General features: G+C 71.0%; 50 protein-coding genes, 1 tRNA gene and 2 pseudogenes (1 of these 53 cut by a window edge). 36 read left to right on the top strand and 17 right to left on the bottom strand.

The window, feature by feature from the left end:
• From BLR49_RS09395 to BLR49_RS13285, 3 genes are all read left to right on the top strand, one after another.
• Window positions 1-1,121: the 3' portion of an Nramp family divalent metal transporter gene (locus tag BLR49_RS09395; protein WP_092536966.1), read on the top strand. It extends 187 nt beyond the left edge of the window; only the last 1,121 of its 1,308 coding nucleotides appear in the window; the start codon falls outside the window, past its left edge; the stop codon is at window positions 1,119-1,121.
• A 78-nt stretch (window positions 1,122-1,199) separates the two neighbouring features.
• Window positions 1,200-1,275: transfer RNA gene (locus BLR49_RS09390), tRNA-Arg, on the top strand.
• A 227-nt stretch (window positions 1,276-1,502) separates the two neighbouring features.
• A complete protein-coding gene (locus BLR49_RS13285) occupies window positions 1,503-1,646 on the top strand; it encodes a hypothetical protein (protein WP_176765837.1) in 144 nt (47 codons plus the stop codon).
• A gap of 159 nt (window positions 1,647-1,805) precedes the next feature.
• On the opposite strand, the gene BLR49_RS09385 is transcribed toward BLR49_RS13285, so the two are convergent.
• The 5 genes from BLR49_RS09385 to BLR49_RS09365 all read right to left on the bottom strand — a co-directional run bounded on the left by BLR49_RS09385 (window position 1,806) and on the right by BLR49_RS09365 (window position 8,033).
• Window positions 1,806-3,476, bottom strand: a complete 1,671-nt coding sequence (locus tag BLR49_RS09385; protein ID WP_092536852.1) for a carboxylesterase/lipase family protein — start codon at window positions 3,474-3,476, stop codon at window positions 1,806-1,808.
• Window positions 3,477-3,564: 88 nt separating this feature from the next.
• Window positions 3,565-4,308, bottom strand: a complete 744-nt coding sequence (locus BLR49_RS09380; protein WP_092536849.1) for a glycerophosphodiester phosphodiesterase family protein — start codon at window positions 4,306-4,308, stop codon at window positions 3,565-3,567.
• Window positions 4,309-4,357: 49 nt separating this feature from the next.
• Window positions 4,358-5,425 (bottom strand): M23 family metallopeptidase, encoded by a 1,068-nt coding sequence (locus BLR49_RS09375; RefSeq protein ID WP_245690584.1) that lies wholly within the window; start codon window positions 5,423-5,425, stop codon window positions 4,358-4,360.
• A 107-nt stretch (window positions 5,426-5,532) separates the two neighbouring features.
• Window positions 5,533-6,660, bottom strand: a complete 1,128-nt coding sequence (locus BLR49_RS09370) for a hemolysin family protein (protein ID WP_092536843.1) — start codon at window positions 6,658-6,660, stop codon at window positions 5,533-5,535.
• Complete coding sequence (locus BLR49_RS09365; protein ID WP_176760847.1) at window positions 6,657-8,033, bottom strand: hemolysin family protein; 1,377 nt, start codon at window positions 8,031-8,033, stop codon at window positions 6,657-6,659. The genes BLR49_RS09370 and BLR49_RS09365 overlap by 4 nt, the downstream gene beginning before the upstream one ends.
• Window positions 8,034-8,286: 253 nt before the next feature.
• Here BLR49_RS09365 and BLR49_RS09360 point away from each other — a divergent pair, with 253 nt between their 5' ends.
• Window positions 8,287-8,877 (top strand): GDSL-type esterase/lipase family protein, encoded by a 591-nt coding sequence (locus tag BLR49_RS09360; protein WP_092536963.1) that lies wholly within the window; start codon window positions 8,287-8,289, stop codon window positions 8,875-8,877.
• 169 nt (window positions 8,878-9,046) lie between these two features.
• Here BLR49_RS09360 and BLR49_RS14000 read toward each other — a convergent pair whose 3' ends face one another.
• From BLR49_RS14000 to BLR49_RS09350, 3 genes are all read right to left on the bottom strand, one after another.
• Window positions 9,047-9,121, bottom strand: coding sequence for a 50S ribosomal protein bL37 (locus BLR49_RS14000; protein ID WP_425425768.1), 75 nt, complete (start codon window positions 9,119-9,121; stop codon window positions 9,047-9,049).
• A gap of 187 nt (window positions 9,122-9,308) precedes the next feature.
• Window positions 9,309-9,641: a mycothiol system anti-sigma-R factor gene (gene rsrA / locus BLR49_RS09355; RefSeq protein ID WP_092536837.1), complete on the bottom strand. Its 333-nt coding sequence runs from the start codon at window positions 9,639-9,641 to the stop codon at window positions 9,309-9,311.
• Window positions 9,641-10,321, bottom strand: a complete 681-nt coding sequence (locus BLR49_RS09350) for a sigma-70 family RNA polymerase sigma factor (RefSeq protein ID WP_092536834.1) — start codon at window positions 10,319-10,321, stop codon at window positions 9,641-9,643. The genes rsrA and BLR49_RS09350 overlap by 1 nt, the downstream gene beginning before the upstream one ends.
• Before the next feature lie 304 nt (window positions 10,322-10,625).
• Here BLR49_RS09350 and BLR49_RS09345 point away from each other — a divergent pair, with 304 nt between their 5' ends.
• The 6 genes from BLR49_RS09345 to BLR49_RS09320 all read left to right on the top strand — a co-directional run bounded on the left by BLR49_RS09345 (window position 10,626) and on the right by BLR49_RS09320 (window position 18,058).
• Window positions 10,626-11,135: a DoxX family membrane protein gene (locus BLR49_RS09345; protein WP_092536831.1), complete on the top strand. Its 510-nt coding sequence runs from the start codon at window positions 10,626-10,628 to the stop codon at window positions 11,133-11,135.
• Between the two features lie 621 nt (window positions 11,136-11,756).
• Window positions 11,757-14,003 (top strand): NADP-dependent isocitrate dehydrogenase, encoded by a 2,247-nt coding sequence (locus BLR49_RS09340; RefSeq protein WP_281241811.1) that lies wholly within the window; start codon window positions 11,757-11,759, stop codon window positions 14,001-14,003.
• The gene (aroA, locus tag BLR49_RS09335; RefSeq protein ID WP_245690583.1) at window positions 14,000-15,436 is read left to right on the top strand and encodes a 3-phosphoshikimate 1-carboxyvinyltransferase; all 1,437 of its coding nucleotides are present in this window, start codon (window positions 14,000-14,002) and stop codon (window positions 15,434-15,436) included. Before BLR49_RS09340 ends, aroA begins: the two co-directional genes overlap by 4 nt.
• Window positions 15,436-16,539 (top strand): ribosome small subunit-dependent GTPase A, encoded by a 1,104-nt coding sequence (rsgA, locus tag BLR49_RS09330; protein WP_092536829.1) that lies wholly within the window; start codon window positions 15,436-15,438, stop codon window positions 16,537-16,539. The genes aroA and rsgA overlap by 1 nt, the downstream gene beginning before the upstream one ends.
• A complete protein-coding gene (locus BLR49_RS09325) occupies window positions 16,536-17,189 on the top strand; it encodes a GNAT family N-acetyltransferase (protein ID WP_245690582.1) in 654 nt (217 codons plus the stop codon). Before rsgA ends, BLR49_RS09325 begins: the two co-directional genes overlap by 4 nt.
• Before the next feature lie 86 nt (window positions 17,190-17,275).
• Window positions 17,276-18,058 carry a helix-turn-helix transcriptional regulator gene (locus BLR49_RS09320; RefSeq protein WP_092536826.1) on the top strand — a complete coding sequence of 261 codons (783 nt, stop codon included), beginning with the start codon at window positions 17,276-17,278 and terminating at the stop codon, window positions 18,056-18,058.
• A gap of 354 nt (window positions 18,059-18,412) precedes the next feature.
• On the opposite strand, the gene BLR49_RS13690 is transcribed toward BLR49_RS09320, so the two are convergent.
• Complete coding sequence (locus BLR49_RS13690; protein ID WP_245690581.1) at window positions 18,413-18,895, bottom strand: multicopper oxidase domain-containing protein; 483 nt, start codon at window positions 18,893-18,895, stop codon at window positions 18,413-18,415.
• Between the two features lie 160 nt (window positions 18,896-19,055).
• On the opposite strand from BLR49_RS13690, the gene BLR49_RS09310 reads away from it, so the two are divergent.
• The 3 genes from BLR49_RS09310 (at window position 19,056) to BLR49_RS09300 (ending at window position 21,076) form a co-directional block, all read left to right on the top strand.
• On the top strand, window positions 19,056-19,364 hold the full coding sequence (locus BLR49_RS09310; RefSeq protein ID WP_092536951.1) for a DUF2249 domain-containing protein: 309 nt from the start codon (window positions 19,056-19,058) through the stop codon (window positions 19,362-19,364).
• Between the two features lie 13 nt (window positions 19,365-19,377).
• The gene (gene moaA, locus BLR49_RS09305; protein ID WP_092536823.1) at window positions 19,378-20,463 is read left to right on the top strand and encodes a GTP 3',8-cyclase MoaA; all 1,086 of its coding nucleotides are present in this window, start codon (window positions 19,378-19,380) and stop codon (window positions 20,461-20,463) included.
• Between the two features lie 361 nt (window positions 20,464-20,824).
• Window positions 20,825-21,076 carry a MoaD/ThiS family protein gene (locus BLR49_RS09300; protein ID WP_092536948.1) on the top strand — a complete coding sequence of 84 codons (252 nt, stop codon included), beginning with the start codon at window positions 20,825-20,827 and terminating at the stop codon, window positions 21,074-21,076.
• A gap of 103 nt (window positions 21,077-21,179) precedes the next feature.
• On the opposite strand, the gene BLR49_RS09295 is transcribed toward BLR49_RS09300, so the two are convergent.
• A complete protein-coding gene (locus tag BLR49_RS09295) occupies window positions 21,180-21,593 on the bottom strand; it encodes a molybdenum cofactor biosynthesis protein MoaE (protein WP_218121345.1) in 414 nt (137 codons plus the stop codon).
• Window positions 21,594-21,882: 289 nt separating this feature from the next.
• Between BLR49_RS09295 and BLR49_RS09290 the strand changes: the two genes are divergently transcribed.
• The 3 genes from BLR49_RS09290 to mobA all read left to right on the top strand — a co-directional run bounded on the left by BLR49_RS09290 (window position 21,883) and on the right by mobA (window position 24,695).
• Window positions 21,883-23,250 carry a molybdopterin molybdotransferase MoeA gene (locus tag BLR49_RS09290; protein ID WP_245690580.1) on the top strand — a complete coding sequence of 456 codons (1,368 nt, stop codon included), beginning with the start codon at window positions 21,883-21,885 and terminating at the stop codon, window positions 23,248-23,250.
• Window positions 23,251-23,370: 120 nt separating this feature from the next.
• The gene (moaC, locus tag BLR49_RS09285; RefSeq protein WP_281241815.1) at window positions 23,371-23,928 is read left to right on the top strand and encodes a cyclic pyranopterin monophosphate synthase MoaC; all 558 of its coding nucleotides are present in this window, start codon (window positions 23,371-23,373) and stop codon (window positions 23,926-23,928) included.
• Window positions 23,929-23,975: 47 nt separating this feature from the next.
• Window positions 23,976-24,695, top strand: a complete 720-nt coding sequence (gene mobA, locus BLR49_RS09280; RefSeq protein ID WP_092536814.1) for a molybdenum cofactor guanylyltransferase — start codon at window positions 23,976-23,978, stop codon at window positions 24,693-24,695.
• Window positions 24,696-24,775: 80 nt separating this feature from the next.
• On the opposite strand, the gene BLR49_RS13060 is transcribed toward mobA, so the two are convergent.
• Both BLR49_RS13060 and BLR49_RS09270 read right to left on the bottom strand, forming a co-directional pair.
• Window positions 24,776-25,915 carry a hypothetical protein gene (locus tag BLR49_RS13060; protein ID WP_143013739.1) on the bottom strand — a complete coding sequence of 380 codons (1,140 nt, stop codon included), beginning with the start codon at window positions 25,913-25,915 and terminating at the stop codon, window positions 24,776-24,778.
• Between the two features lie 163 nt (window positions 25,916-26,078).
• A complete protein-coding gene (locus tag BLR49_RS09270) occupies window positions 26,079-26,672 on the bottom strand; it encodes a MogA/MoaB family molybdenum cofactor biosynthesis protein (RefSeq protein ID WP_092536808.1) in 594 nt (197 codons plus the stop codon).
• A gap of 380 nt (window positions 26,673-27,052) precedes the next feature.
• On the opposite strand from BLR49_RS09270, the gene BLR49_RS09265 reads away from it, so the two are divergent.
• The 11 genes from BLR49_RS09265 (at window position 27,053) to BLR49_RS09215 (ending at window position 43,725) form a co-directional block, all read left to right on the top strand.
• A complete protein-coding gene (locus BLR49_RS09265; RefSeq protein WP_092536805.1) occupies window positions 27,053-28,381 on the top strand; it encodes an MFS transporter in 1,329 nt (442 codons plus the stop codon).
• Window positions 28,382-28,485: 104 nt separating this feature from the next.
• Window positions 28,486-32,310, top strand: coding sequence for a nitrate reductase subunit alpha (locus tag BLR49_RS09260; protein WP_092536802.1), 3,825 nt, complete (start codon window positions 28,486-28,488; stop codon window positions 32,308-32,310).
• On the top strand, window positions 32,310-33,908 hold the full coding sequence (narH, locus tag BLR49_RS09255) for a nitrate reductase subunit beta (protein WP_092536800.1): 1,599 nt from the start codon (window positions 32,310-32,312) through the stop codon (window positions 33,906-33,908). Before BLR49_RS09260 ends, narH begins: the two co-directional genes overlap by 1 nt.
• Window positions 33,909-33,993: 85 nt before the next feature.
• The gene (narJ, locus tag BLR49_RS09250; protein WP_425425767.1) at window positions 33,994-34,641 is read left to right on the top strand and encodes a nitrate reductase molybdenum cofactor assembly chaperone; all 648 of its coding nucleotides are present in this window, start codon (window positions 33,994-33,996) and stop codon (window positions 34,639-34,641) included.
• Complete coding sequence (gene narI, locus BLR49_RS09245) at window positions 34,638-35,432, top strand: respiratory nitrate reductase subunit gamma (protein WP_092536797.1); 795 nt, start codon at window positions 34,638-34,640, stop codon at window positions 35,430-35,432. The genes narJ and narI overlap by 4 nt, the downstream gene beginning before the upstream one ends.
• Before the next feature lie 141 nt (window positions 35,433-35,573).
• Window positions 35,574-36,428 carry a molybdate ABC transporter substrate-binding protein gene (gene modA, locus BLR49_RS09240; RefSeq protein ID WP_092536794.1) on the top strand — a complete coding sequence of 285 codons (855 nt, stop codon included), beginning with the start codon at window positions 35,574-35,576 and terminating at the stop codon, window positions 36,426-36,428.
• A gap of 8 nt (window positions 36,429-36,436) precedes the next feature.
• Complete coding sequence (locus BLR49_RS09235; protein WP_092536791.1) at window positions 36,437-38,536, top strand: ATP-binding cassette domain-containing protein; 2,100 nt, start codon at window positions 36,437-36,439, stop codon at window positions 38,534-38,536.
• A 66-nt stretch (window positions 38,537-38,602) separates the two neighbouring features.
• Window positions 38,603-40,210: a proteasome ATPase gene (gene arc / locus BLR49_RS09230; RefSeq protein ID WP_245690579.1), complete on the top strand. Its 1,608-nt coding sequence runs from the start codon at window positions 38,603-38,605 to the stop codon at window positions 40,208-40,210.
• Window positions 40,210-42,078, top strand: coding sequence for a proteasome accessory factor PafA2 family protein (locus BLR49_RS09225; protein ID WP_092536785.1), 1,869 nt, complete (start codon window positions 40,210-40,212; stop codon window positions 42,076-42,078). Before arc ends, BLR49_RS09225 begins: the two co-directional genes overlap by 1 nt.
• 46 nt (window positions 42,079-42,124) lie before the next feature.
• A complete protein-coding gene (locus BLR49_RS09220; RefSeq protein WP_092536782.1) occupies window positions 42,125-42,310 on the top strand; it encodes a ubiquitin-like protein Pup in 186 nt (61 codons plus the stop codon).
• Window positions 42,307-43,725 carry a proteasome accessory factor PafA2 family protein gene (locus BLR49_RS09215; RefSeq protein ID WP_092536779.1) on the top strand — a complete coding sequence of 473 codons (1,419 nt, stop codon included), beginning with the start codon at window positions 42,307-42,309 and terminating at the stop codon, window positions 43,723-43,725. Before BLR49_RS09220 ends, BLR49_RS09215 begins: the two co-directional genes overlap by 4 nt.
• On the opposite strand, the gene BLR49_RS09210 is transcribed toward BLR49_RS09215, so the two are convergent.
• Together BLR49_RS09210 and BLR49_RS09205 are read right to left on the bottom strand one after the other, a co-directional pair.
• The gene (locus BLR49_RS09210) at window positions 43,722-44,867 is read right to left on the bottom strand and encodes a FecCD family ABC transporter permease (RefSeq protein ID WP_092536776.1); all 1,146 of its coding nucleotides are present in this window, start codon (window positions 44,865-44,867) and stop codon (window positions 43,722-43,724) included. The genes BLR49_RS09215 and BLR49_RS09210 overlap by 4 nt on opposite strands.
• A complete protein-coding gene (locus BLR49_RS09205) occupies window positions 44,864-45,880 on the bottom strand; it encodes a FecCD family ABC transporter permease (protein WP_092536773.1) in 1,017 nt (338 codons plus the stop codon). The genes BLR49_RS09210 and BLR49_RS09205 overlap by 4 nt, the downstream gene beginning before the upstream one ends.
• A 24-nt stretch (window positions 45,881-45,904) precedes the next feature.
• On the opposite strand from BLR49_RS09205, the gene BLR49_RS09200 reads away from it, so the two are divergent.
• The 8 genes and pseudogenes from BLR49_RS09200 to BLR49_RS09170 all read left to right on the top strand — a co-directional run bounded on the left by BLR49_RS09200 (window position 45,905) and on the right by BLR49_RS09170 (window position 52,511).
• Window positions 45,905-46,969, top strand: a complete 1,065-nt coding sequence (locus BLR49_RS09200; RefSeq protein WP_092536770.1) for an ABC transporter substrate-binding protein — start codon at window positions 45,905-45,907, stop codon at window positions 46,967-46,969.
• 39 nt (window positions 46,970-47,008) lie between these two features.
• A complete protein-coding gene (locus tag BLR49_RS09195; protein ID WP_092536939.1) occupies window positions 47,009-47,848 on the top strand; it encodes an ABC transporter ATP-binding protein in 840 nt (279 codons plus the stop codon).
• A 162-nt stretch (window positions 47,849-48,010) separates the two neighbouring features.
• Window positions 48,011-49,030: a zinc-binding dehydrogenase gene (locus BLR49_RS09190; protein WP_092536936.1), complete on the top strand. Its 1,020-nt coding sequence runs from the start codon at window positions 48,011-48,013 to the stop codon at window positions 49,028-49,030.
• Window positions 49,031-49,034: 4 nt separating this feature from the next.
• On the top strand, window positions 49,035-49,679 hold the full coding sequence (locus BLR49_RS09185) for a DapH/DapD/GlmU-related protein (RefSeq protein WP_218121340.1): 645 nt from the start codon (window positions 49,035-49,037) through the stop codon (window positions 49,677-49,679).
• A 181-nt stretch (window positions 49,680-49,860) separates the two neighbouring features.
• On the top strand, window positions 49,861-50,316 hold the full coding sequence (locus BLR49_RS09180; RefSeq protein WP_092536767.1) for an N-6 DNA methylase: 456 nt from the start codon (window positions 49,861-49,863) through the stop codon (window positions 50,314-50,316).
• A gap of 6 nt (window positions 50,317-50,322) precedes the next feature.
• Window positions 50,323-51,042 (top strand): annotated as a pseudogene (locus BLR49_RS13995) (IS1595 family transposase); the annotation flags it as partial.
• 107 nt (window positions 51,043-51,149) lie between these two features.
• A complete protein-coding gene (locus BLR49_RS13685) occupies window positions 51,150-51,452 on the top strand; it encodes a hypothetical protein (protein WP_245690578.1) in 303 nt (100 codons plus the stop codon).
• A 39-nt stretch (window positions 51,453-51,491) separates the two neighbouring features.
• Complete coding sequence (locus tag BLR49_RS09170) at window positions 51,492-52,511, top strand: Eco57I restriction-modification methylase domain-containing protein (protein WP_342706650.1); 1,020 nt, start codon at window positions 51,492-51,494, stop codon at window positions 52,509-52,511.
• Window positions 52,512-52,821: 310 nt separating this feature from the next.
• Here BLR49_RS09170 and BLR49_RS09165 read toward each other — a convergent pair.
• Together BLR49_RS09165 and BLR49_RS09160 are read right to left on the bottom strand one after the other, a co-directional pair.
• Window positions 52,822-54,178, bottom strand: a pseudogene (locus BLR49_RS09165) (ISL3 family transposase).
• A 114-nt stretch (window positions 54,179-54,292) separates the two neighbouring features.
• Window positions 54,293-55,378: a sensor histidine kinase gene (locus BLR49_RS09160; protein ID WP_143013738.1), complete on the bottom strand. Its 1,086-nt coding sequence runs from the start codon at window positions 55,376-55,378 to the stop codon at window positions 54,293-54,295.
• A gap of 171 nt (window positions 55,379-55,549) precedes the next feature.
• On the opposite strand from BLR49_RS09160, the gene BLR49_RS09155 reads away from it, so the two are divergent.
• Window positions 55,550-56,227, top strand: coding sequence for a response regulator transcription factor (locus BLR49_RS09155; RefSeq protein WP_092536757.1), 678 nt, complete (start codon window positions 55,550-55,552; stop codon window positions 56,225-56,227).
• 267 nt (window positions 56,228-56,494) lie between these two features.
• Here the strand turns inward: BLR49_RS09155 and BLR49_RS09150 are convergent, their stop codons facing one another.
• On the bottom strand, window positions 56,495-56,800 hold the full coding sequence (locus BLR49_RS09150; protein WP_281241813.1) for a transposase: 306 nt from the start codon (window positions 56,798-56,800) through the stop codon (window positions 56,495-56,497).
• Window positions 56,801-56,815: the final 15 nt, after the last annotated feature.

Here is a 56,815-nt window from a genome sequence, read left to right as displayed (position 1 = left end):
TCCAGTACCAGAGCGCCAAGCTCGGTATCGTCACCGGCCGCTCACTGCCGCAGGTGCTGGGCGATCGGCTCGGCCGCGGCCCCCGCCTGGCCTACTGGGCGCAGGCTGAGCTGGTCGCTGCCGCCACCGACCTGGCCGAAGTCATCGGCGGTGCCGTCGCCCTGCACCTGCTGTTCAACATCCCGCTGCTGACCGGCGGCGTGATCATCGGCGCCGTCTCCATGCTGCTGCTGGCCCTGCAGGAGCGCCGTAGCCAGCGCACCTTCGAGGGGGCCGTGGTCGCGCTCCTGGTGGTGGTGACGATCGGCTTCGTGGGCGGGCTGTTCATCTCCCCACCGGACTGGGGCGAGACCTTCGCCGGCCTCATCCCCCGCCTGCAGGGCTCGGGCAGCCTGCTGGTGGCCGCCTCAATGCTCGGCGCCACCGTCATGCCACACGCCATCTACCTGCACTCATCACTGGTGCGCGACCACCACGAGGAGATCGGCGAGGGGCACGCCGCCCGTCAGGCCGCTGGCACCGCGCCGATTCCAGACGCCGACGCCGTCCCCTCCGGGCAGGAGCGCACCGGCCGGCTCATTCGCGCCACCCGCGTGGATGTGATCTGGGCGCTGGCGCTGGCTGGCGCCGTCAACATCGCCCTACTGCTGCTGGCCGCCTCGGCGCTGTCCGGCGTCGGCGGCACCGACACCATCGAAGGCGCGCACGCCGCCATCACCGCCTCGCTGGGGCCCGCCGTCGGTGCGGTGTTCGCGGTCGGGCTGTTGGCCTCCGGACTGGCCTCGACCTCGGTGGGGGCATACGCGGGCAGCGAGATCATGGCGGGGCTCCTGCACGTGCGGGTGCCCCTGCTGGCGCGCCGTGCGGTCACGCTGATCCCGGCACTGATCATCATCGCCGTGGGGGCCGAGCCCACCTGGGCGCTCGTGCTCAGCCAGGTGGTGCTGTCCTTCGGGATCCCGCTGGCGATCGTGCCGCTCATGCGGGCCACCGGCTCTGAGCAGGTCATGGGCCGGTGGCGCGACGGCGCGGTCCTGCGCTGGACCTCCCGCGCGGCGGCGGTGCTGATCATCGTGCTCAACGTGGCGCTGGTGGTGCTGACACTGACCGGCAACGGGTGAGGCGCGAGCAACGCCGTCGAACACCACAGCCTCCCGGTTTCCGTCCGGCACCCGAACGCTGGTACAGTCGCGCCTCGGGCCCCGGTAGCTCAGTGGATAGAGCGTCTGCCTCCGGAGCAGAAGGCCGCAGGTTCGAATCCTGTCCGGGGCACCAGCCCCGAAGCCCCCACCGACCCCGAGTCGGCGGGGGCTTCGTCAATCATCGGGCACCCGTGCACAGCGCCCCTGAGTCCCTGACAGCTCAAGGCACCGTCGCCAACAGGGGCACGGTCGCGCGTCGGTGGCCGCTGCTACGCTGGACGCGCCTTCTTCGGCGCCTCCTCTCGGAACATTCCATGTCCTTGGCCGGGAAGGTAAGGAGCCAGGAAGGAGGTGGGGGCCGTGTCCAAGCCGAAGGGCCGACATGCCAAAGTCCGCAAGGGCAAGGGAATGGCCCGGAAGCTGAGCGACATGTTCGAATCACTCGCTCAACTGGTCCGGGCCATTGGTGTCCTTGTGGATGCCCTCAGCAAGTGGTTCAGCTGAGCCGCTTACATCGGGGAGCCATCCGGTTGCGCCCGGGTGGCTCCCCTCTATTGTGCCCGTCGGCTTGCCTGGCTGGCAAGCCAAAAAAGCACAAAACAGGTCGGGTTGTCACACGTCAGGGCGGGGCTTCCGCGTTGCCCGCACGCTACTGCACTGCGATCAGCACGCCCCGGCCGCGAGATCCCGGTCGGTGTCGAAGATGACGCGGTCCGCGGCCACGACCAGCTGCCCGGAGCGGTTGTCGCCGAAACGGCGGCCGATACTCCGCCCCGTCCACGGCTCCCATCCGGGATCACCGGTCTCGACAAAACGTACCCAGGCCGAGTGCATCGCGTCCGCGAGCGCCTGCGGCGGCGCGGCGCCGAGCGTGTGCTCGCAGTAGGGCTCGTTCAGGCAGTCGAAGGCGAAGGGGATCTCCATGCAGTGGGTCGCCAGTCCCATCGGTCCGCAGCAGTGGCTGAACTCGTAGGCGTAGCTGCCGGCCGGGCCGTCGACGGCGCCCGCCGCCTCGGCGTGCTCGGCACGCGCCAGGAACCACCCTGCGAGCGGGATGTGGAAGACGCCGTCCGAGATGAGGTTGCCGATCACCATATGCGGGGCGTCGGCGTGCTCGTGGTGCGCGGCCAGCAGCCGGTCGGCCATCGCCTCGCTCATGCCGCCGGCGATCAGCACCTCGCGCGGGTCGCGCTCGGCCATCGCCTCGGTGTAGGCCATGCCGGAGAAGGCGAAGTCGTGCGTGGTCGAGCCGGCGAGGACCGGCACCCGCGCCCCGTCCCCCCGGCGCAGGGCCTGGCGGATCGGCGCGGTGATGATCTCGCCGTCGACGGTCGGGCAGAAGGGAATACCGGTATCGGGCTCGCCGATTCCCGCCAGCACCCCGGCCACGGCTCCCACCGGGTCCGGTCCGGCCGCGGTGGCGCCGCCGTCGTCGGCATGCTCGTCAACGGCGTTCAGGCCGTTCTGCGCGGTGAAGATCTCGTCATAGCTGCAAGACCGGTAACCGGCCAGGTTCGGCTCCACCCCGAGTGCGGCGGCCATGCGCGCGGCGTTGTCGGCGTTGCGCGCGGCCGGCGCGTCAGGAACGGCACCTGATTCGGAGATGACGCCGTGGAACAGTCCCCGGGCGCGGGGCACGGACAGCAGCACCATGGAGTTACCACCGCCGGCACTCTGCCCTCCGATCGTCACCCGGCCCGGATCCCCGCCGAAGCGGGCAATGTTGTCACGCACCCATTCCAGGGCCATGACCTGGTCCAGGACAGCTCGGTTGTACGGGGCGTCGGAGTCGGCGATGAACCCGTAGCCGTCGAATCCGAGCCGGTAGGCGACCGACACGGTGACCACGCCGTCGCGGTTGAAGGCGGCGCCGTCATACCAGGGCGAGTTGTGGGAGCCGGAGGTCCAGCCGCCGCCGTGAATCCACACCAGCACCGGCAGGCGCGCCTCCTCATCCGCGGGCGTGGGCGTGAAGACGTTGAGAGTCAGGAAGTCGTCCCCCGGCACGCTCGGCTCGGGGATGGCCGGGTCCGGAAAGATCGAACCGCGCTGCGGCGTCGCAGCCGGGACGACGGCGGCGCGCTCCTCGGTCCAGCAACCGCGCCGCACCGGTGCCATGAAGCGCCGCTCCCCCACCGGCGCCTCAGCATAGGGAATGCCGTAGAAGGCGGCGGAGCGCTCGTAGCGCGCGGCCGGGCCGACACGATCGGGGGCGGAGACGATGTCGCGCCACACACCGCGCACCGGCCCGCAGGCGGTCTGCACGCGGGGGCCGGCGTCCTCCGTGGGAACGGCGATCGGGGTGGAGGCGACGTGCTGGGCGGGAGTGGTCATGCCCCGATTCTCGCCCGCAACTCCCCTGCTGTCACGGCTCTGGCGCCGCTTCATGCCCCTTGCTCAGCGCCGCCGCGCCCCGGGGGCCTCAGCCGAGCACGTCCAGCGCCAGGGCGGGGCGGTCGGTGATGACGGCGTCGACTCCGCGGGCGGCCAGGGAGCGCATCTGCTCGGGGTCGTCCACGGTCCACACGTGCACCTCCAGCCCGGCGGCGTGCGCCCGGGCGATGAAGCGACGCGTCACCACGGGCACGCGGTGATAGCTGACCGGCACCTGGGCGGCGTCGACGCGCCCCCTGGTCCAGGCCCAGCGGGTGTGCGGCACCGGCACGGCCGCCTCGCTGAGCAGCATGAGCCCGGCGACGTCCCCTATCCCCAGCGAGGTGGTCGCCCGCGGCTCCTGTCGCCGCAGCACCGCCAGGCGGCGCGCCGAGAAGGAGGCGAAGCGCACCCGCCCCAGGGCGTCGGCCTCGCGCACCGCCTGCAGCGCGGGCTGGACGACGGCGGAGTCCTTCAGGTCGATGTTAAAGCTGATTCCCGGATGGGCGGCGAGCGCCTCGTCCAGGCGCACGAAGGAACGCCCGTCGCCCGCGTCCACCTGCGCCAGCTCCTCCCAGGCCAACTCCCCGATGCGCCGCGGATCCCCCGCGGTGCGCAGCAGGTCCGCGTCGTGGGAGAGGACTACGACGCCGTCGGCGGTGGCCCGCAGATCGGTCTCCATCCAGGTCAGGCCGAGTTCGGCCACGTGCTCGACGGCGCTCCACGTGTTCTCGGGGACCTCGACGCCCCCGCCCCGGTGGGCGACGACGGCGCAACGGCGTGAGGGGGACATGGTCGGCTTCCTGTCGGTTTGTCTCGGCGGCCGCGACTCGTGTGGGCGTTCAGGCGCAGTCGGTGGTCAGCTCGACGGCGCCGTGCTCCTTGAGCCACTTCTCCGGGTCGACGGTAGAGGAGTCCGCGGTGTCATTGGCGGTGCGCACCTCGAAGTGCAGGTGCGGACCGGTGGAGTATCCGGTAGAGCCGACGCCGGCGATGAGCTGGCCGGCCTCCACCTGGTCGCCCTCGGAGACGTAGATGCCGTCCTCGTACATGTGCAGGTAGCTGGTGTACCAGGTCTCGCCGTCGACCTCGTGCTCAATGGTGACGGTGCCGGTGCCGTCCACCATGCCGGCGGCCACGACGGTGCCCGCCGCAGCCGCGTAGATGGGCGTGCCTGCAGAGGCGGAATAGTCCTGACCGGCGTGAAGCTTCATGTAGCCCAGGGTGGGGTGCAGGCGGTAGCCGTACGGGGAGGAGACCGTGTAGGTGCCCTCGATCATGGGGGAGAACAGCTCGGGGGCGGAGTTGAATGCGGCGGTGTCGCCGGAGGCGCCGGAGGTCTGTGCGGCGCAGGTGGTCGACGCGTTCTCGTAGGCCTCGCGGATGCGGGCCAGGGTGGCGGCGTCGGGCACGTTGGACAGCTCGGAGTCGGTATCGACGTCGGCGTCGGATCCGAGCACTGCGGCCGCGATCGAGGAGGAGGGATCGGTCGTTCCGGTGCCGGTCGGGTCCGCGCTGCCGGCTCCCAGGGCGGCGACCGCCTGCGGGCCGGTCGGGAGGTTCGAGGTGAGGGGGGCGACGACGGTTACTAGAGCGAGGACCGTGAGCACTCCGGCGCGCCCGACCGTCCCCGCGCGGCTGCGGCTGCGCTGCCGTGGTGCGGGCGGGTAGGTGGTCTGAGCGGCCTGAGGGGCGGCGTTACCGCCGGCCGGATCGGCCGGGCGGGATTGCCGGGGAACATGGGATCGCCGGGGAGCAGAGGCCGCAGCGGGTGCGGCGGGGACCGACGCGCGCGGCGCGGGACCATATGAGGGGGGTAGGTCGGCGGCCTGTGCGGCGACCGCCCGTTCGCGTTCGGCTGCGCGCTCCGCGTCACGACGCTGGCGCCGTGTCATGGGCTGTTCGGACACGCAGTGCCTCCATAGGTAGTGCTCGCGGCCGCCGTCACGGCCGACTGCCGCACTTTAACCAAACGTGATGCGTCCCTGCCAGGACGGCCGTCACACCTCCGGAGGGCTCAGCCCTGGCTCAGGTCTCGCCGCCGGTGCTCCTCCCGCTGCATGGCGTCATGCACCTCGCCGACGAGTTCTTCGAGAATGTCTTCCAGGAAGACCACACCGAGAGTGGTTCCGGTCTCGTCCTCCACGCGGCCAAGGTGTGCGCCGGAGCGCTGCATCGACGCCAGCACATCCTCCACCTCGTCGTCGGCGCGTACCGGCACGAGCGCACGCACTCGCCAGGACGGCACCGGCTCGGAGCGCTCCGCATCCTCGGCGTACAGCACGTCCTTGAGATGCAGATAGCCGATGATGCCCGCGTCCGGCCGGTCGGCGGCGGAGCCGGGTGCGGGCTCCGCCGCGGGACCGGCGGCGGAGGGCGCCGCCCTCACGACCGGGAAGCGGGAGTAGCCGGTGGCGGCCACCGCGTGCTCGACGTCCTCCGGCGTGCACCGGCTCGAGAGGGTGATCAGGGCGGCGACCGGCACCATCACGCTGCCGGCGGTCTCCTCGGAGAACTCCAGCGCACCGGACAGCAGGCCGGTCTCGTCGTCGAGAACCCCCTCAGCGGTGGAGCGTTCCACGATGGAGGCGACCTCGGCCGCGTTGAAGGCGGCCGAGACCTCCTCCCTGGTCTCGATGCCCACCAGGTGCAGCACCCCGTTGGCGAAACCGTTGAGGGCGGTGATGACCGGACCGAGGATCCGGGAGATGCGCACCAACGGCGGCACGATCCAGCGGGCAGCGGTCTCGGGGGCGGAGATGGAAAGATTCTTGGGCACCATCTCCCCGGCGACGACGTGGGCGTACACGACGATCACCAGGGCCAGCGCCACGGCGATCGCGTGCGCTCCGGCGGCGCCGACGCCCACACGTGTGAGCAGCGGGGCCAGCAGGTGGGCGATGGCCGGTTCGGCGACCACCCCCAGTCCGGTGGAGCACACCGTCACGCCGAGTTGGGCGGTGGCGAGCATGCGGGAGACGTGCTGGAGCGCCCACAGGGCGGTGGCGGCGCGCCGGTCGCCGGCCTGTGCTAGCGGCTCCAGCCGGGCGCGGCGCGAGGAGGTGACGGCGAACTCGGCGGCCACGAAGAACGCGTTCCCCGCCAGCAGCGCCACGGTCAGGAACAGGGCGAGGGAGGTGCTCATCTCGTCCCCCCTCCCCCGGCGGCCGCGTCGTCCGGCCCCGGTTCTGCTCCCTCGGCGGTGGTGGGGGCGTCGGCGTCGGCGAGCGGGTGAATGCGCAGGCGGGTGATACGGCGTCCCTCCATGGCCTCCACGGTGAGCACCGCCTGCGGGGTGGCGACGGCGTCACCGACCTCGGGAATCCGGCCGAGCTCGGTCATGACCAGGCCGGCCAGGGTCTCGTAGGGGCCGTCGTCGGGCACGTACACGCCGGCGCGGTCGGCGAGTTCGTCGGGGCGCAGCCAGCCGGGCACGCGCCAGTCACCGGAGGCGTCGGCGTGGGCGCCCGAGCGGCGTCGGTCGTGCTCGTCGGCGACGTCGCCGACGATCTCCTCCACGGCGTCTTCGAGGGTGACCACACCGGCGGTGCCACCGTACTCGTCGACGACGAGTGCCATCTGGCTGCCGGTGTCGCGCAGTTCGACCAGCAGTGAGGCGAGCGGCATGGTCTCCGGCACGCGGTGGGCGGGCGTCATCAGGGAGGAGGAGGTGACCGGCACCTCCCCCCGCTTGTCGTAGGGCACGGCGATCGCTCGGCGCAGGTGCACAATGCCGAGTACGTCGTCGCTGTCGTCCCCGATGACGGGGAAGCGGGAGTGGCCGCTGGCACGTGCCAGGGCGACAACGTCGGCGGCCGTGTCCTGCTCGGCAAGAGTGCGCAGACGACCGCGGTCGGTCATGACGTCGACGGCGGTCAGCTCACCCACGCCGATGGAGCGGGTCAGCAGGGTGGCGGTGGAGACGTCCAGTACCCCCTCCTCGGCGCTGTGCCGCACCAGGGCCGCCAGCTCGGAGGCGGAGCGCGTGCCGCTGATCTCCTCCGCGGGTTCGATGCCCATCCGGCGCAGTACCCGGTTGGCGGTGCCGTTCAGCACCGCGATGACCGGCCTGAGAGCGGTGCTGAAACCCATGAGGAAGGGAGTCACGGCGCGGGCGGCCGCCATGGGGTCGGACAGGGTGGCGTTCTTGGGGATGAGCTCGCCGACCACCATGGAGAAGGCGTTGACGATGATCAGGGCGGCGGTCGCCGCCACGCCCGCGGCGACCGACTGGGCCAGCCAGGTGGACATCAGCCCGGTCAGCAGGGTGGCCAGCGCCGCCTGCATGGTGTAGCCGAGCAGAATGGTGGTCAGGGTGATGCCCACCTGCGCGCCGGACAGGAGGGTGGACAGTCGGGTCAGCGCGCGGCGGACTCGGGCGGCGCCCCGGTCGCCGGCGACGGCGCGGGTCTCCACGGTGGAGGGGTCGAGGGCCACCAGGGAGAACTCCCCGGCGACGAACAGCGCGGTTCCGGCCGTCAGCAGCACGCCGACGGCGACCATGAGCCATTCCCTCACGGCCGACCTCCGGCGGATCGGCGGGGCTCAGGGTGGGGGTGATCGGCTTCCGAGCCGGAGCGGGTGGGGCGGCTGCGCGCCCGGCGAGCATGTCGTCGCATAGTGCTGGCACGTTATCACCTGCAGGCGTCGGGAGTGGCGCGCAACCGCTGACGTCGGCAATGGCAGGATGGTTCCTGCTCGGGACGGGAGCCTCCGAGGACGATGCGACCGGCAAGCAGTTGCCGCGTGGGAAGGAGCTGAGCGGATGGCCATGGACGACACGAGCCTGTGCTTCATCGGCGACGAACTGGTCTCCGGCTACGGGGACGCCCGCGCCCTGGGGTGGACCGGACGGGTGATGGCCCGCACACCCCGTGAGCTCGGCATCATGTGGAACACGCTGGCGGTCCCGGGCGAGACCACGGCGCGGCTGGCCGAGCGCTGGCAGGGCGAGGTGGCCCGCCGGACCACGACCACCGGCGTCAATCGGCTGGTTATCGGCCTGGGGGTGGCCGACGTGCTTGCCGGCGTCTCTCACGCACGCTCCCGCCTGGCCATCGCCAACGTGCTGGATGCGGCCACCAGCGAGCACCGCTCCTGCTTCGTGGTCGGCCCGCCGCCGCTGCCGAACGCCGACCCCGACGGCACCGCCGCCCTGTCGCGCGCGGTCGGTGAGGTGTGTCAGCGCCGGGGCATCCCCTACGTGGAGACCTTCGAGCCGCTGCGCAATCACGACCAGTGGATGACCGACGTCGTCTCCGATGGCGGCGGGCACCCGGGCCAGGCGGGATACGGCTTGCTGGCCTGGCTGGTGCTGCACCGCGGCTGGTACGAGTGGCTGGGTGTGCCCGCGCCGCGGTGAACGTGACCAAGCCGACGTCCCTCGGCCGCGAAACGCGCGGGCTCGGCCTACTGCGGTCACCTCGGCGGCGACGCGATCTCCCGGCTCGGGTCCTGGACACAGCAGCAATCGGCCGGTCACCGCTGCGGTGACCGGCCGATCCTCAATGCTTGGGTGTGCGCCACCCGGCTCAGGCGTTGGGACGCTTGCCGTGGTTGGCGCTGTTCTTGGCGCGCGAACGGCGCTTACGACCGCGCTTGCTCATTCCTGCCTCCTCATGTCTGGTGTTTCTTCTCCGCCCCGAGGGGCACGGAACGCCGGGTATCTTCGCACACTGCGCCCGGATGCTGCCAGCCGACCGCGCCGCCCGCACGGTGAGTGCGGACACAAGCGGACGGCAACAGCACACGCGGTGCCGTGGCCGGGGAGACCACAGCGGGAACGCAGACGCCTCAGCCGCGTCCGAAGCGCTCGGTGCGCACCACCGTCGTCGTGATCCGGGTGGTCGAGACACCGACCGTCGTCGTGGAGGTGATGCGCGCGGTGGACAGGTAGCCCAGGACGCGGGCGCGCAGCGCCGCCGGGGCCTGCTCGGCACAGCGGGAGCGGACCAGCTCGCGCAGGTGCCGTTCGGCGTCGGCCTGGCGGGAGCAGTGCTCACAGGAGTCGACATGCTCGGCCAGACGCGTCTGAAGGTCCTGGTCGCACTCCTGATCCAGGAAGCGCTCCAGATACGCGCGGGCCTCGGAGCACGAGCAGGGTTCGGTCGGATTCTTCTCGCCCATCAGTGCTTCTCCTCCTCGCCGATGTATCCCAGCTGCCGGGCGTGGTCCGCCAGCAGCTCGCGCAGCTGCCGCCGCCCGCGGTGCAGGCGCGACATGACGGTGCCGATGGGGGTGCCCATGATGTCCGCGATCTCCTTGTAGGAGAAGCCCTCGACATCGGCGAGGTACACGGCCAGGCGCCGTTCCTCGCTGAGTTCCCCCAGCGCGTCCTTGATCTCCTCGTCCGGCAACTCGTCCAGGGCGAGGTTCTCGGCGCTGGGCAGCCCGACGGAGTCGTGGGAGGCCGCCCGATGCAGCTGCCAGTCCTCAACCGTGTCGGCGTCGGACTGCAGCGGCTCACGCTGCTTCTTGCGGTAGGTGTTGATGAAGGTGTTAGTCAGGATGCGGTAGAGCCAGGCCTTGAGGTTGGTGCCGGGCCGGTACTGGTGGAAGGCGCCGAAGGCCCGGGCGTAGGTGTCCTGGACGAGGTCCTCGGCGTCAGCCGGGTTACGGGTCATGCGCAGGGCGGCACCGTAGAGCTGGTCGAGGTAGGGCAGAGCGTCAGCCTCGAAGCGCGCAGCGCGGGCGGCGGCGGACTCGTCGGCCGGGGCGCGGTCGAGTTCATCGGTGTCGGCGTCCGTAGGCGTCTGCGCCACGCTGCCGGGCGGGTCCGCAGGGCTGAGGTTGTCTGAGTCCGTCATCGTCCACGAGCCTAGCCCGCCCAAACCGGTGGTGCGCTGCGGATCGACACGGTGGGCGAGTGGTCTGATAGCGAACGCCGCGTCCGGGGCCATGCCGATGGCGCCACCTGGAGTGGCGCTGGGGGACGGCCCCGGGGCGGGACGGGTGGAGGAAGCAATCATCGCCGTCTCAACGGCGCCGCACGCCGGCGCATTCCCGCCGGCCGCCTACCGACCCGCCGCATCGGCCGGCCGCCGGACCCGGTACGGCGGATTCGTCGCTCTATCGCTGGCCCCCAGGCGCCTAGTGCGAGAGGATAGGGGCATGGACCTTCTGCGCACCGTTGCCCGCCCGGCTCTCGCCGCCCCCTTCGTCGTCGATGGCATTGACGCCCTCGCCCGACCCAAGCGACACGCGGAGAAGTTCGAGAAGGTGCAGCCCGTGCTGGAGAGGGCCGGGCTGCCACCGGTGCTGCACTCGGATGCCGAACTGCTCACCCGCGTCAGTGGGGCCGTGAGCGTGCTGGCCGGCCTGGGGCTGGCCACCGGTCGGGCGCCGCGCACGTGCGCAGCGGTACTGGCCGCGCTCAATGTCCCGCTGACGCTGGTCAACAACCCGGTGTGGGCCGTGAAGGGACAGGACGCCCGCAAGCAGGCATTGTCGGGACTCATGCGCGGCACCGCCGTCGGGGCGGGGCTGGCCCTGTCCGCAGTTGACCGTGAGGGACGCCCGTCACTGGCGTGGCGGCGGGAGAACCGGCGCCGGGTCCAGGCCGCCATCGCGGCGGCGCAGGCGCAGGTGCGCGCCCAGTACGAGCCGACACAGGCGGCTTGAAGCGCTCAGCGGACACGACGCGCATGACTGCCTCCGACAACGCGCGGCATGTTCAAGCCGCTCCCGCCGGAGGCTCATTCCAGTTGCACGCACGCGGCATGCGCCCCTAGGCCACACGCTTGTCCGGGCCTAGCCCCGGGTTGCACACGTCCGCTCTGCACACGCGGCCGTATTCCGCATGATTCCGCGGTTTTCTTCAAACACCTGAATGCGTGAGGCGCTTCCGGTGTGCGACGGAGTCCCCGCCGCACACCGGAGCACCTTCAGCGCCTGCCGCCCCTATCCGCGTTTTCCGCATAAAACCAACGAAAAAACCGGATTGGCCGGTATTGTCCCGACAGCTCCCGTGTGCAATCCCGCCCGGCAGGCAGGCGAATGCTGGCCGAATACTCATCGACCAGAGCCCGCCGAGCTGTCAGACTTCCCGAAGCCTCACCGGCGAGCAGTCATTCGCCAGGGCCGTGTCACTAGTGCCGGTCTCGGCATGTCACTAGTGCCGGTCTCGACGCAAGTAACCGCCGCGTGGCGCTACCCTCGTTGGTGGAAGCCCCCCGCCGACCGCTGTCGGCATCCGGGGAACGGCTCTCCCCCGACCTCGAGCAGCATGAAGGAACACGACCGGTGACCGACCACAACGCCAACAGCGCCCCCGCCGCGACGCCCGACATCGTTTACACGCTGACCGACGAGGCGCCGATGCTGGCGACCCGCTCCCTTCTGCCGATCATCAAGGGATTCACCCGCGCCGCAGACGTGAGCGTGGGCACCGCCGACATCTCCTTGGCGGGCCGCATCCTGGCGGCCTTCGGCCTGGCGGACGACGACCTGGCCCGGCTCGGCGCCCTCACCCAGGACCCGGCGGCCACCATCATCAAGCTCCCCAACGTCTCCGCCTCCCTGCCGCAGCTCAAGGCCGCAATCGCCGAGCTGCGCGACAAGGGCTACGAGTTGCCCGACTACCCCGACGAGCCGACCACCGACGCCGAGCGGGAAGTGCGCGCCGCCTACGACGCCGTCAAGGGCAGCGCCGTGAACCCGGTGCTGCGCGAGGGCAACTCCGACCGGCGCGCCCCGAGGGCCGTCAAGGCCTACGCCCGCAGTCACCCGCACTCCATGGGCGCGTGGAGCCCGGACTCCAAGACGCGCGTGGCCACCATGGATGCCGACGACTTCCGCCACAACGAGCGCTCCGTGGTGATCCCCGAGGCGGGCACCGTGCAGATCCGGCTGGTTCCCGCCGACGGCGGGCAGCCGGTGGTACTGCGGGAGGCGCTGCCGGTGACGGCCGGGGAGGTGGTGGACGCCACCTTCATGTCGGCCCGCGCGCTGGACGAGTTCCTGGTGGGGGCCAATGCCGCTGCCAAGGCCGACGACGTGCTGCTGTCGGTGCATCTGAAGGCCACCATGATGAAGGTCTCCGACCCGCTCATCTTCGGGCACGTGGTGCGCGCCTTCTTCCCCATGACCTTCAACGCCTTCGGCTTAGTACTGGCGGAGGCCGGGCTGCGCGCGGAGGACGGGCTGGCCTCCATCCTGGCGGGTCTGGACGCCCTGCCCGAGGGAGAGCGGATCCGGGCGAGCCTGCAGGAGGAGCTGGAGCTCGGCCCGCGGCTGAACATGGTGGACTCCACCCGCGGCATCACCAACCTGCACGTGCCCTCCGACGTCATTATCGACGCCTCCATGCCCGCCATGATCCGGGCCGGCGGCAAGCTGTGGGACGCCGACGGCGGCCAGGACGACACCCTCGCCGTCATCCCGGACTCCTCCTACGCCGGCGTCTACCAGGCCGTGATCGACGATTGCAAGGCCCACGGGGCCCTGGACCCGCGCACCATGGGCTCGGTGCCGAACGTGGGGCTGATGGCCCGCAAGGCCGAGGAGTACGGCAGCCACGACAAGACCTTCCTGATCCCGGCCGACGGCACCGTCGAGGTGGTCGTCACCCAGGGCACGGGCCGGGCGGCCGGCACGGTGCTGCTCTCCCACGCCGTCGAGGACGGTGACATCTGGCGCGCCTGCCAGACCCAGGACGCTGCCGTGCGCGACTGGGTGCACCTGGCCGTGGTGCGGGCCCGCGCCACCGGGGCGCCCGCCGTGTTCTGGCTGGATCCCGAGCGCGCCCACGACCGCACCATCGCCTCCCTGGTGGAGCGCTACCTGGCGGCCGAGGACACCACCGGCCTGGACATCCGCATCCTGGACCCGGTGGCGGCCACCCGCCTGTCCCTGGAGCGGGCCCGCCGGGGCGAGGACACGATTTCCGTGACCGGGAACGTGCTGCGCGACTACAACACGGATCTGTTCCCCATCCTGGAGGTGGGCACCAGCGCCAAGATGTTGTCGGTGGTGCCGCTCATGAACGGCGGCGGCCTGTATGAGACGGGCGCGGGCGGCTCCGCCCCCAAGCACGTGCGCCAGCTGCTGGAGGAGGACTACCTGCGCTGGGACTCCCTGGGCGAGTTCCTGGCACTGGCCGAGGCGCTGCGGCACGTGGCGCAGGTGAGCGGGAACGCCCGGGCCACGGTGCTGGCCGACGCCCTGGACGCGGCCACCACCACCCTGTTGGAGGAGGAGCGCTCCCCCGCCCGACGTCTGGGCGGCATCGACAACCGCGGCTCCCACGCCTGGCTGGCCCTGTACTGGGCGCGCGAGCTGGCGGCGCAGACGGCCGACGCCGACCTGGCGGCCCGCTTCGCGCCGGTGGCCGAGCGGCTGGGCGAGGTCAATGAGGCGGTGCAGGCCGAGTTGGTGGCGGTGCAGGGGCACCCGGTCGAGCTGGGCGGCTACTACCTGCCCGACCCGGCCCTGGCCGACGCCGTCATGCGCCCGAGCGCGGCCCTGAACGCCATCATCGACGCGTTGTGACCGCTGTGGTCTCAGTCGTATCCGCCCCCTGGCCGGCGCCCGTGGCCTCCGGCCCGCTGGACGCCGTCGTGGAGCTGCCGGGGTCGAAGTCGCTTTCGGCGCGGGCGCTGGTGACGGCGGCGGTGGCGGACGGCCCGACCACGCTGCACGGCGCCCTGCGCTCGCGCGACACCGAGCTCATGCGCGCCGCCCTGACCACGCTGGGGGCGCGCTTCGAGGAGCTTCCCGATGAGTCCGGCGGCTGCGCCGACGCCGCGCTGCGAGTCACGCCCGCGCCGCGCCCGTTCCCGACCCGCGCCGACGGCGACGCCGTGGCCCGCATCGACTGTGGCCTGGCCGGCACGGTCATGCGCTTCATCCCGCCGCTGGCCGCCCTGGCCGATGCGCCGGTGGTCTTCGACGGCGACGCCGCCGCCCGCCGTCGCCCGCTGGCTCCGCTCCTGGAGGCGCTGGCCGCCCTCGGCGCGGAGGTTGAGTACCTGGGTGAGCCCGGCTTCCTGCCGGTGCGGGTCGGTCCCGGCGACGGCGCCCTGCTGCGTCCGGCCGACCCGGCCCGCCCCGACCTGCCGCACCAAGCGGGTGTGGACGCCTCCGGTTCCTCCCAGTTCCTGTCCGCACTGCTGCTGGTCGGGTGCCTGCTTCCCGGCGGCCTGGCCGTCACCCCCTCCGGGCCGGTGCCGTCCCTGCCGCATGTGGCGATGACCGTGGAGTTCCTGCGCGGGCGCGGCGTCACCGTGGACGAGCCCGCACCCGACGCTCCGGTGGGCGCGCGCACCTGGACGGTGCACCCGGGAACGCCGCAGGGCGGCACTCTGGTCATTGAGCCGGACCTGTCCAACGCCGGCCCGTTTCTGGCGGCGGCACTGGTGGCGGGCGGGCGCGTCGGCGTGCGCCGCTGGCCGGGAGGCACCACCCAGGCGGGCGACGCCTGGCGGTGGCTGCTGCCGCGCCTGGGCGGCGCCGTCGAGGAGGCCCCCGCTGCGGACGGGTCGCTCACGCTCACCGCCGTCGGCACAGGCGAGCTGCACGGGATCGACGCGGATCTGTCCGCCGTCGGGGAGCTGACCCCCACGGTGGCGGCGCTGGCCGCCCTGGCCTCGGCGCAGGGCCACGCCTCGCGCCTGCGCGGCATCGGCCACCTGCGCGGGCACGAGACCGACCGCCTGGCCGCGCTGGAGGCCGAGATCAACCGGGTCGGTGGGAGGGCCCACCAGACCGCCGACGGCTTGGAGATCGCCGCCCTGCACGCCGGGGCGCGTCTGCGCCCGGCCCGGCTGCGCGCCTACGCCGATCACCGGATGGCGACCTTCGCCGCCGTAGTCGGCCTGGGCGTGCCCGGAATCGAAGTGGACGACATCGCCTGCACCGCCAAGACCCTGCCCGACTTCCCCGCCCTCTGGACGAGCCTGCTCACCGACCAGGAGGCACGCTGATGGCCCGCCGCGACATCGGCACCGACGACCCGCGCGTGCGGGTGCGCCCCGGCAAGCGGTCACGCCCGCGCACCAAGCAGCGCCCGGCCCACGCCGACGCCGTGCCCGGCATGGTCACCCGCATCGACCGCGGCCACTACCGCATCCGCCTGGAGGACCCCGCCCTCACCGCCGACGGCACCGGGGACATCACCGCGATGAAGGCCCGCGAGCTGGGACGGGGGAAGGTCGTAGTCGGGGACCGGGTAGCCGTCGTCGGCGACGTCTCCGGCCGCAAGGACACCCTCGCCCGCATGGTGCGCGTGGGGGAGCGGCGCACCCTGCTGCGCCGCAGCGCCGAGGACGGCGACGCCGCCGGCACGGAGAAGCCGGTGGTGGCCAACGCCGACCTGCTGGTGATCGTCACCGCCCTGGCGGACCCGCAGCCGCGCCCGCGCATGATCGACCGCTACCTGGTGGCCGCCTACGACGCCGGCATGGAGCCGCTGCTGATCCTCACCAAGTCGGACCTGGCCGACGCCGCCCCACTGCTTACCCTGTACGAGCCTCTGGGGGTGCGCTCGGTGGCGACGCGGCTGGACCCGTCCAGCCGGGCGGAGGCCACCCGTGCCGGCGGCGACGGCGTGGAGGCGGTCCGCGAGCTGATCACCGGACGCACCTCGGTTTTCGTCGGTCACTCGGGGGTGGGCAAGTCGACGCTCATCAATGCGCTCGTGCCCGGGGCGGACCGGGTCACCGGCGAGGTCAACGAGGTCACCGGCCGCGGCCGCCACACCTCCACCAACCTGCAGGCACTCGAGCTGCCGGGCGGCGGCTGGGTGATCGACACCCCCGGGGTGCGCTCCTTCGGGGTTGCGCACGTGTCCAGCGCCGATGTGCTGCGCGGCTTCCCCGACCTGGCCGAGGTCGCCGAGGACTGCCCGCGCGGCTGCACGCATCAAACAGGCGTCATCGAATGCGCCCTGGACGAGTGGGCCGCTGCTGGCGACTTGGAGCCGTCCAAGCGGGAGCGGCGCCGGGCCCGCGTCGACTCCTTCCGGCGGCTGCTCGCCCCCGCCCTGGAGGCGGAGGACCCGACGAGTCCGCCGGCGCACCGCCGGTGAGCACCGTAATCCGGCCGGGCCGACCGGAGGACCTGGACGCCGTCGCGGACCTGCTTACCACAGTGTTCGCCACCGACCCGCTCATGCGCACCATTGCCAAGGCAGCTCCCGACCCGCGGGCGGCCCTGGGCCACCTGCATCGCTGTGAGCTGGGCGGCCGCTATCTCTCCCCCGATCCCGCCCGCCGCGCCGGCGCACACGTGGACCTGATGATCGACGACGACGCCGGTCCCGGCGATCGCGTGCTCGGCGTCGCGCTGTGGGACGCCCCTTCCCTCGGCGAGGATGCAACACGCGCCTTCGGTCCCGATTTGTCCACCGGTCTCGATCCGAGCCTGCTCGGCGACGCCTGGGAACTGGTGCGGCTCGACGTCGTCCAGTGCGCGGCCGCCCAGCCGCCCCATCCGTACTGGTACCTGTACATGCTCGCCGTCGTTCCCGAAGCCCGCGGCAACGGCACCGGCACCGCACTGCTGCGCCACGGTCTTAAACGCGTGGACGCCGACGGCATGACCGCGCATCTGGAATCGACCACGCCTGGCTCGCGACGGCTGTACCAGCGCCTGGGATTCACCTTGACGGCCACACTTGCTGCTCCCCCACTGCCAACCTACTGGGCCATGACCCGCCCCGCACGTACGCGGCGGTGAGGGACGGCTGAGGACGAAGAAACACGCGCTGTGTTCAGCCGGTCGTTTTCCCAACTTCCGGCTTTGGCAGACGTTAGCCTGAGCATATGTCCGTCCCCCTGGCCGCCGCGGCGCATCTGCCTCGCCCCGCCTGGGCGGACCTGTCTGCACGGGCAGAGCTCTCCCAGGCACGTCGTCGGGTACTCGAGGAGATCGAGCACGCCTCCCACCCGCTGACCGCCGCGCAAGTAGCCCGGGCCCTGGACCTGCATCACAACACCGTGCGCGAGCATCTGGACGCCCTGGTGGAGGCAGGCCTCGTCACCGTGTCCACCAGCTCCACCGGCCGCCGCGGCCGCCCCGCCCTGCGCTATGCACCCGCCGGGCCCGACCCGGCGCAGGTGGTCGGCTCCTACCTGGCGCTGCTGGATGCAATCGTCGATCAGCTCGGCGACGGCGAGCAGGCCCGGCAGCGAGCACTGGCGATCGGAAGGCGCTGGGCGCAGCTGACGCCAGCCGATCCCGCTGCCCCATCGGCACAGGCCGCCAACCCGGCCGCGCAGTTGGAGGCCCTGCTGCCGCACCTGTCGGTCATGGGATTCGCACCCGAATTCGACGGCGAGCAGGTGGTTCTCAAGGCCTGTCCGCTGGTCACCTCCTCGCGTCCGCCCCACGCATTGGTGTGCCTGATGCATCAGGGATTCCTCAATGAGCGATACGGCAAGGCGCCGGCGGATGCCCCAAGGTCCGACGACGCAGTGGACGGCCCCGCAGGATCGATCCGATTCTCGGTCACTCCACTGTGCGCCGATGGCTGCCACGTCACCGCCACCGCCGTCACGGAAGCGGCGCCCGCCCACGCTAAGCGCTTTCCAGCACTCAAGCGCTGACCCGCAGGCGTCCCATGGCCCCTTCTCCATTTCTCCATATGGGCGAAGGCGTGGCTCACAAGCGCGTAGGCGCCCGGAGCGGGCGGCACGCATTCGACGAATCCGCCCTGGGCCGGCTGCAGGCCGAGCGCCTGCCCGCCCCCGGACCAGGCCCCGCCAAGGCCAGCAGGTCGGGGCCTTGGCGGACACCTTGTCCGCGTCGGTCCCGCCGCCCGCAAGACCGAGGTAGACCTCCGACTGGATCATCACGTATGCGCGGTCCACCTCGGTCGGCCCGGGCGGATCGATGATGACGGCGCCGTGCATGCCGCCGTCCAGGTGGACACTCATCGGGGCCGTGGAGCAGTGGCACAGCTAGATGCCCGAGCGCTGCGCCGTGAACTCGTAGACGAGGGAGTCGCCGGGATCGATGGAGCGCATCACCTCGTCGGGTGGGACCACGCCGACGTGGAAGTCGATCGAGTGACTCATGGAGCCGTCATTGACCAGGGTGATGAGGAAGGTGTCGCCCACCTTGCCGCGCAGCACCGGGCCGGGCACCCGCCCGCTGGAGGTCATGCGCCGCTGGGTGACGCCGCCGCCCACGTGCATGGCCTGCTCGGTGACGGTGAGGGTGCGCTCGTGGACGGTGGCTGAGGTGTCGGCGGGCGCCAGCGCGGCGTCGGAGGGCTCCACCGCGTCGGGCACGAAGCGCATGCCCTCCACCGTGACGGTCACCGCGGTGGTGCTGCCGGTGGCGTCGTGTCCTGCTCGTCTACGCGTGCGGCCAGGGCGGCGCGCCAGGCGGCGACGCCGCCGAGGGCTGCACGGCAGGACGACCGCCACCTTGTTTTCCATGCCCGATACCGTAATAAAATGTGGTGGCTCCCGGCAATCATGTACTACCGGACCGGCTCCACAGCCGGTCCGTGCCGGGAGTCCCCGAGCCCGACCGCGCCAGCGCACCGGGACGGGGCCCACCGCATCAGCATCCGGAACCATGCACCAGGAGGCACCCTTGAGCGCAGACCCCAGACTCATCCCGATCCAGGAGACCCGCTCCCACGGCGGCTGTGGGTGCGGCTGCGGCGGGGCGGGCGCAGAGCGCCTGACCCTGGATGTGCGCCCCATCCCTCACCGACTGCGCCACCCCGCGGTCCTCGGCGCAGTCTCCTCGCTGGGCGTGGGCGAGGGCTTCGACCTTCTCGCCCCGCACGTGCCCACGCCGCTGCTGGCACAGATCGACCAGCTGCCCATGACCGTGGAGCACACGCTGCTGGAGGTGGAGGACGGCTTCGCCCGCGTGGAGATCCTCCGGGTCGGCTGAGTACCATCACCGCATGAGTGCGCAGGCCGTCGTCGCCGCGCCCGCGGCCGTCCCGGATCAATTGGTGGATCGCTTCGGGCGCACCGTGCGTGACCTGCGCCTGTCGGTGACCGACCGCTGCAACCTGCGCTGCACCTACTGCATGCCGGAGCAGGGCCTGGAGTGGTTGCCCGGCCCGCAGCTGCTGACTGTGGACGAGCTCGCCCGGCTGGCGCGGTTGGCGGTTGAGCGCCTGGGCGTGGAGCGGATCCGGCTCACCGGCGGGGAGCCGCTGCTGCGCCGCGACCTGGAGGAGATCGTCGCCGCCATGGCGGGGCTGCGCACCCGCGGCGGCTTCAAGCCGGACATCGGGCTTACCACCAACGCCCTGGGCCTGGAGAGGCGGGCCGCCGGGCTGCGCGCGGCCGGTTTGGACCGGGTCAACGTCTCCATCGACGCCCTCGACCCGGGTGAGTACGCACGGCTGACGCGCCGCGACCGGCTGGGGGATGTGCTCCGCGGAGTCGCGGGCGCCCAGGACGCTGGGCTCTCCCCCATCAAGGTCAACGCGGTGGCCGTCCCCGGCGGCCTTGATGAGCGGGCGCCGCGGCTGCTGGCCGAGTGCCTGCGTCGTGGATGGCAGCTGCGCTTCATCGAGCACATGCCGCTGGGCCCGCGCGGATCCTGGCGGGCCGGCGACGTCGTCGGCGCGCAGCAGGTGCTGGCGGTGCTGCGGCGGGCGGGTTTCACGCTCGCCCCGGCGGGCCGGCCCGACCGGCGCCCGGCCGCACTGTGGGACGTCGCCGCGGGCACCGGTCCGGACGGACTGGATTATCCGGCGGGGCGGGTCGGGGTGATCGCCTCGGTTACCACGCCCTTCTGCGCCGACTGCGACCGCACCCGGATCACCGCCAATGGCCGCCTGCTCACCTGTCTGTTCTCGACCACCGACACGGACCTGCGCGGCCCCCTGCGTGCGGGCGCCGACGACGAGGAGCTGCTGCGCCTCTGGACCACTGCGACCTGGGGAAAGCCGCGCGCGCACGGAACGGATGATCCGCAAGCGGCGCCCGACGGGTTCACCACCCCCACCCGCACCATGTCCGCCATCGGCGGCTGAACCCCCAACCCCGCGCGCCGAGATCGGTAGAAGTCACGTGCCGAGATCGGTAGAAGTCACGTGCCGAGATCGGTCCGAGTCGAGGAAGGCGGCACAATTGCTGCGCCGACTCCGGGCAGGCCATCCTGCCGGGCCGACAATCCTCGCCAACGAGGTCGTGCGGAGTGGGGCTCGAGCGCATCCAGTCGTCGACGTCGCCACCGCGGGCACCGTTTGCCGGCCCCTGCGCCCGCAGCTATACAGTCAGTTCCTGAACCGACGAGTCCCCCCGAGCCGTTGCGCTCACACCACGCCCCAGGACTACACACAACCAAGGAGAGGCGTCTTGACCAACACGGCCGACACCGGCAACCCCGACCTCATGGTGCTCGAAGTGCATTACTTCGCCGCGGCAGCCGCGGCCGCCGGGTGCGCCGAGGAGCGGCTGGAGCTGCCCACCGGCATGACCCTGGCCGGGCTGCGCGAGCTGCTGGCCGGGCGCGGGCTGGAACTGGCCAAGGTCATCGGCGTGTCCAGCTACCTGGTCAATTCGGTTTCGACCCCGTCCGATTCACTGACAGAGTTGCGCGACGGCGACCGGGTGGACGTGCTGCCGCCCTTCGCGGGCGGCTGAGCCCGCGGGCGAAGCGCGGGAGGCAGGGTCCGCGCGGGCACCGCGCAGCCGAGTCCCTCGGCCGGAGGATCTACGGTGCGCGGCCGCCGTCGCTCACCGACGCTCAGGGCGTGTTGGACCAGGCGCGGGTGCCGTCGGCGAATACCTGTTGCTTCCAAATGGGCAGACTGGCCTTGATCTTCTCGACGAGATCGCCCACGGCCGCGAAGGCGGCCGCCCTATGGTCGGCGCTGACCGCTACCGCTAGTGCAGTCTCCCCCACGGCCAGCTCGCCGACGCGGTGCGCGACCGCGAGTGCGCGCAGTCCCTCGCGGGCGGCGATCTGAGCGGCGATCGTGCCGATGACCTCGTCCGCACTGGGATGCGCTGAGTAGAGAATTGCGGTGACCCCGCGCCCGTCGTCGTGGTTGCGGACCCTGCCATCAAAAGTGACGACGGCGCCCGCGGCCGGGTCCGCCACCGCGGCGGTGAGCCGACCGGTGTCGACGGGGGCGGAGGAGACCTCTGCACATACGATCCGGGCCGACGACGGCGTCTCGGCGGCGTGGCGGAGTCCGGGGGGCGAGTCGGCCTGGGTCACTGTCGTCTCCTCCTGGCGGTTGCCGCTCCGGCAGCGCCATACGCGGCGGGTTGCCGTGCGGCGTGAGCGGCCCCTGGGAGGGTACACGCCGCCGGGCGATGACGCCGTGGTCCGAGAGATGCAGCCGCGGACGACGGCGGGGCATGATGGGCCAAGGGAGCGTCGCCTTCCGCCGCAGCGGGGCACAGCCCCTCAGCAACGTAAACGCATGACAAGGAACCCCTCCATGACCTCCGACATGCTGTCGCCCGAGGAATACCTCACCCGGGTACTCGCCGCGCTGACACCGTTGGACCCGGTCGAGGTGCCGCTGGAGCGGGCCCACGGACTGGTCCTGGCCGAGGATGTGCGCTCCGCCGTGCCGGTCCCGCCCTGGACTAACTCGGCCATGGACGGTTACGCCGTGCGCGCTGCGGATGTGGCGGGCGCCCACACGGCCGCCGTCACCCTGCCGGTGGCGGGCGACGTCCCGGCGGGGGCGGCGCCGGGGCCGCTGGCCGCCGGGACGGCGCAGCGGATCATGACCGGTGCCATGCTGCCAGAGGGCGCCGACGCGGTGGTCAGGGTGGAGGACACCGACCAGCCTCCGGGCGCGGGCCCGCTGCCGGAACGGGTGGAGGTGCGCACCGCCGTCGCTCCGGGCACTAACGTGCGTCACGCCGGCGAGGACGTGGCCGTGGGCGACCTGGTGCTCGCCCGTGGGACGGTGCTCAAGGCCACCGCCGTGTCCGCCGCCGCCGCTGTAGGCCGCCGCGCGGTGCGGGCAGTGCCACGGCCGCGCGTCGCCGTCGTCGTCACCGGCGCGGAGCTGGCCGGAGCCGGTCGCGATCCGGCGGCCGGAACCATCCCCGACTCCAACGGCCCGCTGCTGTCCGGGCTCGTGGCCGAGCACGGCGCGCGACTCACGTCGGTCGCCCGCAGCGTCGACACCCCCGCGGCGCTGGCCGATGCCCTGCGCGCGGCCGCCGTAGACGCCGATCTGATCATCACCTCCGGGGGCGTGTCGGTGGGGGCCTTCGACCCGTTCACCGCCCTGGCCGACGCCCGCGGGCAGGTGAATGGCCCATCCGGGAACCGCATCGAGCTGGCAACGGTCAAGGTGGCGATGCAGCCCGGCAAGCCACAGGGATACGGCGCCGTGCGGACCCGGGACGGGCGCCGGGTTCCGGTCATCGGGCTGCCCGGCAACCCGGTGAGCGTGCTCGTGTCCTTCACCACCATCGTCGCCCCAGCTCTGGCCCGCCTGTCCGGCCACGAAACGGGGGCCGGGCTGGATGCTTCCGGCGGTATCGGGATGCCGACGACGATGGCGCGGGCCGCCGTCGGCTGGCGCGGCCCGCTGGGGCGCCGACAGCATGTGCCGGTGCGCTTCGTCGCACCGCCGGAGCCGCTGCCCGCCGGGGCGGCGCCTGAAGCCGTCTGGGTGGCGCCGTCGCACCGGCTGGGATCGGGCTCCCACCTGGTCGCCTCACTGCCCGCAGCCCAGGCGCTGGCCGTGGTGGAGGCCGACGTCGACGCCGTCGCCGTCGGCGACCCGGTCCGGCTGCTCGCGCTGTCGGCCCCCTCCGGGCCGGTGCAGTATTCGATCCGGTAGGGGCGTGCCCCGGCACAAAACCACTTGATTCCACACCTCCCAAGGAGATCCATGCGCCTGTTCCGTCGTAAGGCCAACCCCACCGGGATGGCAATGCCCACGAGCAGCCCCGAAGGCACCTTGCCCGCCGCTACTTCTGCGCCTGCCGAGACCGCGGCGAGCGGTCCCGTCCGCCTGCCCCACCTCGATGGCTCCGGGGCCGCACACATGGTCGACGTGTCCGCCAAGCAGCCCACCGTCCGCACCGCCACCGCCACCGCCTTCGTGTCCTGCTCCCCGGCGATCATTGCGGCGCTGCGCGACGATGCCGTCCCCAAGGGGGACGCGCTCGCGGTCGCGCGCATCGCCGGGATCGCCGCCGCCAAGCGGGTTCCGGAGCTGCTGCCGCTGGCGCACGTCATCGGCGTGCACGCGTGCAACGTGAAGCTGAGCATTCACGACGACGGCGTGCGCATTGAGACGCTGGTGCGCACCGCCGACCGCACGGGGGTGGAGATGGAGGCGCTGACGGCGGCCACGGTTGCGGGCCTGGCACTGGTTGACATGGTCAAGGGCGTAGACCGGGGCGTGGCGCTGCACGAGGCCAAGGTGACGTCCAAGTCCGGCGGCCGCTCCGGCCACTGGGTCCGCCCGTCCGAAGACTCCGACGCGGGCGACGCCGGGCGGGCCAGCGCCTAATGAGTGCCTTTGCGGCGGGAGTCCCCGGGGCCGCCCGGAGCACAGTGATGGACAACGCCGAGGCCCCGGAGGGCGGCCGGGCAGTCGGAACCCGCAAGCTCGACGTGGTTGTGCTCGCCGGCGGGACCGGGAGGCGCCTGGGCGGGGCGTCGAAGCCGGATGTGGTCGTCCGCGGCGCGCGCCTGTTGGACCACGTGCTGGGCGGGATTGAAAGGGTACGCGCCCAGTTGCCGCCCGGGGACGTAGTCGTGGTGGCGCCGCCGACGGTTGCCGTACCAGCCGGAGTACTGCGGGCGCTGGAGGATCCGCCGTGGGGCGGGCCGGTGGCGGGGATCGCGGCCGGATTGGCGCGGCTGGCCGCCCTCGAGCAGGCATCGGAAACCGAACCGCCCGGGCCTGCGGGCGCCGTCGGCGACGAGCACCTGACCGCCGTCGTCACCTGCGATGCGCCGGATTCGTGGCGAGCCCTGCCCGTATTGCTGGAGGCGTTGGAGAACTGTGAGGGAGCCCCGGGCGCATGCGCCGTCGACGGCGACCATGTTCAGTACCTGCTGGGCGCGTACCGAACCGCCGCGCTGGCGGCCGTGGTCGCGCCCGGGGGCGTGGCGCTCCGGGATGTGGCAGTGCGGCGGGTGCTGGGCAGAATGGACCTGGTGCACGTCAACCTGGAGGATCGGGGCGATGAACTCGCCCGTGCCGCCCACGACCTGGACACCTGGGAGGACATCCGCGCCTACTCCCCCACCCCCACCCCGCGAGATCGGTAGACGTTACGTGCCCAGATCGGTAGACGTTACGTGCCCAGATCGGTAGATATGGCTGAAGCGCAGCCGTGGCGACGCGCGGCTCAGTGTTGCAAGCGCTCGCGCTTGGTTCGCAGACTCGTGACCGGCCGCTCCTCACACGCCGTCCGGGGCAGCAACGCGCGCAACATCGCTAGCGCCCGCCCGGCGTCGAGTACGTCGTCCGGCGAGAAATGCGCAAGCTCGAAGCCGTGCTCAGTGAAGAGTTCATCGCGTGCGGACTGCTTGGCTTTGGTGGTATCGGCGTCGTGCGCGTACTTGATCAGGCCATCCACTTCAGCCACCCTGCGCAGGCTCCACCAGCCGAGGTCCGCATAGCACGTTTTCTCCGCGGTGCGTAAGGGCATTTGCGGCGTGGGGGTGGTGATTCCATTGACCAGGCAGATTCGGCGCAGTTCCGTCTCATACGGAGACTGGCTCCAGGGCGTGGCGGCCCCGATGACGGCGCGAGCCCGCCGCACCCCGCGCTCTCCGCTCCGGTCGTTCAGCCTTGCCAGGACTCTTGCCCGTATAGCAGCCGCCACCTGGTTGATCTCGACGGCACGGTCCCAAGGGCGATCGACGCCGTCGGGTCCGGAGGGGTCGACACCGGCAGGCGGCAGGGCGCCCGAGGCCACGGCAAGTAGCGAGTCGACGGCGACCAATGCGGCGTCGGGCTCCAAATAACGGGCGCAGTCCTCGATGGTGCGTTCGATTCCGGTCACGCGCAGCCCGCCTATGGTGACGACGTCGTCGCCTGAGACCGGGAAGGTGTGCCGGGTGACGGGACGGCGCGCGAGTGCACGACGGCGGTCAAGCGGCCCGAGCTCTCGGCTGGGCGGGCGTGTAGGGTCGCGTCGCGTCGGCGGCCGATGCATACCCGCCGGCCGGTAAGAGACCGCCAGATGTAGCGACTGGGGCGTGCGCCATGTCGTGCCTCCGTGAAGCAGGACGGCGCTCTCCAACACAATCACCCCCTCGAGAGCGTCGGCTCGAAAGGCTTCGAGCATCGCATGGTGTATGGCTGCGCGTTGTTCCCACGCGGCGACGTCGCGGGAGACGTGCACGTAGGCGTCACGCCGTATCCGAGTGAGCCGCCCCGAGTCAACGCCGTCTTCTAGCAGACTGCGCCCCACGGTGGAGCGTCGCACCAGCGCCGGAGGAATCGCGCTTGGTGGCTTGTGGAAGAACGCCTCGTTATCCATGGGGAGAGCGTGCAGTAACCAGCCGGATCAACGCTGGCGGCCTGTGGACGCGCACGCTCGGGTATGCGGTGAATCCGGTCTGTGGACGACGGCGGCGGTGGATACCGACCACTTCTACCGAACTCGGCACGTGACTTCTACCGAACTCGGCGAAGGGGGGCGGTCAGTGGTCGCCGCCGCCCAGCTGCTCCAGCACATGCGGCACCAGCGGGCCCACCACGGCGATGGTGTCCTTGACACCGCCGCGCGAGCCGGGGGCGTTGACCACGAGCACGCCGTCGGCATCGCGGCTGGTGACCCCGACGAGCCCGCGCGACAGGCTCGACAGCGGCGTCTGCTTCAGCCCGTAGGTGCGGATCTGCGCCTCGATCCCCTCCAGCCGCACCGCCAGCAGGGGCGCGGTGCCCTCGGGGGTCAGGTCGCGCGGGGTGACGCCGGTGCCGCCGGTGGTCAGCACGACCCGGGCACCGGCCGCAACCGCCTCCTCGATGGCCGTGCGCACCGGCTCCACGCCGTCGGGCACCACCCGCACGGCGTCGACCACGACGTCGTGCTCGCGAAGCAGCCGCACGGCCAGAGGACCGGAGACGTCCTCACGCTCACCGCTGACGCAGCGGTCGGAGACGGTGATGACGGCGCCCCTGACCGGCGCGAGCAGGGGGCGCAGCCCCTTCTGAGGAACGGGGGCCGACTCGGGCTCGGCGGCGGGCTCGGAGACAGGCTCCGTGAGGGGACGGTGCGGCGTCGGCTGGCTCATGGCGGCCACGGTAGTCGGCGACGCCGGGAAGCGCCCACAGCGGGCCGCGCTCCCGGTCCGGGTTGTTGCCGGCGACGCCCAAGCGCCGCCCCGCGCCCGGCGACAGTCCGACGTTGCCCTGCCTGACCAGGGAAGATGCCAGCACCTCGCCCAGGATTATGCATTAGCTCACACCCACGTTTCTTATTCCGGTGCAAACCGGATCAAACCCATGGGCCGGAGCCACGGGGACAAGCCGAAAAGTCCACCCGCGCCCGGAATCACTAAACGTTCAGGCACCATGAAGCAACCGCTCGGGGCTGCTCCCACGGGCGGCGACGCCGGGACCGCACCCGGCTCACTCACGGTTACCGCGCCCAACCCCCAGGAGTCTCAGCACCATGAGTCAACTCGACACCACCGGCCGCGTCCTGACCGGCTGGAATCCGGAGGAGTCGGAGAACTGGTCGGCGTCGATCGCCTGGCGCACCCTGGCCATCACCACTTTCTCCCTGATGCTCGGCTTCACGGTGTGGTTCCTGCCCAGCGCCGTCGCCCCGCGCCTGAACGAGGTCGGCTTCGCGCTGACCAAGAACCAGATCTACTGGATCACCTCCATGCCGGGCCTGTCCTGCGCGGCGCTGCGCCTGATCTACATGTTCCTGCCGGCCACGATCGGCTCGCGCAAGATGATCGGCTGGTCCTCCCTGCTGTACGTGCTGCCCATGCTCGGCTGGTTCTTCGCCGTGCAGAGCCCCTCCACCTCCTTCGGCACGCTGCTGGCGCTGTCCTTCACCTGCGGCATCGGCGCGGCGACCTTCTCCGGCTACATGCCCTCCACCGGCTTCTTCTTCCCCAAGCGCCTGTCCGGCACGGCCCTGGGCCTGCAGGGCGGACTGGGCAACATGGGCATGAGTGTCATCCAGCTCGCGGCCCCGTTCCTGATGAGCACGAGCCTGTTCGGGCTCACCTGGGTGGCCCCCTACGCGCCCGACGCCCCCAGGGTCTTCAACGCCACCGTGTTCTTCCTGCCGTGGTCCCTGATCGCCGCCGCCCTGGCCTTCGTCTACATCAAGGACGTCCCGGTCAAGGCGAACATCCGCCAGCAGTTGGACATCTTCGGCAACATCGACACCTGGCTGATGACCGTCCTGTACATCATGACCTTCGGAATCTTCTCCGGCTTCGCCGCGCAGACCGCCAACATCATCAACAACAACTACGGGGCCTCCTCCCCGCTGGCGCAGACGCTCGCCGCCGCCGACCTGCCCAAGGGCGCCTCCTATGCCTTCATCGGCACGCTGCTGGGCTCCTTCCTGCGCTTCGCCTGGGGTCCGCTGTGCGACCGCTTCGGCGGCGCCATCTGGACCTTCGTCTCCGCCGTCGGCATGGCCGCCACCATGGCCTTCTGCGGCTGGCAGGTGGCCACCGCGAACGACGCCGGCGACTTCCGCGTGTTCATGATCGGCCTGCTGGCCATGTTCTTCTTCGCCGGAGTGGGCAATGCCTCCACCTTCAAGCAGATGCCCATGATCATGCCCAAGCGCCAGGCGGGCGGTGCGATCGGCTTCACCGCCGCCGTCGCCTCGCTGGGCCCCTTCCTGGTCGGCATCGCCCTGACCCTGATGCCCACCTCCACGTTCTTCTACGGCTGCGCCGTCTTCTGCGTGGTGTGCGCCGTCATCTGCTGGATCCGCTACGCCGGCCCCTCCGCCAAGCGCCCGGGCTGATCCGCCCGACGACGGCGCGCCGCTGCCGCCCCGGGGGCACGAAGCGGCCGACCGACTCGCCAAACCGCTCCTACCTACCGCCCACACCCCGTCAAGGACCCGCGATGAGCACACCGACCGCCCCGATCGTCCCCGGACCCGACGCCAGGGTAGAAAGCGCCCCGGGCCTGTTCACCCTGGGCTCCTACCTGCGCCGGGGCGAGGCCTCCGCCGACGCCCGCCGCCTGTTCCTCCAGGGCGGCCGCGACGCCGACACCTTCTACCGGCACCGGTGGAGCCACGACAAGATGGTCCACTCCACCCACGGGGTCAACTGCACCGGCTCGTGCGCCTGGGAGGTGTATGTCACCGACGGCGTGATCACCTGGGAGAAGCAGATCACCGACTACCCCACCACCGGGCCGGACATGCCCGAGTACGAGCCCCGCGGCTGCCCGCGCGGCGCCGCCTTCTCCTGGTACACCTACTCCCCCACCCGCATCCGCTACCCGTATGTGCGCAGCGTGCTGCTGGACGCCTTCCGCGCCGCCCGTCAGCGGCACGACGGCGACGCCGTGGCCGCCTGGGCCGAGGTCACCGGGGACGAGGAGACCTCCCGCGCCTACAAGTCCGCCCGTGGGCGAGGCGGCATGGTGCGCGTCGGCTGGGACGAGGCGATGGACATCATCGCCGCCGCCTACGTGCACACGATCCGCACCTGGGGCCCGGACCGCTGCGCCGGCTTCTCCGTCATCCCGGCCATGTCCATGCTCTCCTACGGGGCGGGCGCCCGCTTCCACGAGCTGATCGGCGGCACCATGCTGTCCTTCTACGACTGGTACGCGGACCTGCCGCCGGCCTCCCCGCAGGTGTTCGGCGACCAGACCGACGTGCCGGAGGCGGGCGACTGGTACAACGCCCAGTACCTGATCATGTGGGGCTCGAACCTGCCGCTGACCCGCACCCCGGACGCCCACTTCATGGCCGAGGCCCGCTACCACGGGCAGAAGGTCGTGGCGGTCTCCCCCGACTACGCCGACAACACCAAGTTCGCCGACCAGTGGCTGCGGGTGGCGCCCGGCACCGACGGGGCGCTGGGAATGGCCATGGGGCACGTGATTCTGTCCGAGTTCCACGTGGGCCGGCGCGAGCCCTTCTTCCTGGACTACATGCGCCGCCACACCGACGCCCCCTTCCTGGTGGAGCTGGTCCCCTCCCCCGACGGCACCAGCCTGGTGCCGGGCCGCTTCGTCACCGCCGACGGCGTGCCGGGGGTGGCCGATGACCGGCCCCGCGGCGAGTTCCGCCCGCTGGTGTGGGACCGCGAGCGCGGCCCCGCCGACCCCGGCGGCACGCTGGCCGATCGCTTCACCCCCGAGGGTGAGGGCAGGTGGAACCTGCTCATGGAGGGCGTGGACCCGATCATGTCCATCGCCGACCTCGACGGCGCCGCGCCCGCCGCGGGCCCGCCTGCCGCCGACCGCGGGGCCGCCGGAGATCTCCCCGGCCCGACGGGCGCCGTCGTCGAGCCCACGGAGATCCTGCTGCCCCGCTTCGACCTGCCCGGCTCCCAGACGCCCACCGGCTCCGTCGGCGGCGGCGTCATCCGGCGGGGCGTGCCCGCCACCCGACTGCCCGACGGGCGCCTGGTCACCACCGTCTACGACCTGCTGCTGGCCGACTACGGCGTCACCCGCCCCGGCCTGCCCGGCCAGTGGCCCGCCGACTACCACGACGCCACCGTCCCCGGCACGCCCGCCTGGGCGGCCGAGCTGACCGGTGTACCCGGACCGGCCACCATCCGGGTGGCGCGCGACTTCGCCGCCAACGCCATCGAGTCCGGCGGCCGCTCCCAGATCATCATGGGCGCCGGCATCAACCACTACTACCACGCCGACGAGATCTACCGGACGATCCTGGCGCTGACCTCCATGTGCGCCACCCAGGGCGTCAACGGCGGCGGCTGGGCCCACTACGTCGGCCAGGAGAAGGTGCGCCCGATCGCCGGCTGGTCGCAGTTCGCCTTCGCCCTGGACTGGCACCGACCCGCCCGCCAGATGATCTCCACCGGCTTCTGGTACCTGACCACCGACCAGTGGCGCTACGACGACACCCCGGCCGAGCGGCTCGCCTCCCCGCTGGGGGCCGGCACCCTGGCCGGCAAGACCGCCTCGGACACGCTGGTGGAGGCGATGCGGCGCGGCTGGACGCCCTCCTACCCGACCTTCGACCGCAGTCCGCTGCTGCTGGGGCAGCAGGCCGCCGAGTCGGGCATGAAGCCACAGGACTACGTCGTCGACCAGCTGTCCAAGGGGGAGCTGCGCTTCGCCTGCGAGGACCCGGACGCCCCGGAGAACTTCCCGCGCATCCTGGCCTCCTGGCGCACCAACCTGCTGGGCTCGTCGGCCAAGGGCACCGAGTTCTTCCTGCGACACATGGTGGGCGCCGCGAATGACGTGAACGCCGCCGAGACCCCCGCGGAGCGCCGCCCGGTGTCCATGACCTGGCGGGAGCAGGCGCCCCAGGGCAAGCTCGACCTGATGTGGACGGCGGACTTCCGCAACACCTCCACCACGCTGCACTCCGACGTCGTGCTGCCCGCGGCCACCTGGTACGAGAAGTACGACCTGTCCACCACGGACATGCACCCCTTCATCCACTCCTTCAACCTGGCGATCGACCCGCCGTGGGAGGCGCGCAGCGACTTCGACATCTACCAGCAGCTGGCCGAGCTGGTCAGCCAGTGGGCGCCGAAGTACCTGGGCACCCAGACCGACGTCGTCGCCGCCCCGCTCACCCACGACACCCCCGACGCCATGACCATGCCGCACGGGGACGTCTCCGCCCTGCCGCAGGCGTGGGTGCCGGGCGTGACCATGCCCAAGCTGGTGCCGGTCGAGCGGGACTACACCCAGATCCGCAACAAGTTCGACGCCGTCGGCCCGCTGGTGGAGTCCCCCGGCATCCCCATCAAGGGCATCATGCTGCACCCGGAGCGGGAGATGGAGCGGCTGCGCCGCGCCCACGGCACCGGCGCCGGCGCCGCCGAGGGCCGCCCGCTGATCGACACGCCCATCAGGGCCGGCGACGCCGTCATGCACATGTCCGGCGCCACCAACGGCCACCTGGCCACCCAGGGCTGGCAGACCCTGTCCCGGCGCACCGGCACCCCCCTGGTGGAGCTCAGCGAGGAGGAGGCCGGCAAGCAGGTCACCTTCGCAGACACCCAGGTGAAGCCGCAGCCGGTGATCACCACCCCGGAGTGGTCCGGCTCCGAGCACGGGGGCAGGCGCTACTCGGCCTTCGTGGTCAATGTGGAGCACGCCAAGCCGTGGCACACGCTCACCGGCCGCATGCACTACTACCTGGACCACGACTGGGTGCGGGACATGGGCGAGTCGCTGCCGGCCTTCCGCCCGCCGCTGGACTTCGCCTCCCTGTACGGGGAGGCGGCCCCCGGGCAGGTGGGCACCGCCCAGGACGGCGGCGTCGAGGTGGCGGTGCGCTACCTGACCGTGCACAACAAGTGGGCGATCCACTCCCAGTACTACGACAACCTGCACATGCTCACCCTGGGCCGGGGCGGGCAGACGATCTGGATGAGCCCGGCCGATGCGGACAAGATCGGCGTGCGCGACAACGAGTGGGTGGAGGCCTACAACCGCAACGGGATCGTGGCGGCCCGGGCGGTCGTCTCCCACCGCATCCCCGAGGGCACCGTGTTCATGCACCACGCCCAGGAGCGCACCATGAACACCCCGCTGACCGAGTCCTCGGGGCGGCGCGGCGGCACCCACAACTCACTGACACGCATTGTGCTCAAGCCCAGTCACTTCGCGGGCGGCTACGCGCAGCTGTCCTACGCCTTCAACTACATAGGCCCCACCGGCAACAACCGCGACGAGGTCACCCGCATTCGTCGTCGCACCAACCAGGAGGTGACCTTCTGATGAAGGTGATGGCCCAGATCGCCATGGTGATGAACCTGGACAAGTGCATCGGCTGCCACACGTGCTCGGTCACCTGCAAGCAGGCGTGGACCAACCGCGAGGGCACCGAGTACATGTGGTTCAACAATGTCGAGACCCGCCCCGGCGTCGGCTACCCCAAGGGCTGGGAGGACCAGGAGCGCTGGCACGGAGGCTGGGAGCGCACCGCCAGTGGTCGGCTGGTGCCGCGCTCGGGCGGGCGGCTGCGCCGTCTGGCGCATATCTTCGCCAACCCGGACCTGCCGGGCGTCCAGGACTACTACGAGCCGTGGACCTACGAGTACGACCGGCTGCTGTCGGCGCCGAAGGACTCCCCCAACATTCCGGTGGCGCGCGCCAAGAGCCAGCTGACCGGCGAGTACATGCCCACGATCCAGTGGGGCCCCAACTGGGACGACGACCTGGGCGGCTCCACCCAGACCCTGCACGAGGACCCGATCGTGGCGTCCATGAGCCGGAAGGTCGCCACCGAGATCGACCAGGCCTTCATGTTCTACCTGCCGCGCATCTGCGAGCACTGCCTGAACCCCACCTGCGTGTCCGCCTGCCCGTCCGGCGCCATGTACAAGCGCAGCGAGGACGGCATTGTGCTGGTGGACCAGGACGCCTGCCGCGGCTGGCGCATGTGTGTGTCCGCCTGCCCGTACAAGAAGGTGTACTTCAACCACACCACCGGCAAGGCGGAGAAGTGCACGCTGTGCTACCCGCGGCTGGAGGCCGGGCAGCCCACCGTCTGCTCCGAGACCTGCGTGGGCCGCCTGCGCTATCTGGGGGTGCTGCTGTACGACGCCGACCGGGTCTCCCAGGCGGCCGCCGTCGCCGACCCGCAGGACCTGTTCCCGGCGCAGCGGGAGATTCTGCTGGACCCCCACGACCCGGAGGTGGTGCGGGCCGCGCGCCAGGCGGGCGTGCCCGCCTCGTGGGTGCAGGCCGCCCAGCGCTCCCCCGTGTGGGACCTGATCTCCACCTACCGGGTGGCGCTGCCGCTGCACCCGGAGTACCGCACGATGCCGATGGTCTGGTACATCCCGCCGCTGTCGCCGGTGGTGGACGAGGTCGCCGCCGCGGGCCTGGACGGCGAGGACCACCGGGTGCTGCTGACCGCCGTATCCGAGATGCGCATCCCGCTGGAATACCTGGCCGGCCTGTTCACCGCCGGGGACACGAACGCCGTCGAGCTGGTGCTGCGGCGGCTGGCGGCCATGCGCTCCCACATGCGTCAGGTGCGCCTGGGCCACGAGGCCGACCCGGCCATCGCCGCCGCTGTCGGCATGAGCGGGGCGCAGCTGGAGGACATGTACCGGCTGCTGGCGATCGCCAAGTACGACGATCGCTACGTCGTGCCCACCGCCAGTCCGGAGGTGCCGCGCGGTATGACGGCGATGGCTGAGGACGTGCGCACCCTCCTGGGCGAGGGCGCCCCCGCCGCCTGTGGCGGTTCCGCCCAGGGCGCGGGCGGGCCGGTGCGCCTGCCGCTGCCGACTGCGCGTCGCAGCCCGGTGCCGACGGCGGGGCCTGGCATTGGTGCGGGCGCGGCCGGCCGGGGCGGAGGCCGCTGACATGGAGGCGAGGACGGGCCTAGGCGTGGGGCCGCTGGCACCGGCCGCGGCGGACATCGACGCCGCCGGGCGGGCGATCGTCCACATGAGCGCCTCGCTGCTGCTGGACTACCCCGCCGAGGGGGTGTTCGCCGAGCGGCTCGATGCCGTCGCCGCGGCGCTGGCGGACGCCCCCGAGCTGCCGCCGGCGGTGTCCGGGCCACTGGAGGAGTTCGTGGCCGAGGCGCGGGCCCGGGGCACGCGCGCCCTGGCCGAGCACTACGTGGAGGTCTTCGACCGGAGGCGGCGCTGCTGCCTGTACCTGAGCTACTACGCCGTCGGCGACACCCGCTACCGGGGTGCCGCCCTGCTTGCCTTCAAGCAGGCGCTGGCGGCCGCAGGCTACGAACTGGATCGCGACGAGTTGCCGGACTACCTGCCGGTGGTGCTGGAGCTCAGCGCCCGCAGCGGTGACGAGGTGGCCGACGTGCTGCTGTCCTCGCACCGGGACGGGCTGGAGGTGCTGCGCCGGGCACTGAGCGACGCCGACTCCCCCTACGCCCGCCTGCTCGACGCCGTCGTCGCCACGCTGCCGGCGGTGGACGCCGCCACCGCCGCGCGGGTGCGCGCCCTGGTGGCGGCAGGCCCGCCCACGGAGACCGTCGGCGTCACCGATGCCCTACCCTTCCCGACCATGCCGCCCGCGCCGCCTGTCGGCCGCCCGTCGTCCTTCATCCCCCAGGAGCAGTCATGAGCACCTTCGAGTCGGCGGTCGTGTGGACCGCCCTGCCCTACGTGTCCTTCATCCTGCTGGTGGTGGGGCTGATATGGCGCTACCGCAACGACCAGTTCGGGTGGACGAGCCGGTCCTCCCAGTGGCACGAGTCGGCGATACTGCGCTGGTCCTCTCCCCTGTTCCACTTCGGGATCCTGCTGGTGGCGCTGGGCCACTTCATGGGCCTGGTGATCCCGAACACCTGGACGCAGGCCGCTGGCATCCCGGAGCACGTCTATCACCTGATGGCGGTTATCCCGGGTTCGATCGCCGGCCTGATGACACTGGTGGGGATGGTGGGCCTGCTCTACCGGCGCCTGGTGGTCAAGTCGGTGCGCCTGGCCACCACCGCCAACGACAAGCTCATGTACGTGCTGCTGGTGGTGCCAGTGTGCCTGGGCGCATGGGCGACGCTCTCCACCCAGGTGCTGGGCGGTGCCGGCGGCGGCTACGACTACCGCGAGACGATCAGCCCCTGGTTCCGGTCGATCTTCGCCCTCAGCCCGGCCCCTGAGCTGATGGCGGATGTGCCCATGGTGTTCAAGCTGCACATCGTGGCGGGGCTGGTTCTGTTCGCGATCTGGCCCTTCACCCGGTTGGTGCACGTGGTCTCCGCGCCGGTGGGCTACGTGACCCGCCCCTATGTGGTCTACCGTTCCCGCGAGGGCGCCACCTCAACGGTGCGGCCCCGGCGCGGCTGGCAACCCGTGCACACCCAGGGCACCGGCAACCAGGGCGCCGACGATCTCGCCCCCTCCCAGGGGGCCTAGCCGCCCTATCGCCGATCTCGGTACGTGATTTCTACCGATCTCGGTACGTGATTTCTACCGATCTCGGCGGGGTCGATCCGGCGCCGTCCATGCGCGGGCCCCGGCCTCATAAGCACCCACGCCCCGAAAGGAACGGCCGCCATGCAGCTCCCCCACCGGACCACGCCCACCCCCGCGCTCGCGCGGCGATCCGCGCTGAGCGCCGCCGCCGTGGTCGCCTCGCTCTGGCTCGCCGCCTGTGGTGGTGCGGCCTCCCCGACCGCCTCCGACGCCGCCGCCACGGGCACCGCCGCCTCCTCCGGGACGGCTGACAGCATCTCCGGGGAGGTGGTGGTGTTCGCCGCCGCCTCGCTCCAGGAGGCCTTCGAGGAGATCGCCGAGGAGTTCCAGCAGGCCAACCCGGACGTCTCCATCACCTTCGACTTCCAGGGCTCGCAGGACCTGGTGTCAGCGCTGTCGGAGGGCGCCGAGGCCGATGTCCTGGCCACCGCCAACAACTCCACCATGGACGACGCCGCCTCCCGGTCCCTGCTCGCCGAGCAGACCGAGTTCGCCACCAATGTGCTCACCCTCATCGTCCCGGTCGGCAACCCCGCCGGCGTCACCGGCATCGACGACGGCTCCCTGGACGGCGCGGACCTGGTCGTCTGCGCCGCCGAGGCGCCCTGCGGCGAGGCCACCCGGACGCTCGCCGAGCAGCTCGGCGTCACCCTCAGCCCGGTATCCGAGGAGCAGAAGGTCACCGACGTGCGCGGCAAGGTGGAGTCCGGGGAGGCCGACGCCGGCATCGTCTACGCCACCGACGCCGCCGACGCGGGCGACGCCGTCGAAACCATTCCCCTGCCCGACAACGACGTCGTCAACCACTATCCGATCGCGCTCACCCGGGACACCGTGAACCCCGGTGCCGCCCGGGCCTTCGTCGACCTGGTCCTGTCCGACGCCGGGCAGGCGATCCTGGCCGAGCACGGATTCGGCGCCCCCACCGGCCGGTGAGCCGGCCAATGCCCGACGCCGACGCCGCCCGCGGCCCCCGGGGCTCCCGCGCCGCCCGCACCCGCCTACCGGTCTCCGTGGTGCTCCTGGCGGTGATCGGCGCCTGCGCCACCATCCTGCCCTCCGTCGGCCTGGGCACCCGGGTGGCCTGGACGCGGCTGCCCGCCCTGCTCGCCTCCGAGCAGGCTCGCCTGGCGCTGGGCCTGTCGCTGCGCACCTGCCTGCTGGCGACCGCCATCTCGGTGGTGCTGGGGGTGCCGCTGGCCATTGTGCTGGCCCACGAGTGGCCGGGGGTGCGCGTGGCCCGGGTGCTGGCGGTGCTGCCGATGGCCATGCCGCCGGTGGTGGCCGGCACCGCGCTGCTGGCCACGCTGGGCAAGCGCGGACTGCTCGGCCCGCTCCTGGAGCGAGTCGGCATCCAGGTGTCCTTCACCACCGCGGCCGTGGTGATCGCCCAGGTATTCGTCTCCATGCCCTACCTGGTGGTCACCCTGGAGGCGGCGCTGCGCTCGCGCGACACTCGTCCCGAGACGATCGCCCGCACGCTCGGCGCCGGCCCGGCGACGTTGCTGGCCCGCATCACCCTGCCCCTGGCCGCACCGGCCCTGGCGCGCGGGGCGGCCCTGGCGCTGGGCCGCAGCCTGGGCGAGTTCGGCGCCACCATCGCCTTCGCCGGCTCGCGCGCGGGCGTCACCCGCACCGTGCCGCTGGCGGTCTACCTGGAGCGGGAGCACGACACCCCCACCGCCCTCGCGCTGGCGGTGGTGCTGATCGCGGCCTCGTTCCTGGTGGTCGGCGCCACGGGCGTGCGCTGGGACCTGCTGGTCCGCCGCCTGCGCGCTCGCCCGAGCGGGTCGACGGCGCCCGGTCCCGCCGGCTCCTCCGCCCACACCGTGTCCGCTCCCGACGACGACCCCGCCGGGCCGCTCCCGCCGCTCCCCGGCGCGCCCTCCCCCCGCGGGAGGGCCGTGCACCTGTGCTTCACCGCCTCCGGGCGGGACGTCGCCGTCGACCTGCGCATCCCGGCGGGCCGCACCCTGGCCCTGATCGGCCCCAACGGCTCGGGCAAGTCGACCGTGTGCGCCGTTATCGCCGGCCTGCTGGACGCCGTCGGCGGCGAGGTGCGCCTGGGCGAGCGGGTGGTGGACGGCCCGGCCGGCTTCGTGCCCGCCGGGCAGCGCGAGGTGGCCCTGCTGGCGCAGGCGCCGGGCGTGTTCGCCCACATGTCGGTGCTGGACAACGTCGCCTTCGGGCCGCGCTGCCGGGGCGCCTCCCGTGCCGCCGCGCGGCAGCTGGCCCGGGCCGAGCTGGCCGCAGTAGGTGCCGCGCACTTGGCCGAACGCCGTGGGGAGGAGCTGTCGGGCGGGCAGGCGGCCAGGGTGGCCCTGGCCCGGGCCCTGGCCACTCGGCCCGCGGTGCTGGTGCTGGATGAGCCGACCGCCGCCGTCGACGTCGCCGCCCGCCAGGAGCTGCGCACCCTGGTGGCCCGCCGCGCCGCCCATGACGGCCTGACGGTGCTGCTGGTCACTCACGACGTGGCGGAGGTGGCCGCCCTGGCCGACGACGTGGCCGTCCTGGACCGGGGGCGGGTGGTGGAGACGGGGCCGGCCGCCCGGGTGCTGGCAGCGCCGACGAGCACCTTCACCGCCAGGCTGACCGGGACGACGCTGCTGCGCGGCACGCTCGCCGGCAGCCCGGACCGGCCGCGGCTGCGGCTGGAGGGGGGCGCCGAGGTGGTGGCCGCGCCGCTGGAGAACGCCGTCGAGCGGGCGGGCTTTCAGCCTGGCCGGTCGGCATCGGCGCTGCTGCCGCCAGAGGCGGTTGCTGTCTATGCCCGCCGGCCCACAGACGAGATCAGCCGCATACCCGGGGGAAGCCCCCGCAATGCCCTTACCGCCACGGTGCGCGAGGTCGGCGGCAACGGCGGCCTGGTGACGGTGGTGCTGGAGCTGGGTGACGGGCAGTCGCTGCGGGCCCTGCTGACGGCGGCGGCGGTCGCCGAACTGGGGCTGCGCCCGGGCCTGCCGGTGGTGGCGGTGATCAAGGCTGCCCAGGTGCGCATCACGCCTCGCGGAAGTGTGGTGCGGAACACTCCGGCGACACGATAGTATTTCTAGTACAGATGTCCCATTCCGACGGCGCCGGGGCATCAAGATCGTGCGAAGGAGCTGGCTGTGGACGACTCACCCACCCCAACCAACCACGCCGCATCGCCGCTACCGGCACAATCCGACTGCGCCCGACCCACCGCCTCGACGGTCGAGCCGGGACTCGTCGAACGCAAGAATCGCAGTCTGGCCAAGGCTCTGCGCGCCGCCCGCGCAGAGCTGGCTGCCGCACACGCCGAGGTCGAGCGCCTGAGTGCTCCGGCCCTGACCTACGCCACCCTGCTACGTGTCGCCGACCCCCTCCAGCGCACTCTCGACGTCTCCCAATCCGGGCGCCGCATGCGGGTGCGGGCCTCTGCCGCCCTGCCGCTGGGTGGCCTGGAGCCCGGCACGAGCATGCTGCTCAACGCCAACCTCGACGCCGTGTCCACGGCCCCGACCGCCGACATCGGCGAACTGGTGGGACTGGAGCAGCGTCTTGACGACAGCCACGTCTTGGTGAGCGCGCGCAGCGAGGACGTGCGCGTCCTGCGACTGCCCCCGGCGCTGGCCCGTGAGCGCCTGCGCCCAGGCGACAGCCTCATGGCAGACCTCAAGGAGGGCTTCGTCCTGTCGGTGGTGCCGCGCCGCGAGGTGGAGGACCTGCTGCTGGAGAGCACCCCGGACACCCCCTGGGAGGCTATCGGCGGCCTGGACGCCACCATCAAACGCATCCGCGACACCATCGAGCTGCCGATGACCCACCCCGAACTCTTTGCCGAGCACCGACTGCGGCCCCCGCGCGGTCTGCTGCTCTACGGGCCGCCGGGGGTGGGCAAGACCATGATCGCCAAGGCGGTAGCCACCTCCTTGGCGGAGGTTACGGGCCGGCGCACCCACTTCTTGAGCATCAAGGGACCCCAGTTGCTGGACAAGTACGTCGGGGAGACCGAGCGCCGCGTCCGCCTCATCTTCACTCGGGCCCGGGACAAGGCTGACCGGGGCGTGCCGGTGGTCGTCTTCTTCGATGAGATGGAGTCGCTGTTCCGCACCCGCGGCACGGGGGTGTCCTCGGACGTGGAGACCACCGTGGTCCCACAGCTGCTGGCGGAGATCGACGGCGTGGAGGAGATGCGCAACGTCGTGGTCATCGGCGCCTCCAACCGCGAGGACATGATCGATCCCGCGATCCTGCGGCCGGGACGCCTGGACGTGCGAGTGCGTGTCGACCGACCCGGCCCGGGGGCCTGCCGCGAGATCCTCTCGCGCTACCTCACCGCAGACCTGCCCCTGGCCCCGGGGGAACTCGACGCCGCGGGCTCGCCGGAGGCGGCGGTGTCCGCCATGAGTGAGGCGCTGCTGACCTCCCTGTTCACCCGCGACGAGTCCACCGCCGTTCTGCGGGTGCACCGCCGCTCGGGGGCCGTGGAGACCTGGCACCTGGCGGACCTGATCTCCGGGGCCATGATCTCCTCAGTGGTCGAGCGCGCCAAGGCCGCCGCCATCCAGGAGGCGCTGGCGGGCAGGCCGGGGCTGCGCACCGAGCACCTGCTGGAGGCGGTGCGCGCAGAAGTGGTCGAGACCGCGGACCTGCCCGGCGCCTCCGACCCCGAGGAGTGGGCGCGCGTGGTCGGCAGGGGCCGGCGCACCGACCCAGTTGTCGCCCTGATCCCGGCAGGGGGAGGGGAGTCCTGATGATCACCGTGCGACGCATCATGGGCGTCGAGACCGAGTACGCCCTCATAGACCGTGACGACCCCGAGGCCGACCCCGAGGCGCTGGCCTCGCAACTGCTCTACGCCTACGCCCGCGCTGCCGCCGTCGAGGGCGTCCCCTCGACGTTGCACGTGCCGGCCGAGGGCTCGCGCGACCTGGAACGGGGGGCAGGCTGTCGCTTCGACTACTCCGGGGAGCTGCCCACCCGTGACGCCCGCGACGGGCGCGACCACGACCTGGTCCGAGAGGCCCGCACCGACTTGGAGGCGGGGGCGGTGCTTACAGGGACTCCGGTCCGCTGGATCCAGAGGGTGGACCGCTTCGGCCAGCACTACTACCGGGGCTCGGCCACGCACGCCGCCAACGGCGCCCGCCTGTACGTCGACCACTCCCATCCCGAGTACGCCGCACCGGAGGCCTACGGCCCCCTGGAAGCCGTGCGTTATGACCGCGCCGGGGACCGGCTCATGCACCGCGCGGAGCAGGCGCTGTCGGCCCGCCGCCCCGGCCGTATCCAGGTCATCAAGAACAACACCGACGGCCACGGCTCGGCCTGGGGGGCACACGAGTCCTACGCGGTGGACCGGAGGGTGCCCTGGGAGCTGCTGAACGATCTGCTGGTGCCCTTCCTTGTCAGCCGCTCGGTGCTGTGCGGCTCGGGGCGGGTGGGCATAGGTCCGGCGAGCGAGGAGCCCGGTTTCCAGGTGCTGGCCCGCGCCGACTTCGTGGAGCAGGAGGTCTCGCTGTACACCACCCGTGAGCGTCCCATTGTCAACACGCGTGACGAGCCCCATGCCGATGCCTCCCGCTGGCGCCGCCTGCACGTCATCACCGCCGACTCCTCGAGCCTGGCGGTCAGCGCCCTACTGCGTCTGGGATCGACGGCGGCCCTGTTGTCGCTGGTCGAGAACTTCCCCGAGCGGGCCCGGGCGCTGGCAGACCGTCTGGCCATGGCCGACCCGGTGGCGGCGATCAGGGCCTTCTCCCACGATCTCACCCTGCGGGTGCGCTGCCCTTTGGCCGCGGGCGGGGAGGCCAGCGCCCTGGAGATGCAGCGGGCCTTCCTCCAGGAGGTGCGCGAGGCGGCGGCACAGGACACCGGTGCTCCGGTGGTGGGTACCTCGGTGCGTGAAGCGGCCCGGGCGGAGGAGGAGACCGCATTGGTGCTCAGCCTGTGGGCCGAGGCCCTCGATGTCCTGGATGCCGGCCCCGAGCACGCCGCCCAACTGGTGGAGTGGTGCGCCAAGCTGACGCTGCTGGAGCGGCTGCGCTCGCGCTACGGCTGCGACTGGGACGATGCCCGGCTGCGGGCCGCCGACCTCCAGTTCAGCGTGGTCGATCCGAGCACTTCTCTGGCCACCCGCCTGGAGCGGGCGGGCTCGGCACGCATCGTCCTGGAAGAGGCCGAGGTCGAGGCCGCGGTGACGACAGCGCCAGCGGACACCCGGGCCGGCGGGCGGGCGGCGCTGCTAAGACTCTTCCCCGACCAGGTCTGGGCGGCCAGCTGGACCTCGGTGCTGGTGGACATCGGAGCCCGCCACCTGCTGCGGGTCACCCTGTCCGATCCCGGCAGCCCGACGGCAACGCAGGTCGAGCAGGCGGCACGCAGGGCCCGTGAGCGCATGTCCCGACCCGAGACCGGCGCCGCAGCCGACTCCGGACCCGACACCGTCGCCCGCTGCGGGGCGAGCGCCGGACTCGTGGCGCCCGACCCAAGGTCCCAGGAAGACGCCGTGCTCGTAGCGACGCTTGAGCTCCTCGGCCTGGTAGCTCCTCCCGAACCGGAGATCTACGGCTGGGATGAGGGCTTCTACGCCGAGGACCGGGAGCGCCCACCGGCTCGGTGAGCGCCGCTGACCACCATGCACAACCAGGCAAGACAAGGAGGAACCCATGTCAGAACGCATCCACGCTCAGATCTCCCACAACGATTCCGAGCCCGAACCCGAGGTCTCACCCGCGGCCCCGCCGGCCGTCCAGGCCCTGGGCCTGGACGAGGTGCTTGACGGCATCGACGAGGTCCTGGAGGTGAACGCCCTTACCTTTGTGCAGAGCTTTCGCCAGCAGGGTGGGCAGTGAGCGCCCCTGCGGGGCGCCTGCACCGGGTCGTCGGCATCGAGACCGAGTACGGGGTCACCAGCTCCTACCTGGGTGCCGAGACCCGCGAGGGCATGCCGCTGAGCGTGGAGGAGGCGGTGCGGGAGGTCTTCCGCGGTGCCGATTCCGCGCCCAGCGGCACGCACCGCTTCACCGCCTCCGGTGCCCGCCTGTACCTTGACATCGGCCTGCATCCGGAGTTCGCGGGCCCCGAATGCCTGTGGGTCAGCGACGTCGTCGCCCAGGACCTGGCCGGGGACTCCCGGCTGTACTCGATGGCGCAGGCCGCCAACGAGCGCCTGGCCTCGCACGGCGCACGCGTGCACGTCCTCAAGTCCAACACCGACGGGTGGGGGGCGACCTTCGGCTGCCACGAGAACTACCAGGTCGAGCGCGACGCTCGTCTGCCGCTGGGCGGGCTCATCGGTCTGCTGGCGGCACGCCAGGTACTGGCGGGGGCCGGCGCGTTGCCCGGCCCGGATCAGGATCCCGGCGCCATGGGCCCGATCGGCCCCCTGCGCTACTCAGCCCGCGCCGAGCACATCCGCGCGGCGACCTCCGAGGACCCCACTCACGAGCGCGCCTTCATCAACACTCGCGACGAGCCGCACGCCGACGCCGGTCGGTGGCGCCGCCTGCACGTGGTGGCTGGGGACTCGGCCATCAGCCCATGGACGACGGCACTGAAGGTCGTGCTCCTAGACGCCGCTCTGACTGCGGCCGAGCGAGGGCTGTGGGACCTGGCCGAATGTGAGTTGGTCGACCCGGCCACCGCGGCCCAGGCCTGGAACCTCGACCCGCTCATGCCCTGCGACCGCCCCGTGCGGGGTTCGGTCACCTGCCCGCAGCTGCTGGAGACCGCTCTGAGCCGCCTTGGGGAGTTCGAGCAGGAGGGCGATCTCCTGAGGAAGCGGGTCATGGATCTGGCGCGACGCGGGACGCGTGCGCTGCGCACGGGTGACGCCTCAACAGTGTCCACCGAGCTGGACTGGGCCATCAAGCACACGGTGTTGGCGCGGGTGGCAGAGCGCGCCCCACGGGGTTGGGCCGATCCTCGGGTGCGTCGGGCCGAGTTGGCCTACCACGACCTGTCCCCCACCACGGGTCTGCGCGAGCCGCTGACGGCGGCAGGCCTCATGACCCCGCTCGTGGAGCCGGAGGCGGTGGAGGCGGCGTTCGAACGCGCCCCTCACGGCACCCGGGCCGCTCTGCGGGGGCGGGTGGTGGAGGCCTGCAACCGCACCCGGCGCCACGCCTCCATCGGCTGGGCGCATGTGCGCCTAGACTCCCCGCCCAGCCCGCAGATCGACCTGCTCGACCCCCAGGCGACCGAGAGCCCGCAGGTGGAGGCGCTGTTGGAACGCATTGAGGCCCTCGGCCCCCGCAGCCTCGACTAGCGTACGGTCCGGCGCAGCCCCAGCATCCACATGAGGTACAGCCCGCCGCAGGCCGCGGCCAGCAGCCCGACCGGGATCTGGAAAGGTGCCAGCAGCCGCTGTGCCAGCAGGTCGGCGACCACCAGCAGGGCGGCGCCCATGGCGGCGGACACGCCGAGCGTCAGTCCCGCCGTCCGCGCCAGCCGCTGCGCCAGCTGCGGTGCGGCCAGCGCCAGGAAGCCGATGGGCCCGGCCACGGACACACAGACGGCTGCGAGCACCACCCCGTAGCCGACCATGGCGGCGCGCAGCCGCCCCACGCCCAGTCCGAGGGAGGCGGCGGCGTCGTCGCCCATCTCCAGGACGGCGGCCGGGCGGCCGAGCCAGATAGCGAACGGGAGCAGCACGACGGCGGCCACCGCCAGGGGACGCACCTGCGCCCAGGTGATGGCGTTCAGGGAGCCGTACTGCCAGGCGCGGGCCACCTCGGCCTGCTGGATGGTGGCGCGCGAGAGCAGGTAGTCGTTGACCGCGGACAGCGTCTGGGACAGGGCGACGCCCGCGAGCACCAGATTCTCGCCGGCGCCCCCGCGGCGCATGGCCACCACGACCACGACGGCGGCGGTCACGAAGCCGCCCACGGTGGTGCCCAGGGCGATGGTGGCGGTGGAGGAGGCCGCGGACACGAGGATGACCAGCAGGCCGCCCGTGGTGGCGCCGGTGGTGAAGCCGACGATGTCGGGGCTGCCCAGCGGGTTGCGCGACAGGCTCTGGAAGAGGGCGCCGGAGACGGCCAGCATGGCGCCGATCAGGACGGCGGCGACCACGCGGGGCAGCCGCTGCCCCAGCACGATGAAGCGGTCGACCCGGTCGCCCTCCCCGGCCAGCACCCGCAGGGCGTCCGCGACGGACAGCTCGTAGGCGCCGGTCAGCAATGTGTAGACGCCCACGGCCGCCGCGATCGCCACAAGTGCTGCCGCCACGGCCAGGGCCCGACGGCGCGCCAGCAGGCTGCGACCGCCGCCCGGGTGCAGCAGCAGGTTCCCGGCGGGCGGGCCGACGGCGGACCGGGGATTGGAGCAGTCGGAGCCGACGCCGTCGGGCGCTGCCGCCGTCTCCTCCGGAGTCCCGCGAGCGGCGCTGCGACACCAGTTCTGCCTCATCGACGTCCCTCCCCACGCCGCAGCACCATGCCCAGTAGCACGGGGCCGCCGATGAAGGCGGTGACCACGCCCGCCTCCATCTCGTCGGGACGGATCAGGACGCGTCCCACGATGTCCGCGGTCAGTAGCAGGATCGGCCCGGCCACCAGGGAGGCGGTCAGGAGCCGCCGCTGGTCGGCGCCCAGCACCAGCCGCAGCACGTGGGGCACCACCAGCCCCACGAAGGAGATGGGGCCGACCGCCGCCGTCGCCGCCCCGCACAACAGGGTGATGGCGAGCAGGGCGAGCGCCCGGGCCCGCCCCAGCCGGGCACCCAGCGCGGTGGCCTGCTCCTCCCCCAGGGCCAGGACGTTGAGGGTGTGCCCGGAGGCGAGGGCGAGGGCGAGCCCCGCTGCGAGGAACGGGGCCACCCAGGCCAGCAGGGCGGCGTCGCGTCCCTCGAGGGCGCCCACCACCCAGAAGCGGTAGGAGTCGAAGGCGCTGGTGTCGTACATGGTTATGGTGCCGGTGATGGCGTTCAGGCTGGCGCCCAGGGCGATGCCGGCCAGCACCAGCCGGGTCGGGCCCACCTCGGCGGACCGGCGGGCCATGAGCTGGACCAGGGCGGCCGCGAGCGCCGCGCCGGCGAAGGCGAACCAGAGGTGGCCGGACACGGCGGTGATGCCGCCCAGCCAGACGGACAGCACCACCGCCAGGGAGGCGCCGGCATTCACGCCCAGAATGCCGGGATCGGCCAGCGGGTTGCGGGTGAGCGCCTGCATGACCACCCCGGCCACGGCCAGGGCTGCGCCGGTGACGACGGCCAGCGCGGTGCGGGGCAGGCGCAGCCGCCAGACGATGAGGGAGGCGACCGTGTCGTCGTGGGCGCGCAGCCCGTCCCAGGCCTCCGCCAGCCCCAGCGGCCGGGAACCGACGGCGAGGCTGAGCAGACACAGTGCGACGAGTACGCCGATGCCGCCGCACAGCGCCCCCGTGTCCAGGGCGAGGGGACGGAGGCCACTTGCACGGAACATAGTTCTTTAGGATAGCCTCACCGTATGAGCTCTCTGTTCTCGCGCCGCACCGCCCTGGGCGTGCTCGGCGCCGCCGTCGCCGTCCCCGTCCTCGCCGCCTGCTCCGGCTCCACGACCTCCACCGCGACCGGCTCGGCGTCGGCAGACGCCTCCACCGCAGCCGGAGAGGCGGCCAGTGCCACCGCGGCGGACGCCACCGTGCCCACCGCAATCCCCGACGGCATGGGCTCCGGTCAGGGCGACGACGTGTTCCCCCGCACCGTCACCCACTTCCTGGGGGACACCACCATCGAGGCCGCGCCCGAACGGGTCTTGATCATCTCCACCGGCCAGCTGGACGCCGCCCTGACGCTCGGCATCGTCCCGGTCGGCGCCACCTCCGGCGACGGTGCCGGCACCGTCCCCGACTACCTGCCTACCGCCTTCCCCGACGACGCCGACGCCCTGGCGGCGATCACCGACGTGGGCTCGCGCACCGAGCCGAGCGTGGAGGCGATCGCAAATCTCTCTCCCGACCTGATCCTGATGAATATCGCGGGCAAGGACGCCGAGTCCCTGTACGGCTCGCTGAGCGAGATCGCCCCGACCGTGGCCACGCAGGGCACCGGCCAGTACTGGAAGCAGGACTTCCTGCTGCTGGCGGACGCCCTGGGCAAGCCGGAGACGGCCCAGGCATGGCTGGAGGCCTTCCACGCCGACGCCGCCTCCGCCGGTGAGGGCATCGCCGATGACGTGACCGTGTCCCTGCTGCGCAAGAACGGCGACCGCACCCGCATCTTCGGGGCCGTCTCCTTCGCCGGCTCGGTGCTGGCCGACATGGGCGTGGCCCGCCCGGGTACCCAGACCTTCACCGACGACACCTCCATCGACATCTCCGAGGAGCAGCTCGACCAGGCCGACGCCGACTGGATCCTGTTCGGCGTGCAGGGCGGGGATGAGACGGAGCTGACCGGCATGTCGCTGTGGCCGACGCTGTCGGCGGTGCAGGCCGGTCAGGCCGTGCAGGTGGAGGACGACCCCTTCTATCTCAATGCTGGCCCGACGGCGGCCCGCTTCGTCCTGGACACCGTCACCCAGACGGTGAAGTGAGCGCCGCTCACGAGCAGTAGCGCGAACGCTGTGCAGACCATGGCCGAGACCGCCCCGGGCCGCAGCGAGTTGCGGGCCCGGGGCGTGTCCCTGTCCTACCACCCCGAGCATCCGGTCATCGACGAACTGACCGTGCGCGTCGAGCCGGGCGCGGTGACCATGATTGTGGGGCCGAATGCCTGTGGGAAGTCCACGCTGCTGCGGGCCCTCAGCCGGGTGCTCGCTCCCACCGCCGGGCAGGTGCTGCTCGACGGCGAGGACATTGCGAGCCTGCGGCCGAAGTCCTTCGCCCGCAGGGTGGGTATGCTGGCCCAGTCGTCGATCGCGCCGGCGGGCATCACCGTGCACGAGCTGGTGGCCCGCGGCCGCTACCCCCACCAGTCGCTGCTGCACCAGTGGTCCGAGCAGGACGACGAGGCGGTCACTCAGGCGATGGAGCGCACGCATGTGGCCGACCTGGCCCGCAGGCGGGTGGCCTCCCTGTCGGGCGGGCAGCGGCAGCGGGTGTGGATCGCCATGGCGCTGGCCCAGCGCACCGACGTGCTGCTGCTGGACGAGCCCACCACCTACCTGGACCTGGCCCACCAGGTGGACGTGCTGGAGCTGTGCCGGGAGCTGAACGCCGAGCTCGGCACCACGATCGTGGCGGTGCTGCACGACCTGAATCAGGCGTGCCGCTACGCCGACCGGATCATCGCCATGCGCTCGGGCCGCATTATGGCCAACGGCGCCCCGCGGGAGGTGATCACCCCGGTGCTGGTGCAGGAGGTGTTCGGCCTGGAAGTGCACGTGGCCCCGGACCCGCTCACCGGCACGCCGCTGGTGCTGCCGCTGCCGCGCGGGTGCGACCCCGACAGGGGCGAGCCTGCCGCAGGCTGACGCCAAGAACCACCCGGCGTGTTGCCAGGCCCTGGCAATACCTGGCGGACCGGAGCCCGGCGGCCTTAGTCTGGACGGTGACGAACAACCGGCGTGGGCTGTTCGCCCCGCATCATCCCGAATCTAGGAGTATTCGTGACTGCCACTGCCCTGCCCGAGACCATGCGCGCCGTCGTCATGCGCGGCCCCGGCGACGTCGTCGTCGAGGACGTGGAGGTGCCCCGCGTCGTCAAGCCGACCGACGTCGTCATCAAGCTGGCCGCCGCCTGCATCTGCGGCTCCGACCTGTGGCCCTACCGCGGCCTGGAGCCGGTGGAGAACCGGCCCATGGGGCACGAGTACGTGGGCACCATCGTGGAGGCCGGCGACGAGGTCGAGACCCTCAAGGTCGGCGACTTCGTCATCGGCTCCTTCATGCTGTCCGATGGCACCTGCGAGATCTGCCAGGCCGGCTACCCGTCCCGCTGCGCCAATGCCGGCCACTACACCGGCTCCCAGGCGCAGTACATGCGCGTGGAGTTGGCCGACGGCTCGCTGGTGGCCGTTCCCGGCGGAATGCCGGACGACCCCGACCGCATCGCCGACTACCTGGCCGCCTCCGACGTGCTGGGCACCGGCTGGTTCGCCGCGGTGGCCGCCGAGGCCGGCCCGGGCAAGACCATCGCCGTGGTCGGCGACGGCGCGGTGGGCCTGTCCGCCGTGCTGGCCGCCAAGACGCTCGGCGCCGAGAGGGTCATCGCCTTCTCCCGGCACGAGGACCGTGCCGCCCTGGCCCGCGAGTACGGCGCCGACGTCGTCATCGCCGAGCGCGGCGAGGAGGGCGCCGCCAAGGTCAAGGAGCTGACCGGCGGCTACGGCGCCCACGGCGTGGTCGAGGCGGTCGGCAACCAGGTCTCCATGGACCAGGCCATCGCCTCCTGCCGTCCCGGCGGCTATGTGGGCTTCGTGGGCGTGAGCCACGACCAGCAGATAGAAGGTATTGGTCTGTTCTTCTCCCAGGTGCACCTGCACGGCGGCCCGGCCCCGGTGCGCCGTTTCCTGCCCGACCTGATCAAGCGCATCCAGGCCGACGAGATCCACCCCGGCAGGGTCTTCACCACCCGCATCCCACTCGACGCCGCCGCCGAGGGCTACAAGGCCATGGACGAGCGCCGCGAGATCAAGGTCCTGCTCGAGGTCTGAGCCGATGGCATCCGCGGCTCAACCGCCGGACGCGGCGCCGTCGTCGGGCATGCAGCCCGGCGGCGCCGTCCTCGGCCCGCAGGATCTTGTGGCCCACACGGCCGCGGGACTGCCGATCACGTCTGACTCGCCGCTGGAGGGCGTGGCCGGCCGGACGATGCAGGAGGCCCTGCGGGTGACGGCCGAGCTCAACGGGCCCTACCACTCCCCCACCGAGGTTCAGGAGCTCTTCGCGCACCTGACCGGCACGCCGGTGAACCGGACGCTGGGCCTGGTGCCCCCGTTCCACACGGACTTTGGCCGCAACATACGTATCGGCCGCAATGTCTTCATCAACGCCGGCTGCTGCTTCCAGGACCAGGGCGGCATCACCGTCGGCGACCGGGTGCTGATCGGCCATCGCGTGGTGCTGGCTACCCTCAACCACGCCGAGCCCGTGGCCGAGCGCGGCACGCTGCTGCCCGCCCCCATCAGCATCGGCGACGACGTGTGGATCGGGGCGGGCGCCGTCGTCTGCCCGGGAGTGAGTATCGGGGCCGGTGCGATCGTGGCCGCCGGGGCGGTGGTCACCCGGGATGTGCCCACGGGCGCTGTGGTGGGCGGCGTGCCCGCCCGGGTGCTGCGCGAGGTGAAGATGGCGCAGGGCTAGCGGCGGCGTCTCCCGACGCTGCCTGCACCCGCTCATCCGAGAACAGGTCCTTGCCGACGCGGAGACACTCTATGCCGCAGCCTGACCTGCCCGACTTGGCCCAGCGTCTGGACGCAGTTCTCCGCACCGACGATTACTAGTCAGCAAGTTCGCGTCACAGTGGACCGGTACGCTGGTTGGCATGAACCTTTTGGAGCGTGCCGCTGCTCGCCGCCAGGTAACGCTGGGGAGCCTTGACTTGGCCAACCAGGCGGAGCTGGGGCAGTTCTTCACGCCCACAGCCGTCGCACGGATCATGGCAGACCTGGTGCATCTGCCTGCGTCGGGAACGCTACGGGTATTGGATCCCGGGGCAGGCTCGGGCATGCTGTCCGCCGCCGTGGTGGATCGTGTGCGGCGAGAACGTCCAGATGTTCAGGTGTCGGTGACGGCCGTGGAGTTGGACCAACGGCTTTGGCCTGTGCTCGCTGATACTCTTGCCGACTGTGCTGCCGAGTCGGGAGTACGCACGTCGTTGGTCAAGAGCGACTTCGTGCAGTGGGCACTGCACACGGACGAACGCTTCGACGTAGTGATCCAGAACCCGCCGTATCACAAGAAAGGCGTATCCATCTTGGTGCCAGTGGGGGGTGGGTAGAGTCGGGTGGTGAGAGTGCCCCCGCGCTGTTGGAGCAGCCGGGGGCGTGGACGACACCATGAGGGGGTGGTCGTCGTGGGTGACGATACCCGTGCCGGGCTCGCAGAGGGGTTGGTGGCGGGCGTGGACTACCCGCGCGACTTGGCGGAGTTCAGGGCCTGGTTCTCTACTGATGGGGCGTGCCGCGATTACCTGGCCTGGCTGCGTTGGCCAGATGGGTTCCGGTGCCCTCATTGCGCTGGTCGCGGCGCTACCGGCCCGATCGGGGGTATCTGGCGTTGCACGGGCTGTCGCAGAAGGGTCAGCGTCACCTCCTGCACGCTCCTGGACAAGACCCGCCTGCCGCCCACGGTGTGGTTGGAGATAGCTTGGCAGATGACCTCCGGTAAGGACGGCATCAGCGCTGCTCATCTTCAGCGGGTACTGCCGATCGGTTCGTACCAGACGGCCTGGGCCGCCCTGGCCAGGCTCCGATCGGCGATGGGCCAGGATGGCGCGCCCTTGTCGGGGCGGGTGGAGGTCGACGAGACCTACGTCGGCGGCCCAAGGCCCGGCAGCGCGGGCCGCGGCGCTGCCGGCAAGGTGCTCGTGGCGGGCGCTATCGAGACCGGCTCTTACAGGTGGGGAAGGGCTCGCCTACGCGTCGTTCCCGATGCCTCCAAGGAGTCACTGGGCTCGTTCCTGTCCTGGGCGGTGGCCCCCGGCTCCACCGTGGTCACGGACGCCTGGGCGTCCTACCCGCCGTTGATGGGCCCCTACACCCACGAGATCAGGAGCGTGCGCGCGTCGGGGCGCCCCGACGCGCGCACGAGGAGCTGCCTGCCGTCCACCGCTTGTTCGCGCTTATGGACCACTTCCTGGCCGGCGCCTACCGCGGCTCAGCGTCCAGGGAGCACCTGGACTCCTACCTGGACGAGTTCGTCTTCCGCTTCAACCGCCGCAGCTCCCACCACCGAGGGCTGGTCTTCCTCAGACTGCTCCAGCGGGCCGTGAGCGCCCCACCCACGCGCTACCAGGACCTCACCGCAGCCGCGAGGCCGGGCAATCCCACCGCCGCAGGCCGCACCGGCCCCCGCTCACGCCCCGGCACCCTCGAAGGCACCATCACCAACTACCCCTGGCACCAGCACCACTAACCAACCCACTGGCACCAAGATGGATACGCCTTTCACAAGATCCGTGCCCGCTCGGCGCTGGACGCTGACCTGCGCAGCGCGGGCATAGCGGTACCGAACATCTACGCCGGCTTCATGGCACTCGGCACACTCCTGGTTGATACCGGGGGGCAGCAGGTGTCCATCACGCCGCGCTCATGGATGAATGGCACCTACTTCAGCCACTTCCGTCGCACTCTGCTGGCATCGTTTGGAATCGACGCTATCCACACCTTCCAGTCGCGTTCCGAGGTATTCGACGACCTGGGAGTACTTCAGGAGACAATCATCGTGTCTGCCATCAACGGTCCACAGCCGGACATGATTCGTCTCTCCTCATCCGTGGATCACCATGACACGCCCGTGACGCGACAGGTATCGGCGGCCCAGGTAGTCACGAATGACTTCGTGTTCGTCCCCGCATCCTCACAGGATGCCGAGGCGGTCAAGTGGATGGACTGCGCCAGATACACGCTTGCCGACCTCGGCATGACGGTTTCAACCGGACGCGTGGTGGATTTCCGGTCCCGTGAATACCTGGCCCACGAGCCGTCCGACGGTGCCGTACCGATGGTGTACCCGGCCAATATCACCCGGCAGCGAGTGGTGCATCCCCGCGATAGCGTAAGGAAACCGCAGTGGGTCCGTGCGACCGAACCGATGCGCACCAAGTTCCTGGTCCCGGCAGGAACATATGTTCTAGTCAAACGCTTCTCCGCGAAGGAGGAGAAGCGACGCTTGGTCGCCGCTGTGTGGTCCGACGACGGCAGGCAGCCAGCATTCGACAACAAGTTGAACTACATCCACTGCGCTGGGCACGGGCTGGACCCGGAGGTTGCTGCCGGCTTAGCGGTCTGGCTGAACTCGAAACCGGTTGACGACTACTTCCGGGTCTTCTCCGGACACACCCAGGTCAACGCCGGTGATCTGCGGCAGATGCGGTTCCCCAGCCTGGACCAGCTGCGTCGGCTCGGTCAAGGCTCACACATTCACACTGAGAACAACCCGTGCGGTCACCTACCGCAGAGACCGATACGTTGACCAGCAATAACGGGACAGAAATTGATATTGGACGGCGCTACGAAAACAGCAGCCTCAGCATCACCGACAAACCGCTGACTAAAACCTTCTACACCACTAACCGACAGCGAACATACGAGAGCAGCACTGACGAACAGAGCAGGAACGCGGACGCACGAAGACATGAACAACCTTCCTTTGGTTTGGACGCTCAAGTCCATCATGCGTCGCGACACCTCACAACATCCATACCACATAGATCCACATTCGCACGCAACTTCCGTAGCATCTGCCTCCAACGGAAGGAGTAAGTTTTACAGGCTCTTCGCGTTTAGGGGTGTAGTAGCTGGTTGCGGAAGCCGCCGGCGTGGATGAGGCTGCGTACGGTGTAGTTGGTCAGGTTGCGGAAGCCGAGGGCGATGCCGCGTAGGTGCTCCAGGCGGCCGTTGACTGCTTCGGTGGGCCCGTTGGAGGTGCCAGGGTGATTGAAGTAGGCCAGGATGTCATCGCGCCGCTGGGCCAGGGTCTTGCCCAGCGACTTCAGCTCTTCCAGGGCCTCAGGCACGCCGGCTTTGAGAGTCTCCATTACCTTCTCCATCCGGGTCTTGCCCTGGGCGGGGTTGCTGGCGCGGTAGGCGGCCACGATCTTCTGATACACAGCCCAGGCGGCCTCTACCGGCGTGTTCTGGGGGTCGGCGAACAGCTGTTCGAGACGCTCCCAGCCCCTGTCGCCCACCGGCCCCGCCCCGGTCCGCAGCAGGCGCCTGGCCTTGTACAGGGGGTCATCCTTACGCCCCCGTCCCCCGGTGGTCTCGCGCTGGGTGCGGCGGCGGCACTCATCCAGCTTGTCCCCCGCCAGGGCAACCACGCGGGTAGGGGTCCATCACCTCCGCCGCATCGGGTAGGGCCTCGGCAGCGGCGGTCTTAAAACCGGTGAAACCGTCCATCGCCACCACCTCGATCCGGCCGCGCCAAGCCTCATCACGTTCCTGGAGCCACTGCTTGAGCACCTGCTTGGACCTGCCCTCGACCATGTCCAGCAGCCGGGAGGAGCCCGACCGGTCGCGCACCGGGGTCAGGTCAATAATGACGGTGACATACCGGTCGCCCTTGCGGGTGTGCCGCCAGATATGCTCGTCCACCCCGATAACCTCCACACCCTCCAGACGGCCGGGGGCCTTCAGGAGCGTGTTCTTGGCGCGCTCCAGGACGGCGTCGCCCTCAGTGTGCCAGGACACCCCCAGAGCTGCCGCCACGCGCGAGACGGACATGAACTCCACTCCGACGGCCCGCATCGCCCACTGCTCGGCTGCCAGGGTCAACCGGGCCCGCTTGACGGCGGCACGAGACGCGTCCTGCCTCCACACCCTCCCACAGCCCTGGCACCGCCACCGGCGCAGCCGCACCAGCAGGTGCGTGGGCCGCCAGCCCAACGGCACGTGCGCCAGGTGCCTGGACACGGTCCCCACCGGATCGCCCTGGGCCCCGCAGACCCGGCAGAACGCGTCCTCCTCCAAGGCTTCCAGGCGGCACTCCACCAGCGCCTGCTCAGGGGTGATCCGCTGGCCGGTGGCGGTCAGTCCCAGGCCGTCCAGGCCCAGGAAACCAGCAAGATCAGGGACAGTGAAGGCAGTACTCGGCCATGTCGAGGTCTCCGTGATCGGTGGTGTTAAGCGACTCCCAATCATCGGGGACCTCGACCCACACCCACCCCTGCGACACGCGCACCCGCGACCACCCCACCACACCCCCAAACGCGAAGCGCCGTTTTACACCGGGCAGGTGATTGATGACTCCAACTCCTACGCGTTCTGCCACGCACCTCGCACAGGTACAGTAAAAGTCACCGCCCAGCGCCCTCCACCCTGGTTAGTGACAAGCTCTCCACCCAGAGTCTCTACCCGTCGGCGGGCACCCTCCAGACCGATTCCCGACGAGAGCACGACATCCTTCGAGGAGTTCACATCAACGGGGTTCGTTACCATACATTCGAGTGCATTGCCATTGATCTCAACCGCTATTCGGACTCGACCATCGACGGATGTATATTTAGTAGCGTTATCAATAAGCTCGTTGATCACACGCAGCAACAGGTGCTGCGTACCCGGAGTGAGAACTCCCTCGCTCTCGAACAGTTCTGTCCCTTCAACCTCCAACGAAGCTCCACGTGCCTCTAGCACGCGCCGCGCATCCGCGAGCACTGATGTAATAGGCCGCGGCGATGTGACAGACGAAAGCAGCACAGCGTCATCATTGTCCACCGTGGCCATATCCTGCAGGCTGCGCCGTAGCTGGCCCACAGCCGTGCGCACGGGTTCGATCACAGCATCAAGTCCACGCACAAGACCATCGTCTTCTGGGTGAGCGAATTTCAATTGCTCGGCAGTCATTACCGCGTAGGTGAGGTCACGCGCTACCGTATCATGTAGCTCGGAGGCAACAAGCCGACGCTGCCGTACCAGCGCCCGACGCCTGTCACGAGCGTTTTCTCTGGCGCGGTCGCGCTGACGGCGCAATAATTCCCCCAGCACCACACAGGGAATCCCAACAAGCACTATCCAAATAAACCCATTAACCCATTGCCCTTGACGTGCCGCGGCCCAAACCACTGGAACAGCAACCAGATACGCGAAGCAATAAACTAACCACCTGGGACAACCGCGAGCGATCAATACGCTAATGACACTCCATACCGCCAGAGTTGCAACGATACCGGTGTCATGCTCAACAGATGAAGCAGCCCACGTCGCCACGATGCCCAGCAACAAGCCGGCTACCGGCATCACAGAGAACACAGGAAGCGCAACGCAGGCGAGCACCGTCAGCCCAACCGCAACCGGCTCGCGAGGAAGCTCCGTGAAGAAGTAGGCGAAGACAAAGAGGAACACCGCCACGCCTAGGTGCAGCAGGTGCGTCCGGCGCGTTGGCCGCCACAGGCCCGGCTCCTCCTGCGTGGCCAGGAGGAATGAGTGCAACGAGGCGAGGGACGAACGTAGCGAAGAGAACACAGACACGGTGACAGCTCCCGACGGGGACGGGTTCGCGCCTAAGCTTAGGCCATGCCTACCCCTGACGCACTCCCAACAGAGGGAACCAGCGACGCCCCCATCCGGGTGGTCGTGGTGGACAACGACGTGTACGTCCTGCACGCACTACGTGCCTACTTGGAGAGCGCGCCCCATATCGAGCTGTTGCGCACATTCGAGTCCGCCACGGATGCGCTTCGCTTTCTGCGCGGCAGGCGCGTCGATGTTGTGCTCACCGATGTACGGATGCCCGGGATGGACGGGCTTGAGCTGCTGTCGCGCATCAAGCAGGAGTCTCCTGAGATTGCCGTGGTGTTCCTCACAGGCTTCGACGATGACACCGCCATGCTGACTGCGTTGACTCAGCACGCCAACGGCTTCCTGTACAAGACCGATGAGCCGAATGAAGTTGTCCGTGCCATCGTGGCCGCGCACCAAGGCGGCACCAGCATCTCCCCGGACGCTGCCTCCAGGCTAGTCGCCGACCACCTGCGCCCGGTGCAGCGAAGGCGGGCTCCCGACAGTGTCACCCCGGCCGAGCAGAATGTCCTGGAACTGCTGTGTGAGGGCATGTCCAACGCGGAGGTTGCAAACCAGTTGTTCATCGCGGAGAGCACTGTTAAACGCCACGTTTCCAGTCTGATGCGCAAGTACGGCGTTGACTCACGCCTGCGGCTCGTAATTGAAGCCACCAAGGCTCAACATCCGTAGCCTGAGACCGTCACCACCTGGCATGCCTTCCCAGTCGGAGGGTCCCGGAGCCGTACCACGTGTTGCCTCCGGCCGCCCGGTCCTGGCACAGCAGTTCACTGCCCTGCGCGGGACAACCGATCGGCGAGGCCAAGGCCAGCAACTTGTTTTCCACCCGGGAGGCCGACGTACCGCGTGCGATCAGTATGGCCGCGGCCGCAGCGACTTGTGGAGCGGCAAAGGAGGTGCCGCATACATACCAGTAGTAGCGGCACGTTTTAGGGCGTGTTATGTAAGTCGTTTGAGCCAGTGGTCGATGCTGGCGATGTGGGTGGTGGCTTGGTAGCGGACGGCGAGTTTGTCGTATCTGGTGGCGAGACCGCGGTGCTGTTTGAGCTGGCCGAAGCATCGCTCCACCGCGTTGCGGTCCTTATAGGCGATCGGGTCGAAGGCGGGAGGGCGCCCGCCACGGGATCCCTTGGCGCGGCGGTGGGCGGCCTGGTCTGCCTTGATGGGGATGGTGGCCTTGATGTGGTGGTTGCGCAGCCAGGCCCGGTTAGCACGGGATGAGTAGGCCTTGTCGGCCAGCACCATCTGCGGCCTGGTGCG

Source organism: Actinomyces ruminicola, from assembly GCF_900103885.1.
GTDB classification, from domain to species: Bacteria; Actinomycetota; Actinomycetes; order Actinomycetales; family Actinomycetaceae; genus Actinomyces; species Actinomyces ruminicola.
The sequence above is the reverse complement of the archived record's forward strand: the minus strand, read 5'-3'. Positions and strand labels throughout refer to the sequence as shown.

What these genes read in the sequence shown, in the direction of transcription:
- BLR49_RS09385 (WP_092536852.1), bottom strand. Translation starts at nt 3,476, where the DNA reads ATGACCACTCCCGCCCAGCACGTCGCCTCCACCCCGATCGCCGTTCCC.
- BLR49_RS09380 (WP_092536849.1), bottom strand. Translation starts at nt 4,308, where the DNA reads ATGTCCCCCTCACGCCGTTGCGCCGTCGTCGCCCACCGGGGCGGGGGC.
- BLR49_RS09370 (WP_092536843.1), bottom strand. Translation starts at nt 6,660, where the DNA reads ATGAGCACCTCCCTCGCCCTGTTCCTGACCGTGGCGCTGCTGGCGGGG.
- BLR49_RS09360 (WP_092536963.1), top strand. Translation starts at nt 8,287, where the DNA reads ATGGACGACACGAGCCTGTGCTTCATCGGCGACGAACTGGTCTCCGGC.
- rsrA (WP_092536837.1), bottom strand. Translation starts at nt 9,641, where the DNA reads ATGGGCGAGAAGAATCCGACCGAACCCTGCTCGTGCTCCGAGGCCCGC.
- BLR49_RS09350 (WP_092536834.1), bottom strand. Translation starts at nt 10,321, where the DNA reads ATGACGGACTCAGACAACCTCAGCCCTGCGGACCCGCCCGGCAGCGTG.
- BLR49_RS09345 (WP_092536831.1), top strand. Translation starts at nt 10,626, where the DNA reads ATGGACCTTCTGCGCACCGTTGCCCGCCCGGCTCTCGCCGCCCCCTTC.
- rsgA (WP_092536829.1), top strand. Translation starts at nt 15,436, where the DNA reads ATGGCCCGCCGCGACATCGGCACCGACGACCCGCGCGTGCGGGTGCGC.
- BLR49_RS09320 (WP_092536826.1), top strand. Translation starts at nt 17,276, where the DNA reads ATGTCCGTCCCCCTGGCCGCCGCGGCGCATCTGCCTCGCCCCGCCTGG.
- BLR49_RS13690 (WP_245690581.1), bottom strand. Translation starts at nt 18,895, where the DNA reads ATGGAAAACAAGGTGGCGGTCGTCCTGCCGTGCAGCCCTCGGCGGCGT.
- moaA (WP_092536823.1), top strand. Translation starts at nt 19,378, where the DNA reads ATGAGTGCGCAGGCCGTCGTCGCCGCGCCCGCGGCCGTCCCGGATCAA.
- BLR49_RS09300 (WP_092536948.1), top strand. Translation starts at nt 20,825, where the DNA reads ATGGTGCTCGAAGTGCATTACTTCGCCGCGGCAGCCGCGGCCGCCGGG.
- BLR49_RS09290 (WP_245690580.1), top strand. Translation starts at nt 21,883, where the DNA reads ATGACCTCCGACATGCTGTCGCCCGAGGAATACCTCACCCGGGTACTC.
- mobA (WP_092536814.1), top strand. Translation starts at nt 23,976, where the DNA reads ATGGACAACGCCGAGGCCCCGGAGGGCGGCCGGGCAGTCGGAACCCGC.
- BLR49_RS13060 (WP_143013739.1), bottom strand. Translation starts at nt 25,915, where the DNA reads ATGGATAACGAGGCGTTCTTCCACAAGCCACCAAGCGCGATTCCTCCG.
- BLR49_RS09270 (WP_092536808.1), bottom strand. Translation starts at nt 26,672, where the DNA reads ATGAGCCAGCCGACGCCGCACCGTCCCCTCACGGAGCCTGTCTCCGAG.
- BLR49_RS09265 (WP_092536805.1), top strand. Translation starts at nt 27,053, where the DNA reads ATGAGTCAACTCGACACCACCGGCCGCGTCCTGACCGGCTGGAATCCG.
- BLR49_RS09260 (WP_092536802.1), top strand. Translation starts at nt 28,486, where the DNA reads ATGAGCACACCGACCGCCCCGATCGTCCCCGGACCCGACGCCAGGGTA.
- narH (WP_092536800.1), top strand. Translation starts at nt 32,310, where the DNA reads ATGAAGGTGATGGCCCAGATCGCCATGGTGATGAACCTGGACAAGTGC.
- narJ (WP_425425767.1), top strand. Translation starts at nt 33,994, where the DNA reads ATGAGCGCCTCGCTGCTGCTGGACTACCCCGCCGAGGGGGTGTTCGCC.
- narI (WP_092536797.1), top strand. Translation starts at nt 34,638, where the DNA reads ATGAGCACCTTCGAGTCGGCGGTCGTGTGGACCGCCCTGCCCTACGTG.
- modA (WP_092536794.1), top strand. Translation starts at nt 35,574, where the DNA reads ATGCAGCTCCCCCACCGGACCACGCCCACCCCCGCGCTCGCGCGGCGA.
- BLR49_RS09235 (WP_092536791.1), top strand. Translation starts at nt 36,437, where the DNA reads ATGCCCGACGCCGACGCCGCCCGCGGCCCCCGGGGCTCCCGCGCCGCC.
- BLR49_RS09225 (WP_092536785.1), top strand. Translation starts at nt 40,210, where the DNA reads ATGATCACCGTGCGACGCATCATGGGCGTCGAGACCGAGTACGCCCTC.
- BLR49_RS09220 (WP_092536782.1), top strand. Translation starts at nt 42,125, where the DNA reads ATGTCAGAACGCATCCACGCTCAGATCTCCCACAACGATTCCGAGCCC.
- BLR49_RS09210 (WP_092536776.1), bottom strand. Translation starts at nt 44,867, where the DNA reads ATGAGGCAGAACTGGTGTCGCAGCGCCGCTCGCGGGACTCCGGAGGAG.
- BLR49_RS09205 (WP_092536773.1), bottom strand. Translation starts at nt 45,880, where the DNA reads ATGTTCCGTGCAAGTGGCCTCCGTCCCCTCGCCCTGGACACGGGGGCG.
- BLR49_RS09200 (WP_092536770.1), top strand. Translation starts at nt 45,905, where the DNA reads ATGAGCTCTCTGTTCTCGCGCCGCACCGCCCTGGGCGTGCTCGGCGCC.
- BLR49_RS09195 (WP_092536939.1), top strand. Translation starts at nt 47,009, where the DNA reads ATGGCCGAGACCGCCCCGGGCCGCAGCGAGTTGCGGGCCCGGGGCGTG.
- BLR49_RS09190 (WP_092536936.1), top strand. Translation starts at nt 48,011, where the DNA reads ATGCGCGCCGTCGTCATGCGCGGCCCCGGCGACGTCGTCGTCGAGGAC.
- BLR49_RS09185 (WP_218121340.1), top strand. Translation starts at nt 49,035, where the DNA reads ATGGCATCCGCGGCTCAACCGCCGGACGCGGCGCCGTCGTCGGGCATG.
- BLR49_RS09180 (WP_092536767.1), top strand. Translation starts at nt 49,861, where the DNA reads ATGAACCTTTTGGAGCGTGCCGCTGCTCGCCGCCAGGTAACGCTGGGG.
- BLR49_RS09155 (WP_092536757.1), top strand. Translation starts at nt 55,550, where the DNA reads ATGCCTACCCCTGACGCACTCCCAACAGAGGGAACCAGCGACGCCCCC.
- BLR49_RS09150 (WP_281241813.1), bottom strand. Translation starts at nt 56,800, where the DNA reads ATGGTGCTGGCCGACAAGGCCTACTCATCCCGTGCTAACCGGGCCTGG.